The organism is Synechococcus sp. R70.1 (assembly GCF_047461675.1).
GTDB lineage: Bacteria > Cyanobacteriota > Cyanobacteriia > Thermostichales > Thermostichaceae > Thermostichus.
Genome location: NZ_JANSHR010000098.1, coordinates 34,783 through 88,160, shown reverse-complemented (window position 1 = coordinate 88,160; position 53,378 = coordinate 34,783). Strand labels below are relative to the sequence as shown.

General features: G+C 60.0%; 55 protein-coding genes and 1 tRNA gene. 29 read left to right on the top strand and 27 right to left on the bottom strand.

The features are described 5' to 3' along the window. Positions 1-105: 105 nt before the first annotated feature. The 6 genes from mutL (at position 106) to NW807_RS10420 (ending at position 8,878) form a co-directional block, all read left to right on the top strand. Positions 106-1,833 (top strand): DNA mismatch repair endonuclease MutL, encoded by a 1,728-nt coding sequence (mutL, locus tag NW807_RS10445; RefSeq protein WP_414426057.1) that lies wholly within the window; start codon positions 106-108, stop codon positions 1,831-1,833. 32 nt (positions 1,834-1,865) lie between these two features. After that, complete coding sequence (locus NW807_RS10440; RefSeq protein ID WP_414412501.1) at positions 1,866-2,720, top strand: vitamin K epoxide reductase family protein; 855 nt, start codon at positions 1,866-1,868, stop codon at positions 2,718-2,720. 241 nt (positions 2,721-2,961) lie between these two features. Further along, positions 2,962-5,601 (top strand): TIGR03960 family B12-binding radical SAM protein, encoded by a 2,640-nt coding sequence (locus NW807_RS10435; RefSeq protein ID WP_414426056.1) that lies wholly within the window; start codon positions 2,962-2,964, stop codon positions 5,599-5,601. A 540-nt stretch (positions 5,602-6,141) separates the two neighbouring features. After that, on the top strand, positions 6,142-8,103 hold the full coding sequence (locus NW807_RS10430) for an Rne/Rng family ribonuclease (protein ID WP_414426055.1): 1,962 nt from the start codon (positions 6,142-6,144) through the stop codon (positions 8,101-8,103). A 43-nt stretch (positions 8,104-8,146) separates the two neighbouring features. Next, the gene (locus tag NW807_RS10425) at positions 8,147-8,827 is read left to right on the top strand and encodes a ribonuclease HII (protein ID WP_414426054.1); all 681 of its coding nucleotides are present in this window, start codon (positions 8,147-8,149) and stop codon (positions 8,825-8,827) included. After that, positions 8,805-8,878, top strand: a tRNA-Arg gene (locus tag NW807_RS10420). Before NW807_RS10425 ends, NW807_RS10420 begins: the two co-directional genes overlap by 23 nt. Before the next feature lie 15 nt (positions 8,879-8,893). Here NW807_RS10420 and NW807_RS10415 read toward each other — a convergent pair. From NW807_RS10415 to gvpA, 5 genes are all read right to left on the bottom strand, one after another. Beyond that, positions 8,894-9,319, bottom strand: a complete 426-nt coding sequence (locus tag NW807_RS10415; protein ID WP_414405734.1) for an LptA/OstA family protein — start codon at positions 9,317-9,319, stop codon at positions 8,894-8,896. A 73-nt stretch (positions 9,320-9,392) separates the two neighbouring features. Then, positions 9,393-9,725: a gas vesicle protein gene (locus tag NW807_RS10410; RefSeq protein WP_414395170.1), complete on the bottom strand. Its 333-nt coding sequence runs from the start codon at positions 9,723-9,725 to the stop codon at positions 9,393-9,395. Between the two features lie 33 nt (positions 9,726-9,758). Then, on the bottom strand, positions 9,759-10,643 hold the full coding sequence (gene gvpN, locus NW807_RS10405; RefSeq protein WP_414405735.1) for a gas vesicle protein GvpN: 885 nt from the start codon (positions 10,641-10,643) through the stop codon (positions 9,759-9,761). Positions 10,644-10,698: 55 nt separating this feature from the next. Next, a complete protein-coding gene (gene gvpC, locus NW807_RS10400) occupies positions 10,699-11,706 on the bottom strand; it encodes a gas vesicle protein GvpC (RefSeq protein WP_414426053.1) in 1,008 nt (335 codons plus the stop codon). A gap of 156 nt (positions 11,707-11,862) precedes the next feature. After that, positions 11,863-12,090 carry a gas vesicle structural protein GvpA gene (gene gvpA / locus NW807_RS10395; RefSeq protein WP_414404485.1) on the bottom strand — a complete coding sequence of 76 codons (228 nt, stop codon included), beginning with the start codon at positions 12,088-12,090 and terminating at the stop codon, positions 11,863-11,865. A 360-nt stretch (positions 12,091-12,450) separates the two neighbouring features. Here gvpA and NW807_RS10390 point away from each other — a divergent pair, with 360 nt between their 5' ends. The 6 genes from NW807_RS10390 to aroH all read left to right on the top strand — a co-directional run bounded on the left by NW807_RS10390 (position 12,451) and on the right by aroH (position 15,447). Beyond that, entirely contained in the window at positions 12,451-12,669 is a 219-nt protein-coding gene (locus NW807_RS10390) for an Hfq-related RNA-binding protein (RefSeq protein ID WP_414426052.1), read from the top strand. Positions 12,670-12,819: 150 nt separating this feature from the next. Further along, a complete protein-coding gene (locus tag NW807_RS10385) occupies positions 12,820-13,503 on the top strand; it encodes a V4R domain-containing protein (protein WP_414405737.1) in 684 nt (227 codons plus the stop codon). After that, complete coding sequence (locus NW807_RS10380; protein ID WP_414426051.1) at positions 13,500-13,751, top strand: hypothetical protein; 252 nt, start codon at positions 13,500-13,502, stop codon at positions 13,749-13,751. Before NW807_RS10385 ends, NW807_RS10380 begins: the two co-directional genes overlap by 4 nt. A gap of 25 nt (positions 13,752-13,776) precedes the next feature. After that, a complete protein-coding gene (locus NW807_RS10375; protein WP_414395180.1) occupies positions 13,777-14,256 on the top strand; it encodes a hypothetical protein in 480 nt (159 codons plus the stop codon). A 39-nt stretch (positions 14,257-14,295) separates the two neighbouring features. Continuing rightward, a complete protein-coding gene (locus tag NW807_RS10370; protein WP_414410157.1) occupies positions 14,296-14,985 on the top strand; it encodes a V4R domain-containing protein in 690 nt (229 codons plus the stop codon). An 87-nt stretch (positions 14,986-15,072) separates the two neighbouring features. Beyond that, positions 15,073-15,447, top strand: a complete 375-nt coding sequence (gene aroH / locus NW807_RS10365) for a chorismate mutase (protein WP_414395182.1) — start codon at positions 15,073-15,075, stop codon at positions 15,445-15,447. Here aroH and NW807_RS10360 read toward each other — a convergent pair. Then, the gene (locus NW807_RS10360; protein WP_414405741.1) at positions 15,444-15,845 is read right to left on the bottom strand and encodes a hypothetical protein; all 402 of its coding nucleotides are present in this window, start codon (positions 15,843-15,845) and stop codon (positions 15,444-15,446) included. The two genes, aroH and NW807_RS10360, sit on opposite strands and share 4 nt — an antisense overlap. A 158-nt stretch (positions 15,846-16,003) precedes the next feature. On the opposite strand from NW807_RS10360, the gene NW807_RS10355 reads away from it, so the two are divergent. Further along, positions 16,004-16,795: a Ycf66 family protein gene (locus NW807_RS10355; protein ID WP_414426050.1), complete on the top strand. Its 792-nt coding sequence runs from the start codon at positions 16,004-16,006 to the stop codon at positions 16,793-16,795. A 26-nt stretch (positions 16,796-16,821) separates the two neighbouring features. Here the strand turns inward: NW807_RS10355 and ppc are convergent, their stop codons facing one another. The 3 genes from ppc to NW807_RS10340 form a co-directional block, all read right to left on the bottom strand. After that, positions 16,822-19,758 (bottom strand): phosphoenolpyruvate carboxylase, encoded by a 2,937-nt coding sequence (gene ppc, locus NW807_RS10350; protein ID WP_414426049.1) that lies wholly within the window; start codon positions 19,756-19,758, stop codon positions 16,822-16,824. A 132-nt stretch (positions 19,759-19,890) separates the two neighbouring features. Further along, positions 19,891-20,148, bottom strand: a complete 258-nt coding sequence (locus NW807_RS10345) for a DUF3146 family protein (protein ID WP_414395189.1) — start codon at positions 20,146-20,148, stop codon at positions 19,891-19,893. A gap of 151 nt (positions 20,149-20,299) precedes the next feature. Beyond that, positions 20,300-21,280 (bottom strand): AAA family ATPase, encoded by a 981-nt coding sequence (locus NW807_RS10340; protein WP_414395190.1) that lies wholly within the window; start codon positions 21,278-21,280, stop codon positions 20,300-20,302. Between the two features lie 125 nt (positions 21,281-21,405). On the opposite strand from NW807_RS10340, the gene NW807_RS10335 reads away from it, so the two are divergent. Together NW807_RS10335 and NW807_RS10330 are read left to right on the top strand one after the other, a co-directional pair. Further along, positions 21,406-21,846, top strand: a complete 441-nt coding sequence (locus tag NW807_RS10335; RefSeq protein ID WP_414426061.1) for an RrF2 family transcriptional regulator — start codon at positions 21,406-21,408, stop codon at positions 21,844-21,846. 95 nt (positions 21,847-21,941) lie between these two features. Further along, entirely contained in the window at positions 21,942-22,856 is a 915-nt protein-coding gene (locus tag NW807_RS10330; protein ID WP_414426048.1) for a S1 RNA-binding domain-containing protein, read from the top strand. Between the two features lie 245 nt (positions 22,857-23,101). Here the strand turns inward: NW807_RS10330 and NW807_RS10325 are convergent, their stop codons facing one another. Beyond that, positions 23,102-23,737 (bottom strand): exopolysaccharide biosynthesis protein, encoded by a 636-nt coding sequence (locus NW807_RS10325; protein ID WP_414426047.1) that lies wholly within the window; start codon positions 23,735-23,737, stop codon positions 23,102-23,104. Between the two features lie 185 nt (positions 23,738-23,922). On the opposite strand from NW807_RS10325, the gene NW807_RS10320 reads away from it, so the two are divergent. The 3 genes from NW807_RS10320 (at position 23,923) to NW807_RS10310 (ending at position 28,052) form a co-directional block, all read left to right on the top strand. Then, the gene (locus NW807_RS10320; protein WP_414405747.1) at positions 23,923-24,255 is read left to right on the top strand and encodes a hypothetical protein; all 333 of its coding nucleotides are present in this window, start codon (positions 23,923-23,925) and stop codon (positions 24,253-24,255) included. Between the two features lie 1,287 nt (positions 24,256-25,542). After that, positions 25,543-27,120, top strand: coding sequence for an ArnT family glycosyltransferase (locus NW807_RS10315; RefSeq protein WP_414426046.1), 1,578 nt, complete (start codon positions 25,543-25,545; stop codon positions 27,118-27,120). A gap of 35 nt (positions 27,121-27,155) precedes the next feature. Then, the gene (locus NW807_RS10310) at positions 27,156-28,052 is read left to right on the top strand and encodes a putative CRISPR-associated protein (protein WP_414426045.1); all 897 of its coding nucleotides are present in this window, start codon (positions 27,156-27,158) and stop codon (positions 28,050-28,052) included. Here NW807_RS10310 and NW807_RS10305 read toward each other — a convergent pair. The 4 genes from NW807_RS10305 to NW807_RS10290 all read right to left on the bottom strand — a co-directional run bounded on the left by NW807_RS10305 (position 28,049) and on the right by NW807_RS10290 (position 31,699). After that, positions 28,049-29,527, bottom strand: a complete 1,479-nt coding sequence (locus NW807_RS10305; RefSeq protein ID WP_414426044.1) for a hypothetical protein — start codon at positions 29,525-29,527, stop codon at positions 28,049-28,051. The genes NW807_RS10310 and NW807_RS10305 overlap by 4 nt on opposite strands. Before the next feature lie 73 nt (positions 29,528-29,600). Continuing rightward, the gene (locus tag NW807_RS10300; RefSeq protein WP_414426043.1) at positions 29,601-30,296 is read right to left on the bottom strand and encodes an alpha/beta hydrolase; all 696 of its coding nucleotides are present in this window, start codon (positions 30,294-30,296) and stop codon (positions 29,601-29,603) included. Positions 30,297-30,327: 31 nt separating this feature from the next. Next, complete coding sequence (gene hemF / locus NW807_RS10295) at positions 30,328-31,341, bottom strand: oxygen-dependent coproporphyrinogen oxidase (protein ID WP_414426042.1); 1,014 nt, start codon at positions 31,339-31,341, stop codon at positions 30,328-30,330. Positions 31,342-31,456: 115 nt separating this feature from the next. Then, the gene (locus NW807_RS10290; RefSeq protein WP_414395204.1) at positions 31,457-31,699 is read right to left on the bottom strand and encodes a Ycf34 family protein; all 243 of its coding nucleotides are present in this window, start codon (positions 31,697-31,699) and stop codon (positions 31,457-31,459) included. Between the two features lie 223 nt (positions 31,700-31,922). Between NW807_RS10290 and NW807_RS10285 the strand changes: the two genes are divergently transcribed. The 3 genes from NW807_RS10285 (at position 31,923) to NW807_RS10275 (ending at position 35,208) form a co-directional block, all read left to right on the top strand. Next, positions 31,923-32,219, top strand: coding sequence for a hypothetical protein (locus tag NW807_RS10285; protein ID WP_414426041.1), 297 nt, complete (start codon positions 31,923-31,925; stop codon positions 32,217-32,219). A gap of 396 nt (positions 32,220-32,615) precedes the next feature. Beyond that, positions 32,616-33,899 (top strand): MDR family MFS transporter, encoded by a 1,284-nt coding sequence (locus NW807_RS10280; RefSeq protein ID WP_414426040.1) that lies wholly within the window; start codon positions 32,616-32,618, stop codon positions 33,897-33,899. A 52-nt stretch (positions 33,900-33,951) separates the two neighbouring features. After that, a complete protein-coding gene (locus NW807_RS10275; RefSeq protein ID WP_414426039.1) occupies positions 33,952-35,208 on the top strand; it encodes an NAD(P)/FAD-dependent oxidoreductase in 1,257 nt (418 codons plus the stop codon). Here NW807_RS10275 and proC read toward each other — a convergent pair. The 4 genes from proC to speB form a co-directional block, all read right to left on the bottom strand. Then, on the bottom strand, positions 35,152-35,955 hold the full coding sequence (gene proC, locus NW807_RS10270) for a pyrroline-5-carboxylate reductase (RefSeq protein WP_414411525.1): 804 nt from the start codon (positions 35,953-35,955) through the stop codon (positions 35,152-35,154). The two genes, NW807_RS10275 and proC, sit on opposite strands and share 57 nt — an antisense overlap. A 5-nt stretch (positions 35,956-35,960) precedes the next feature. Then, a complete protein-coding gene (locus NW807_RS10265) occupies positions 35,961-36,536 on the bottom strand; it encodes a cell division protein SepF (RefSeq protein WP_414426060.1) in 576 nt (191 codons plus the stop codon). A 346-nt stretch (positions 36,537-36,882) separates the two neighbouring features. Next, complete coding sequence (locus NW807_RS10260) at positions 36,883-37,590, bottom strand: YggS family pyridoxal phosphate-dependent enzyme (RefSeq protein ID WP_414426038.1); 708 nt, start codon at positions 37,588-37,590, stop codon at positions 36,883-36,885. 54 nt (positions 37,591-37,644) lie between these two features. Further along, the gene (gene speB, locus NW807_RS10255; protein ID WP_414405758.1) at positions 37,645-38,550 is read right to left on the bottom strand and encodes an agmatinase; all 906 of its coding nucleotides are present in this window, start codon (positions 38,548-38,550) and stop codon (positions 37,645-37,647) included. Between the two features lie 157 nt (positions 38,551-38,707). Here speB and NW807_RS10250 point away from each other — a divergent pair, with 157 nt between their 5' ends. Beyond that, a complete protein-coding gene (locus NW807_RS10250; protein ID WP_414426037.1) occupies positions 38,708-39,460 on the top strand; it encodes a DUF561 domain-containing protein in 753 nt (250 codons plus the stop codon). Positions 39,461-39,532: 72 nt separating this feature from the next. Here the strand turns inward: NW807_RS10250 and NW807_RS10245 are convergent, their stop codons facing one another. From NW807_RS10245 to NW807_RS10230, 4 genes are all read right to left on the bottom strand, one after another. Then, a complete protein-coding gene (locus NW807_RS10245; protein WP_414426059.1) occupies positions 39,533-40,057 on the bottom strand; it encodes a Uma2 family endonuclease in 525 nt (174 codons plus the stop codon). Between the two features lie 209 nt (positions 40,058-40,266). Then, on the bottom strand, positions 40,267-41,019 hold the full coding sequence (locus NW807_RS10240; protein WP_414426036.1) for a GvpL/GvpF family gas vesicle protein: 753 nt from the start codon (positions 41,017-41,019) through the stop codon (positions 40,267-40,269). After that, complete coding sequence (locus tag NW807_RS10235; RefSeq protein WP_414395220.1) at positions 40,991-42,118, bottom strand: sugar phosphate nucleotidyltransferase; 1,128 nt, start codon at positions 42,116-42,118, stop codon at positions 40,991-40,993. The genes NW807_RS10240 and NW807_RS10235 overlap by 29 nt, the downstream gene beginning before the upstream one ends. A gap of 336 nt (positions 42,119-42,454) precedes the next feature. Beyond that, on the bottom strand, positions 42,455-42,796 hold the full coding sequence (locus tag NW807_RS10230; RefSeq protein WP_414405762.1) for a DUF3155 domain-containing protein: 342 nt from the start codon (positions 42,794-42,796) through the stop codon (positions 42,455-42,457). A 485-nt stretch (positions 42,797-43,281) separates the two neighbouring features. Here NW807_RS10230 and NW807_RS10225 point away from each other — a divergent pair, with 485 nt between their 5' ends. The 5 genes from NW807_RS10225 (at position 43,282) to NW807_RS10205 (ending at position 47,339) form a co-directional block, all read left to right on the top strand. After that, on the top strand, positions 43,282-43,764 hold the full coding sequence (locus tag NW807_RS10225) for a DUF4168 domain-containing protein (protein ID WP_414426035.1): 483 nt from the start codon (positions 43,282-43,284) through the stop codon (positions 43,762-43,764). A 6-nt stretch (positions 43,765-43,770) separates the two neighbouring features. Further along, a complete protein-coding gene (locus tag NW807_RS10220) occupies positions 43,771-43,908 on the top strand; it encodes a hypothetical protein (protein WP_414405763.1) in 138 nt (45 codons plus the stop codon). A 128-nt stretch (positions 43,909-44,036) separates the two neighbouring features. Beyond that, positions 44,037-44,552: a DUF2062 domain-containing protein gene (locus tag NW807_RS10215; RefSeq protein ID WP_414426034.1), complete on the top strand. Its 516-nt coding sequence runs from the start codon at positions 44,037-44,039 to the stop codon at positions 44,550-44,552. Between the two features lie 182 nt (positions 44,553-44,734). Further along, a complete protein-coding gene (gene map / locus NW807_RS10210) occupies positions 44,735-45,520 on the top strand; it encodes a type I methionyl aminopeptidase (protein WP_414395566.1) in 786 nt (261 codons plus the stop codon). Between the two features lie 7 nt (positions 45,521-45,527). Continuing rightward, positions 45,528-47,339 (top strand): chloride channel protein, encoded by a 1,812-nt coding sequence (locus NW807_RS10205; RefSeq protein WP_414426033.1) that lies wholly within the window; start codon positions 45,528-45,530, stop codon positions 47,337-47,339. A gap of 3 nt (positions 47,340-47,342) precedes the next feature. Here the strand turns inward: NW807_RS10205 and NW807_RS10200 are convergent, their stop codons facing one another. Genes NW807_RS10200 through NW807_RS10185 form a run of 4 tightly spaced genes read right to left on the bottom strand, consistent with a single transcriptional unit; the run spans position 47,343 to position 50,630 of the window. Continuing rightward, positions 47,343-48,098 carry an endonuclease III domain-containing protein gene (locus NW807_RS10200; protein ID WP_414426032.1) on the bottom strand — a complete coding sequence of 252 codons (756 nt, stop codon included), beginning with the start codon at positions 48,096-48,098 and terminating at the stop codon, positions 47,343-47,345. Between the two features lie 19 nt (positions 48,099-48,117). Continuing rightward, positions 48,118-49,206, bottom strand: coding sequence for an undecaprenyldiphospho-muramoylpentapeptide beta-N-acetylglucosaminyltransferase (gene murG / locus NW807_RS10195; protein ID WP_414426031.1), 1,089 nt, complete (start codon positions 49,204-49,206; stop codon positions 48,118-48,120). A gap of 13 nt (positions 49,207-49,219) precedes the next feature. Continuing rightward, entirely contained in the window at positions 49,220-50,209 is a 990-nt protein-coding gene (locus NW807_RS10190; RefSeq protein ID WP_414405768.1) for a photosynthesis system II assembly factor Ycf48, read from the bottom strand. A gap of 4 nt (positions 50,210-50,213) precedes the next feature. Continuing rightward, positions 50,214-50,630, bottom strand: a complete 417-nt coding sequence (locus NW807_RS10185) for a rubredoxin (protein ID WP_414395233.1) — start codon at positions 50,628-50,630, stop codon at positions 50,214-50,216. Between the two features lie 195 nt (positions 50,631-50,825). Between NW807_RS10185 and NW807_RS10180 the strand changes: the two genes are divergently transcribed. Then, a complete protein-coding gene (locus NW807_RS10180) occupies positions 50,826-51,236 on the top strand; it encodes an FHA domain-containing protein (protein WP_414405769.1) in 411 nt (136 codons plus the stop codon). Between the two features lie 134 nt (positions 51,237-51,370). Further along, positions 51,371-52,735: an acetyl-CoA carboxylase biotin carboxylase subunit gene (gene accC / locus NW807_RS10175; RefSeq protein ID WP_414426030.1), complete on the top strand. Its 1,365-nt coding sequence runs from the start codon at positions 51,371-51,373 to the stop codon at positions 52,733-52,735. A 14-nt stretch (positions 52,736-52,749) separates the two neighbouring features. Here accC and dcd read toward each other — a convergent pair whose 3' ends face one another. Further along, positions 52,750-53,343 carry a dCTP deaminase gene (gene dcd, locus NW807_RS10170; RefSeq protein WP_414395239.1) on the bottom strand — a complete coding sequence of 198 codons (594 nt, stop codon included), beginning with the start codon at positions 53,341-53,343 and terminating at the stop codon, positions 52,750-52,752. Positions 53,344-53,378 lie beyond the last annotated feature (35 nt).

Here is a 53,378-nt window from a genome sequence, read left to right as displayed (position 1 = left end):
TGCTTCCCCAGGTTTCCTGACTCTACTTCCCCTGGCCCCAGCGCCAGGGGTTTTTCTTTCAGGACATACTGGGCGTATTGAGCAAAGAAGACTCCCAGGGGAGCAGTGCTGGATATTCCCATAGTCAAGATTCGGCCTCTAAGTCCAGAACGAGTTGCCCAAATGGCGGCGGGAGAGGTGATCGACTCCCTAGAGGCAGCCCTGCGGGAATTAATAGAAAACGCCCTCGATGCCCAGGCCAGCCGCGTTCAGGTAGATCTTTGGCCAAGCCGCTGGCAGGTGCGGGTAGCCGATAACGGCCAAGGGATCCCAGGCTCGGAGTTGGAGCAGGTAGCCCGTCGCCATACCACGAGCAAGTGGGATGGGGGCAGCTTGGGGTTTCGCGGAGAAGCTCTGCACAGCCTAGCCCGCTTGGGATCCCTGACCATCCAGACCCGTCATGCCACCGATGAGCATGGCTGGCTGGCCACCTACGACCAGCAGGGGGAGCTGATCCGCAAGCAGCCAGCAGCCACCGCTTTAGGGACAGTCGTGACGGTGGCGGATTTGTTTGCTAGCTGGCCCCTGCGCCGCTGTCCCCCGCCCCAGACGCGCTCACTCCTAACCTTGATCCAGAACGCTGCACTAGCCCATCCAGGGGTTAGCTGGCAAGTCTGCCAGGAGGGGCAGCTGCTACTCAGTCTTTGGCCGGGCCAATCTCTGCAGGATCTGCTCCTGCAAATGTTGCCGCAGGTGGAGCCTTCCGATCTGCGCTACCGGCGCATTCAAGAGGGGGATAGCGACTGGGAGTTGGTGGTGGGCTTGCCGGATCGCCTGCATCGCCCTCGCCCCGATTGGATCCGGGTAGCCGTCAATGGCCGCTTTGTGCAGATGCTGGAGTGGCAACGGTTAATCCAGTCAGTCTTTCAACACGCTTTGCCCCGCCACCGCCATCCTCTGGTAGTGGTGCACCTGCGCCTGCCACCGGAACAAGTGGACTGGAACCGCCATCCGGCTAAGAGCGAGCTCTATCTACAGGAGCCGCAGAAGCGACAGGAGCAATTGCGCCAGTACCTGCAGGATCTTCTGCGCGCAGGCTCTGCCCAGTCCAGCCGCCGCTCTCTTCATCTCCTCCGCGCCAGCGAGTCCAAGTCGCTCTACCGGGTTTCAGCTCCCTCCGCCGCCGGCTGCTCCCTGCCTCCCCTAAAGGCGCTAGCCCAACTGCACCGAACCTACATTCTAGCGGAGCACCCCCAGGGGCTGTGGCTAGTGGAGCAACACCTGGCCCACGAGCGAGTGCGCTATGAGGAGATCCAACGGCACTGGCAGCTAGTGGAGCTCGAGACACCAGTCATGTTGCAGGGATTGTCTTCCCAGGCCGTGGAGCAGCTGGAACAGTTGGGGCTAGAGCCGGAACCCTTTGGCCCCGCTACGTATTTGGTGCGCCGCCTGCCGCTAGCTCTCTGCTCGGAAGATCCCGAAGAGGTGCAGGGATCCCTTCTGGAACTCAGCCGCTGTGCGGATCTAGAAGCAGCTCAGGTGGCCCTGGCCTGTCGTGGTGCCTTGCGCAACGGGATCCCGCTTACCCTGGAGCAGATGCAGCAGTTGCTGGATGCCTGGCAGCGCACGGCTAACCCCCACACCTGTCCCCATGGCCGTCCAGTTTATCTAGTTTTGGCCGAAGCCGACTTGGCCCGCTACTTTCGCCGCCGCTGGGGGATCTGCGACCGCCCCCTCTCTGACCCCAAGCTGGGATCCCTGCGGCTGGGAGACAGTTTGGCCGCTCAAGTACGTCGTTCAGCCGGCTTGCCGGTGTTAGATCCCACGGACGAGGTCCACTCTGCCCCTCTATAATTTCAGAGGTGTCAAGCTGCTGGAGCGATCCTATGGCTTCCTATCTCAGAACCCCAGAAGAAACCTGGCTGCAGCGCCATGCGCGCCCAATCTTGGTCTTCTTGTCCAGCTTGGGAGTTCTGTTAACAGCCTACCTTACCTACACCAAGCTGACGGAGCAGCCTGCTGCCTTCTGTGGGGGGGATGGGGGGTGTAACCTGGTGCTCTCCAGTCGGTGGGCAGAGTTTTTGGGGATCCCAACCGCAGCCATTGGCCTGCTGGGGTTTCTAGCCGTCTTGGCCCTGGCAGGGCTGCCGGAAGAGATCCCAGGAGTGAAGCGGTGGCGATGGCCAGCCCTGTTTGGCTTGGTTTCCGCCATGACTGTCTTTGAGATGTATATGCTTTACCTGATGGTGGCGGTGCTACGGCAATTCTGCCTGTACTGCACGGCAGCGATGGGGTTGGTAGCGGGGCTGTGGCTCGTCACGGTGTTTGGCCACCGCTGGCTGGACTGGGCCAAGCTGGCTTTCAGTTACATTCTCGTGGGCCTGTTTACGTTGGTAGTTACCCTTGGGGTGTACGCCAAGCAGGCTCCTCCGCCCAGCCCCCTAGCGGCAGGCTTAGCAGCCCACCTGCGCAAGATTGGCGCCACCATGTACGGGGCCTACTGGTGCCCCCACTGCCAAGAGCAGAAGGCCTTGTTTGGGTCGGCCTTTGCCCAGATACCCTACGTGGAGTGCTCGCCCAACGGGCCCGGCACGCCTCAGGTTGAGGAATGTACGAAGGCAGGGATCACCAGCTATCCCACTTGGATTATCAATGGCCGCAGTTACGTGGGACTCCGCTCGCTGGAAGCTTTGGCCGTAGCTTCTGGGTACTCCTTCGAGGCGGAGGAAGAGCAGGATTGACCGCTCTGAAGACTGATACAACACTGGACAAAGGCGGACTTTTCCACAACCCCTAGCTAGGAGCGGGGTTTATCTCCACTGCCCCACTGGAGGGATCTTTACGGGATCACTTCCCGTCGAGCTGTCCTTTTCTTGAGGGTTGCGCCCGTTGCCTACACAGAAACCACGCCGGGTTTGGGCTGCTGGAAAAGTTCGGCTAGAGTCAAATTAGTAGCTGCGTTTACTTCTTGCCAGGATCCCCATGCTTGTTGCGGCTGCCACGGAAGCACACCTAGAACCCGTTGATTTGGATCGCTTGCTCACGCCTGAAATCCAGCGGCCAGCTCGCTACTTGGGCAAAGAATTCGGGGCTGTCCATCGCCCTTGGGACTCGGCACGGGTGCGTTGGGTGCTAAGTTACCCGGAGCTGTACGAGGTGGGGGCTTCCAACCTGGGCCACATCATCCTCTACAACATCCTCAACGCCCAGCCAGACCAGTTGTGCGACCGCACCTACTTGCCAGGCCCGGATCTGGCGGCTCGGATGCGGCAGCTGGGGATCCCGCTGTTTGCCGTAGAATCGCGTCGCCCCCTGCGCGCTTTCCACATCGTCGGCTTTAGCCTGGCCTATGAGCTGGGGGGCACCAACATCTTAGAGATGCTGGATCTGGCCGGGATCCCGCTCAAGTGGTGGGAACGGCAAGCCTTTACCCCACAAGAGTGTCCCCTCATCTTTGCCGGTGGGCCGACTGCCACCTCCAACCCCGAGCCCTTTGCCGACTTTTTCGATTTCTTCGTCTTTGGGGATGGGGAAGAGGTGCTGCCGGAAATTGGTCAGGTGCTGGCCGGATCCCTGCACAAGCCCCGCCGGGAGGTGCTCTTGGAGCTGGCCCAGGTGCCAGGAGTGTATGTGCCGCAGTTTTACGAGGGGATCCCCCCGCGGCCCATCGTGCCTGGGGTGCCGGAGCGCATTCGCCGCCGCGTAGCGCTGCCCCAACTGCAGTACTCCATTGGTCTAGTACCGCTGGTGGCCACCGTCCACGACCGCCTGGTGGTGGAAGTGCGACGTGGCTGTACCCGCGGCTGTCGCTTTTGCCAACCCGGCATGCTCACCCGCCCTGCCCGCGATGTCGATCCGGAAGCGGTAGTGGAGGCGGTGGTGCAGGGCTTGCGCAAGACCGGCTACAACGAGTTTTCTCTTTCTTCTCTCAGCTGCTCTGACTACCTTTCCCTGCCAGCGGTGGGAGCAGAGCTACATAACCGTCTCCTTGGCCAGCACATTGCCCTTTCCCTGCCCAGCCAGCGGGTGGATCGCTTTGATGAGAACATTTCCGCCATCATGAAGGGATCCCGCCGCTCGGGGCTGACCTTTGCTCCGGAGGCCGGCACGCAACGGCTGCGGGACATCATCAACAAGGGCCTTAGCGATGCTGACCTCATTCGCGGCATTCGCACTGCAGTCCAGGAGGGCTGGGACAAAATTAAGCTCTACTTCATGATTGGCCTGCCCGGCGAGACTGACGACGATGTGATTGGGATTGCCCGCACGGTCGAGATGCTGCAGCGAGAATGTGCAGCCCTGGGCCGCAAGCGGGTGGAGTTTACCCTCACCCTCTCCAACTTTGTCCCCAAGCCCCACACGCCCTTCCAGTGGCACCGGGTGGACTACGCTGACGTGCGGCGCAAGCAGGATCTGCTGCAAAGGGAACTGCGGCGGCTGCGGGGAGTCAAGGCCCACTTTACCGATATTCGCTTTAGCATCCTGGAGGACTTGATTGGCAAAGGGGATCGCTCCCTGGGCCGCATGATCGAGCAGGCCTGGCGAGCTGGCGCCGGCTTGGATGCCTGGTGGGAAAACATCGACGCCGCCTATGCCGCCTGGGTGAAGGCCTACTGCGGCGAGGCGGTAGATCCCAGCGCCGATCCAGTGGCCCTCTGCGCCTATCTCCCGATGCGCGAATTTGGCCTGGAGGATCCCTTGCCCTGGGATCACATCGATACCGGCATCGACAAGAAATGGCTGCAGAAAGACTACCGCCGCGCCCTAGAAGCGATCACGGTAGAAGACTGCTCCTTCGAGAAGTGCTCCGCCTGCGGCGTCTGCGGTCCCGGCTTTGGTCACAACATTGTCATCCCGCCCCCGCCCGTTCCGCCCTTGCAAAGCCGCCCCACCCCCACCCCCGATCCTCTCGAGCCAGAGCCGCCTGCCCAGCGTTTCCGCATCACCTACAGCAAAACCGGGGATCTGCGTTGGCTAGGCCACCTGGATCTCATGCGCCTATGGGAGCGGGCCTGTCGGCGCGCCGGCTTGCCCCTAGCCTTCAGCGGCGGCTACCACCCCATGCCTCGACTAGCCAACGCCAACGCCCTACCCATCGGCCAGGAAGGCTACGGCGAAGTCCTCGATCTGGAGTTGCTAAAGCGCCCCGAGGGGCCCGTTACCCCTGACGAACTGCGCGCCCTGCTGGTCGAACAACTGCCGCCAGAAATCTCCATCCGGGCCATCCAAGAGATTGGCCTGCGAGATCCCTCGGCTACCGAAGCCGTCTATGCCGCTGAGTATCAGCTCACTGTAAGTTGCGAGTCGCCCACTGCCGACTGGCCAGCCTGGGTCACCCAGATCCTGGATGCGCGCGAGATCTGGATTGAAAAAGTCTCCAAGTCGGGCAAAGCTTCTCTCTTCAATGCCCGTCCCCTGCTATACTACCTGGAGTTCCAGGGCTTGGCCCCCGACGGCAGCGCCTACCTCTTCTACCGCGGCAGTTGCCGCAACAACGGCGCCTACCTGCGGCCCAACCAACTGCTGCAAATGGCCGAGGCCCTGGGCTTGCCTCGCTGGACGCTGCAGGCGGCCAAACGGCTGCGCTTGTTGTGGGAGGACGGCACCTTGAATTCCGACTGAGGACGGGTGGCAGGATCCCCTGGACAAATCCCCAGTCAGGCTGCGGTATCAGGGTTAGCTGGGCTGAGGGATCCCGCAAGCGCTATAATTTTGCTACCCCTGGCTTCTGCCGCTGCCACCCTTGCTAGCCCTCAACCTGACCCAAGGCAAGATGAGCAGCCAGCAAAAGTCGGGCCAAATTTGAGCTCACTATCTAGAGCAGGCAGCAGCCGCAACAGGGCCCAGGCGCCAGGTGCTACAAAGAGGTGTGCCTCTTCCAGTTAGGCCTAGCTTTTCATTTCTCCCGAGGACAGGCTTCTTTCCTGCAGGCAAGTTACGGGCAAGAGGTGGCTAGGCTGCCACAGGCTCCTCTGCTGGGCTACTTTTTTCCTGCTGCCTGTCTATAAAGTTCGTCGTTGGCCATTGGAGCAGAGCTTAGGGTAATGGACAGCTGCACGATGAGTCAATTTTGTTGTCAAATCGAGCCAATCCTAGAACACCACTTCTCCGAGACGAGGGCAAATCCAAAACCGCAGGCCGTGGGGGCGGGGAGGAAAATGCATGCCTAGGCAGATCGTTATTGCTGAGCAACACCGCATCGCCGCTGTCTTTGCCGAAGACCAAGTCCAAGAGCTGATCATCGCCAGTGGCACCCACCAGGTGGGGGATATCTACGTGGGTGTCATCGAGAACGTCCTGCCCAGCATCGATGCCGCCTTTGTCAATATCGGCTCTGGAGAACGCAACGGGTTTATTCACGTCAGTGACCTAGGCCCGCTGCGCCTCAAACGCAACCAGGCTCCCATTTCCGAACTGGTCCTGCCGCAACAGAAAGTGCTGGTGCAGGTCATGAAAGAGCCCACTGGCAACAAAGGGCCGCGTCTTACGGGAGACCTGGCTCTTCCAGGACGCTACCTGGTGCTGCGACCTTACGGCAAAGGGGTGTATTTGTCTCGCCGCATCGAGGATCGAGAAGAACGCAATCGCCTGAAATCGCTAGCCATCTTGATTAAGCCCCCCCAAATGGGCCTGTTGGTGCGCACTGAGGCCGAGGGAGTCGCTGAAGAGGCGATGATCGATGACCTGGAGCAATTGAAAAAGCTCTGGGAAGAGATTCAACAGCAGTACCAGGCGGCACGGGGGCCGGGTCTACTGAGGCGAGACGAGGACTTTATCCAGCGGGTGCTGCGGGACGTCTACTCAGACGATGTCAACCGCATCGTTACTGACTCGGTGGCCGGTGCGAAGCGGGTGCGCAGCTATCTGCAAGGCTGGAACAAAGGAAAAATGCCGCCCGGCGTTGTGGTCGAGGTTCACCGTGAGCCCACCCCCATCTTGGAGTATTTCCGGGTCAATGCGGTTATTCGCCAGGCGCTGCGGCCGCGGGTGGATCTACCCTCCGGGGGCTATATCGTCATCGAGCCCACGGAGGCCCTGACCGTGATCGATGTCAACTCTGGCTCTTTCACCCAGTCGGCCACTTCCCGCGAGACGGTGCTGTGGACCAACTGCGAGGCTGCCACCGAGATTGCCCGCCAACTGAGGCTGCGCAACATTGCCGGCGTGATCGTGGTGGATTTCATCGACATGGACTCCCGCCAGGATCAGCTGCTGGTTTTGGAACACTTCAACAAAGCCCTTGCCCATGACAAGGCCCGACCCCAGGTGGTTCAGCTCTCAGAGTTGGGGCTAGTGGAACTCACCCGCAAGCGGCAGGGGCAGAGCCTCTATGAGATCTTTGGCCACCCCTGCCCCACCTGTGAGGGGCTAGGGATCCTGGCCCGACTGCCGGGATCCGAGCCGGGGCGGCTGTTAACTGTCGAAAGTGGACGACCGGTAACGCTGCCTGGCGAGGCTGAGGAGGGCGAAGAGGAGGGCGCTCCAATTCTGCCCCGGAATGGTGATTCCCAGGGGGCGCGCCTGCAGCTAGGAAGCAATGGGGCATTGCCACCAAGTCTAGACCGCTCTCGACTTGCTCAAGGAGAGCGACTGGAGCCAGAGGAAGCCAGGGCTGAGCCGGTGCGCAAACGGCCTCGCGAAGAGGGAGCGGTAGAAGAGGAAAGCCCGCAGCCACTGCCGGTGGCAGGGGCAGAGCAGAAGCGCAAGGAAGTCCATCGCCTTGGCCGGGGGGAGGATGCTGGGCGCGCCAGTGGGACAGAGTCTCCAGAGAGCCAGCCAGCTCGACAAACCATCACTGTGGAGATGACTCCTCTCCAGCAGCGGGTCTATTCGGAGCTGGGTCTGTCACCCCTGTTGCTTTTGGATCAGCCGCCGCCGGCGGGCCGAGACACGGTGGTTAGGGTCATTTTGCCAGGCACGGCCAAGGTGGACAGCCCGGTGGAGGCAAAAACCGACACAACTTCTACCAACGGCGCGCCTTTGGCGGAAGTTGCCCAGCCTGAACGGTTGCCTACAGAATCAATAGCAAAGCCACCGGCAACAGAGGCGCCGCCAGAAGTGGTCATTGATCCCTCTCACCAGTCTCCAGCAGCCTCCAGACGACGGCGCTCTCGCAGCAGCTAGCCAAGCCGGTTAGCGCTCTTGCTTGAGACAGCGCTGTGGCCGTATGGACAAAGCAACGAAGCCAAGCTTAAGGTGCGAGGGATCCCTGTGGCAAGAGGGGATCCTGCGGGTAGCAGGCGTGGATGAAGTGGGGCGAGGAGCCTTGGCGGGGCCGGTAGTGGCAGCGGCAGTCATCCTGCCACCCTACCTCGATCCCGAGGTACTGGCAGGGGTGAAGGATGGCAAGCAACTGCGCCCACGGCAGCGTGCCCAGTGGGCAGAGCGGATTTGTCAAGTAGCCCTGGCCGTAGGCATTGGCAGTGCTTCTGCTGCCGAAATTGACCAACTCAACATTCGCCAGGCGACGTTGCTAGCCATGCAGCGAGCTCTGGCCCAGGTGGGGGAAGTGGGGCACATCCTGCTGGATGGGCTGCCGCTGGCGGAGCTGGGATCCCGGCAGACGGCGCTGGTCAAAGGGGATCAGCTCAGCCTCTCCATCGCTGCTGCCTCCATCGTGGCCAAGGTCTGGCGGGATGCCCTGATGCAGAGCTGGGACTCCCAGTACCCCGGCTACGGCTGGCGCACCAACGTCGGCTATGGGACACGGGAGCACTGGCTAGCGCTGCAGCGCTTGGGGCCAAGCCCCCAGCATCGCCATAGCTTTGCCCCCGTTCGGGACTTGCAAGCAGGCCAGTGGGAGGGTAGGATAAGGTCTGAAGGCTGCCCACGTAGCTCAGCGGACTAGAGCACTGGGTTCCGGTCCCAGGGGTCGGAGGTTCGAATCCTTTCGTGGGCGTTAGTTGAGATTGGGTCAAGGGCTGGCAGTGGGCGCCGGCAACACGTAGATAGACTCCACCTGCTGGCCTGGCGAGGGGACAGCTTGAAGGATCCCTTTTCCAATGTGATAGATGACTTTCTCGGCCTGGAGTTGATTTTCTCCTTGGCGGACGGTGACCCGGCCTTCCAGCTCAATCCGCTGCTCTTGGCTGTAGTAGACCGCCTTGTGAGCGCGGGCCGTGAGGCGCTCAGCAGGGAAGCGGAGGGTAACATTGCCAGTGGCTACGAACACCCCTGTATTGGCGTTGGCCTCCTGAACATCGGCACTAATGCTGATGGCGCGTGGATTTTGCCCCCACGCTGGGCCGGGGATCGCAAGGGCCAACCCTATGCCCACCGCCCAACCCACCTTCCTCTGGCGGCCCAAGCTCCTTTGGTCAAGGTCGATCCCCCTCGCCATTCCCTCCCCTGGTTAAACCACTCCAGCAGCCAGTCTAGCCTGGGATCCCTGATCCCGCTGCTGGGGCAGCCTGTTAGCCCTTGCCATCCCCTCCCCTGGGCAGGACTTGAGCCAGTTGCTTTTCCAACTCGCTAACCCGCTGCAGCAACTGGCGGTTGGTCTCCAGCAGCTCCCGCGCCTGGCTGCTGAGATAGGGATCCGATTCCCACCAGTTGATCCCAATCTCCTTGGCCTTGTCCACCGAAGAGATCAGCAGCCGAATGCGCACCCTGAGCAGCTCCACATTGCCCACGGAAACGGTGATATCTCCGGCGATGACAATGCCCTTGTCCAGAACCCGCTCCAGGACATCGGCCAGAGAAGAGCCATGCGTTGCCGTGGCCAGGGGTTGAGAGGCAATGGGCACTGGGAATTCTCCTCCAAAGCGTGCAAACCAATATCAGTTGGGCAGTTGATCCAGCAAGTAGTTGAGCACCTGGGCTCCTTCCTCGTAGCGCTTGCCGGCCCTAGGCAACAGCACGTCGGCACACAGAGCACGAAAATCGGCATCGTTCTTACTCACCGCCAGCTCGTGCTCCCTGACGATGCGTCCAATCATCAGACAACTGCGCAGGCTGGGTTGGCGAGTCAGATCCAACCTGCGGCGGAAGGTACGGACAAGGTGGACAATCTTAAGCGCGTCGGAAGCCGATAGGCCAATGCGGGAAATGAGGATCTCCTTTTCCGTCTCGATGTCGGGCTCCCCAATATCGATGGTAATCATCCGATCCAGCAGCGCATCCTGAGCCCTGTGAACCCCCGTGTATTCCTCGGGGTTGGAGGTGAAGATGGCCCGAAACTGGGGATGCACCCGCAGATATTCGGAGCGGTGGCTGCCCGGCGGCAAAACCAGCAGCCTTTCTTCCAAGGCACTTAGGAGGGCGTTGTTGGCCTCGGGGCGGGAGCGGTTGAACTCGTCGTAGATGAGGGTAAACCCCTCCCGGCAGGCCAAGGTGAGGCGGGCATCTACCCAGCGCTGCTGCACATCTTCCTCTACCTTCACCACTGAATGGATGAAGTTATCCACCACCCGCCGATGGGTAAAGCCAGTGCGCCCCCCGATGAGGTCGGAAGAATCGAAGCGATCGTCGCCGTAGATCAGCATGATGGGGCGACCTAGAAGGCTGGCCAAATGCATTGCCAGGGTGGTCTTGCCTGTGCCCGAAGGCCCCCGCAGATGCACGGCAAAACCGGATTGCAGATAGCGCAAGGCGCGGCGGGTAATCCGCTCAATGTAGGGAGTGCTTACAAACTGGCGGGGACGCGCTTGCAAAACCGTAGCCATATCAATACCCAACGCTTAACTTGCCTGGACTATAGCCGTAACCGTCTTCTTGCGCTTACGGGGACGGGGGCGGAACTGAGATCACAGCCGTCGCTGACACCATACGCCGCAAGGTGGCCAAGATTTCCGAGGGATCCACCCCCAGATCCACGGCACCGCGGGCCAGCAGATCCCGCACCCGCTCCCGATCGCCAATCACCTGCAGCAAGGTTAGGTTGGGATCCTGCGCCTGCAGGGCTGCCACATAGTTGTTGACGTAGTTCAGGATTGGATCCGGCTGCTCCTCGCCAGCAAGTGGGGGTGCAACTCGATCTTGAGAGGGCTCAGGGGGTGGCGGCGCTACAGGAGTATCCCCTGGGGGTTCGCTCTTGCTTGTAGCCTCTGGCTGAGGAGCTTCACCTGGAGCTATTTCTGGGGGTTTGTCCCAACACTCAAACTGCTTCTCAACAGCCCCAGAATCTTCAGGTAGGAGGACAGGGATCCCATCCCCCCACACCTGCTCGCGCAACGCCCTGCGGAAAGCTGCCAAAGCCTGCCGAAGCGCTTGGGCTTCTGCCCGCTGTTCTTGGGCAATCCGAGCCAGCTCCTGCCGTACCCGTTGCCGCAAGTCGGCATAGAAAGCCTGCCGCACTTGTCGGGTTTGGTTGGCCATGGCCTGCCGCGCCTGGGCATAGGTGGCTAGCAAGCTCTTCACCATCGCTGTCAAGTCGGCTTGAAAAGTCTCTAGCTCCTGCCGCTGCGCCTGCGATTGGGCGGCCCGTTCTTGGGCCAGGCGAGAGAGAAGCACCGCCACTCCTTGGGCCCGCTGCGCTGCAGCCTCTAAACGGGCATGTTTGTCCAAAGCCCGCTGCGCCGCTCGGTTCTGCTCCAGGCTGCGCAGTTGGCTGCGGGTTTGCTCCCTCTGCTGCCGTACTGCCTCTTGGCGTTCCTGGCGACGTTGTCTCAGCTCGGCCATCAGAGCGCGGTGCTGCTCCAGGCGCTGCTGCCGGGATCCGCTCAACAAACTTAGGTTTTGAGCCACCCGTCGGCTGCGGGCTTCGGCCCACTGCTCCTGCAAACTCATGGCGTTCTCTCCTTGGCAGTTTTTTACTTCCCCTCAAACCGCAAGCCAATCGCTTGAAGGGGGAGGAGGCAGAGATTCTTTTGAACCCCTGCCTCACTTGCCGACTGCATTTCTCTTAGTTAAAGGCTGAGGCTTTGTTGGGAGCTGGGAAGTCGATTAGGAGGTTTGGACAGCGGGAGCGGCAGCAGTAGCCGTTAGGCCCACAGCCTCGGCGTACTTCAGGTAGGTCTCCACCGAAGCCACGACGACGCGCGCTTCAATGGCCAACAGCTCGATCCCCACCAGCGAAACCCGCACCCAGGCATCGACCACAATGCCCTTGTCCAAGATGCGATCGATCACCTCGGCCAAGCTCGAAGAAGAGTTCACTTTCTCAACTGCCATAGCTTCTCTCCTGCAAGGATGATGGTTGAAAAGGACAACAATTCGGTAGCAAAGCGGTAGATAGAAGGGATCCCCAACGGGATTGGCCCTCTCTAGGGCGACAGGTGCACGTTCTGCCACCCCAGCGCTATTCCGCTAGCTTTTTCCGGGGAGAACAGAAGAACACGGCAGGTCGACAAGGCTTGCCGTCTTCTCTAAGCGCACCCCCCTACATAGTAGCCGCTGGCAGAAAAAGTGGGTCAAAGGGCGAGAGCGCTTTTTAGCGTTGGCTAAGCCAAGGTGCGGGCCGGCAGGGATCCCCTATACTGAGAGCAGTGCGCTTGCCGATACGCCGTCCGTTCACTGGCCAAGAGGACTGCCGTGACCGACTTTGACACTGGGATCCCGAGTGTGCGTCGCCTACAGAAGGTGATTCGGGATCGAGAAATCCTGGAGGTTAAGCTCAGTACGGGAGATGTCTTCGTCGGCCAGCTACGCTGGCAGGATCCCGACTGTCTCTGCCTAGCAGACGCGGAGGGGCAAGAGTCGCTGCTGTGGCGCTCCGCTATCGCCTTTGTCAAAGTCCGACCTCACCCCTAAACCCAAATTCCCCTAGCCTCTTTGTTGTCGCTGGCTTCCCAGCGGCAGGAGCTCTTGGCGCATCCATCGACAGCTCTAGCCAAAGCTTCTAGCAGAAAGGTTATGATTCAGCAAGAAGGGTGAAACAATTAACCTTCCTCCCCTCCAGCCATGACAACCGGCACCCTAGAGCTCGCCCTGCAGCCCGCTGCTCAGCGACACAACCACTACAGCCGTGAAGACTTCTACCGCTTCGACCCCTCGCGGGGATCTCTAGTGGACTGGACGGGCGCGCGCAATGTCTTGGTCAGCGAAGACTTTATCCTCGGCTTGCAGCAGGGGCTGGAAGAAGAGGTGGGGGATGCCTCTGCTTCTTTGATGTATACCATTGGCCGCGAGTGGGGGCGCAACGATGCTCTCCACTTCTCCCGCTGGTTCGAGGAGGAGTATCGGCGCAAGCCCAAGCAGACCCACCTCATGTTTCTCCTGGAAACCTGGTGGTGGCCTCTGACCTCGCAAGGCTGGGGGCGCTGGGAAGTCGAGCTCGAAAGCCGGCGGCAGGGATTTATTTTCATCAACCTGTTCGACTCGGCTGTGGCCCGCACCTTGGGGGATGTGGGCAAACCCGTTTGCCACCTCTACGCCGGCTTATTTGCCGGTTTTTTCAGCACGATGGTAGAGCGGCAGCTCAACTGCATCGAGATCCAGTGCTACTCCATGGGGGAAAGCTACTGCAAGTTTTTGCTCGGCAGCAAAGAGCGCATTGACGCGGCTGCCTTTTGGCTCAACGAGGGGGCCACGGCCAGTGAAATTGCCCAAAAGTTGCGCTCTGGTCAAGGGGTGGCCAAGGCATGACGCCAGAGAGCTTTCTAGAGGAGTCGGTACAGAGCTTTTTTGCCCGCTTGAACTGGGATAACCGTCCACGGCAAAGCCGCTTGCTGCCAATGCCCTTCTTACGGGTGCGGGAGTACCTTAACTCCATCCCCTGGCCCGGGGATCCCCTGGCCTTGGCGGCCCGTTCTTGGCAATCCCTGGGGTCGGTACCGGAAGCTGGGCCAGAGGAAGAGCAGATCACCTTGGACGACCTATTCAGCCTGTTTTGAACGCTAGCTTTCTAGGAGAAGCAAGATGGTCAGCCCCTTGGAGCAAATGCTAATCGAGGCAGAGGCTCGCTACCTCACCTCGGAGCAGCTGGATCAGCTTAAAGCCTATGTCCTCGGCTGGCCAAAACGGCAGCACGTGTACCGGGCTCTGCGGGAGGGGGAGGCTCAGATGGTGGGCCGCACCTTGGAGGCTCTGCAGAAGGAGATGCCCAACCTCTCCCCCCAGGTCGTGGATCTGTGCCGGCGCCACCTGTTGCTGTTGCTGCGGCACAGCGCCCTGGCCATGTTGCTGCAGGACGAAAACCTCCTCAAAGAGCGGCTCATCGACTGGATGGAAGAGGAAGTGCGCCTGTATGGGCTGCAGAACGTCTATGAAGTTGCCCATCGGCTTTTCCAGCAGGAGCTCAAAGACTGCCTACAACCTGGCGAACTCGAGTTCATCCGTCCCTTGATTACCCGCGTGCAGGCAGCTTTGCTAGCTTTAAGCGGCCTCCCAGCCGCCTAGCGGTGGCTTCCATTCCCATCGCCGACCCAGGGATCCTCTATGGCTGACACCGTTTCCCTTGCCAACAGCTCTGCCGGCTTTGATCCCTACACGCCGGTTCTGGCCAACTACTACGCGCCCAGCCTCTACCTGCAAAGCGATCTGGAGTCGGGTTTGCTAGAAAGTCGCCACGGCGACCGTCTCCTAGCCCTTCCAGAAACCTTATTGCGAGCCATCTACACTGGCCTGGAATACGAGACAGGACAAGCGGCCCGTCTGGTGCTGCGCCACTGTGGCCGCATGTGGGGCAAGGAGTTTTTCCGCCGCTTTGCCCAGGAGCTTTCCGACTACTACCAAAAGCCCCTAGCTGAGCTGGAGATGGGCCTTTTTCTCCAGAATCTCAAACAGGCTTGGAAAACCCACGGCTGGGGGTTGATCGACCTCGACTGGACCTACAAAGACCAGGGGGTAGTGGTGGTGTCGATTCGCAACTCTCCCTTCGCCGCTGCCACGCCTTCCCACTTTAAGCGCCCAATGGGCTTCTTGGAGGCAGGGCTATTGGCCACTTGGTTTAGCCAATTGACTGGCCAGGACTTGGCCTGCGTGCAAACCACCAGCGAGGCTCTGGGGGCAAAAAGCAATTTGTTTATCTTGACGGCTGCCAACCGCCTCAAGGAGGCAGAAACCTGGGTGGACGCGGGCCTTAGCCACGAGCAGATCCTAGAGAAGGTGTTGCAGCCTGCCCCCTAGCTTGCAAGGAGGGGGTGGGATCCCAAAGAGACAAACTGTATAATCTTGTGAAAGCAAGACGAGCTCAAAGGCACGAGGGCCAAGCCATTGGGGTGGCGGGTGAGAGCAATTCGAGGAGCTATCACCGTGCCGGCCAACACTGCCGAGGCCATTGGTGCGGCAGTCAACGAGCTGCTGGATGCCCTAGAACATCGCAACGCCATTGATCCGGCAGAGGTAGTGAGCGTCATTTTCTCCGTTACCCCTGACCTAGATGCCGCCTTTCCTGCCCAATTTGCCCGCCGCCGTCCTGGCTGGGAGGCAGTGCCTCTGCTGGACGTGCAACAGATGGAGGTCAATGGCGCTTTGCCCCGCTGCATCCGTGTTTTAATCCAACTGAACACTCCCCTGACCCAGGCGGAGATGCACCACGTTTATCTAAGAGGCGCTCGCGAGTTACGGCCCGATCTCAGCCCCGTCTAGGAAGATTGCTTTTGCCGCAGTTGAGCTTCCCACTGTTGCAGCTGCTCCTGACGGGCAGCTATCTCCGCTTCGCGACGGCTTAACTCTTGGCTTTGCCGAGTTAGGGAAAAACGCCAGTTTTCAATCTCCGTCCAGTCAACTAGGCTGTAGGCTTGGGAGAGGCTGTGCAGCATCTCCACCAGCTTCATCGCCGCCTCTTCCACCTGCTGCACCCGCCGGTTTTCTCCCAGCTCGACCAGCAGCAACACCCCAACGTTGTAAGGGGCTGCCTCCTTGAGAGTAATCCGCTCCGGCTGAGGCAGCGGTGTCCAAATCCCCTTCTCGCCCTGTTGGGCTAGAAGCTGTAACTCCGCTGGGCCAAAAAGACTTTTCTTGTCTACCCGTGCCAGGTACAGCATGGAGCCTACTGGGAGCTGCCGTCGATTCTAGCACCAACCCCTCCCTACCAAAGCATCCTGATCCTGGGCCGTGCCAGCAGAAGGATTGGTGTTAGGATCGGCTCTGAAAGGGGTAAAGCTTACAGCTTTCCCGCTCCTATCGTTTGGGGATCCCTGGCATGTTTCTCACCCAAAGCCCCTACTTTTTGATGGCAGCCCTGGTGGCAATTGCCAGTGGAGCCATCTTTGCCGTCCGCTTTGTCAAGCCCGAAGCCTCGGAAGAGTCAGATGTAATCTTCGCTACGATGGGCCTGATCTACTCCATCTCTCTGCTCCTGGAAGGTCAGCGCCTAATCCCCTTGCTGTTTTTTGCCCAGGTGCTGTTGGCGGTGATGGCGGGCTGGTTTGCCATCCAGACCTTCCGCCTGCGCATTCTCCTAAACGAGAAGGTGCGCCAGATAACTGGAGTTCGTCCAGCTATGCGGCGCCAAGGCTTTAGCCGCACCTATCCGCCCGATGGCTATGGCCAAGGACGTGCCGTTGCCAGCGCGGCCAGCGGATCCCGCATTCGCGATACCTCCTCCTCTAGCCGCTCCATTCCTGAGCGCAGCGAGGAACCAGCGCGCCGCCCGCGGCCCCAGTTGACCAGCAGTACGCAGGTGCGCCCGCGTCGTCGTTCGGAGGATGACGAGGAAGAGCTGGAGACAACCTTGCAGCAGGAGGCTGAGTCTTCCCCTCCGCCTTCCGCCCGTCGCCCTCGTCGCCCAACCCCTGAGGAGTATCGGGACGATACCCAGGAGGAGCAAAGCACTGACTCGGGTAGCCGACGTCGTCCTCCCCGTCTACCCCAAACTCAAGAGGAGAGCTACGCCGAAGAAAAGCCTCGCCCTTCCTCTCGCCGCGTCGTCGAGGTGGAGTCAGTGGAAGTGCAGGAGGTAGAGCCGGACGAATCCGAGGATGACTTGTTTTAGCTGACCCAGCAGACCCCTAGAAGCCTTTAGCCGGTATTGCGCATGCCAGCGGCAATGCCATTGATGGTGAGAAGGGCTCCGCGCAGCAGCTCAGCGCGGCTGTGCTGGCTGGGGTGAAGGGGGGGTCTTTGCTTGCCGCGCAGGCGCTTGAGCAGCGAGATCTGAATAAAGCCCAGGGGCACAATGGAGCGGTTGCGCAACTGGATTGAGCGTCTTAGGTAGGGGTCACTTTCCAACAGCTCCCTATGGCCGGTAATTTTTAAAACCATCTCGCGGGTGCGGTGCATTTCCTGGGCAATGAGCTCAAACAGCTCCATTGCCCGCGGCAAACGCTCGGGGGAGCTCATTTCCTGGACATAGTGGCGGGCAATCTGCAAATCCGCTTTAGCCAGAGTCATCTCCACCTTGGAGATCACCATGCGGAAGAAGGGCCACTCGCGGTAGAGGTGTTGCAGGTGGGTGAGATGGTGCTCGCCTTGGGCGGCGTATTCCTGGAGGGCAGTGCCCACTCCGTACCAGGCTGGCAGGAGAAAGCGGCTTTGCGTCCAGCTAAATACCCAAGGGATGGCCCGCAGGGATCGGATATCCTTCGAGCCATTGCTACGGCGGGCTGGGCGAGAGCTAATCTGCAGTTGGCTAATCTCTTCGATAGGAGTGACCTCGTGGAAAAACTCCTCAAAGCCCTCCTGCTCGTAGACCAGGTTGCGGTACACCTGCCGCGAGCGCTCCGCTAGGGACTCCATCAGGCGCGACCACTCGTGCAGGTCATTGGGGTAAGTGCGCAGCAGGCTGGCCTGAATGACAGCGCTAGTAACCGTCTCTAGGTTGAAAAGGGCCAGATCCTGGAGGGAATACTTAGAAGCCAGCACCTCTCCCTGTTCGGTAATCTTGATGCGGCCCCCCACGCTGCGCCCAGGCTGGGCCAAGATGGCCTCGTAAGCCGGCCCGCCGCCGCGACCCACCGAGCCACCCCGCCCATGGAAGATCTGCAACTTTACCCCACACGCCTCGGCCACCGCCTGGAGCCGCTGCTGGGCCTTGTAGATCTCCCAGTTGCTGCTCAAAAAGCCGGCATCCTTGTTGCTATCGGAGTAGCCCAGCATCACCTCCTGTAAATTCTCCTGCTGGGCCAGGTACTGGCGATAGAAGGGGATCTCCAGCAACTGCCGCAAGATCTCCGGCGCCCGCCGCAGGTCTTCCACCGTCTCAAACAGCGGCACTACCGCTAGAGACCCGCGCCCGCTGATGGGATCATAAAGGCCCACCTCCTTGGCCAGCAGTAAAACTTCTAGCAGATCGCTCAGCTGGCGGCTCATGCTGATGATGTAGGTCTGGCAGATGTCTCGACCAAACTCCTGCTGCAGGCGGCGCAGGGTACGCAAGGTGGCAATCAGCTCCGCCGTTTTCTCAGAAAAAGGAGCCTCCAGCGGAATCAGGGGCCGCCGAGTTTGCAGCTCCTGCAGGAGAAAAGCCGTTTTTTCCTCCTCCGTCATCTGGCTATAAGGCCGCGGCAAGATGCGCAAGTACTCGAAGATCTCCGTGAGCGCGGCCTCGTGGTAGCTGCTGTCTTGGCGGATATCTAGGTGAGCCAGGTGAAAGCCAAAGACCTGCACCTGTTCGATGAGGTAGTCCAACTGGCGGCAGGCAAGGCCGCTGTTTTTCAAGCTTCTTTGGATGAGTTGCAAGTCGGCCAAAAACTCCTCGGCGCTGGCGTAAGCGTTGCCCAAGGAAGGAGGAGCGGGCAGACAGGCGGAATCAGCCAAGTTGCGGTTGCGCTCCCGCGTCAACTCTAGCCGCCGCAGGATGTAGCTGAGCTTCAGTCGGTAGGGCTCCTGGCGGTATTGCAAGGAAAAGGTCTCGTAGACCTCAGGCATGAGGCGGCGATCCTGCTCGAGGGCGTCCAGCAGTTGGCTGTCCACATCTCCCCAGTGCAAAGAGACGCTTAGGGTTTTGGTGAGCGCTTTCACCGACTCAATGTATTTGCCCAAAATGAGGTTGCGCTGGTAGCGGGCTGTTTGCCAGGTTACGTCGGCAGTCACTGAAGGGTTGCCGTCGCGATCCCCGCCCACCCAGGAGCCGAAGTTGCAAAATCCTGCAGGGGGCGGCTCGACGGTGGGAAAGGACTTTTTCAGGCTGCGCCTGAGGCGCTCGTGCAGTAGAGGGATAGCCTGAAACAGTACCTCTTCAAAATAGTGCAGGGTGTAATCGACTTCGTTGAGCACCGTCGGCTTGGTCTGGTGCAACTCGTCGGTGTGCCACCAGAGCAAAACTTCCTCTGCCAGCTGTTCTCTCAACATCTGAGCTTGCAGAGGGTCGAACTGCTCTGCCCAGTCCAGTTGGCTGAGCAGACGGGAGAAGACCCGTTGTTTTTCGCGGATGGTGTGGCGGACAATCTCAGTGGGGTGGGCGGTAAACACCAAGCGGATGTGCAGCCGCTCCAGCAGGCGGCGCAGCAAGCCAGGCGGCACTCCCTGAGCCCGCAGGTAGGGGAAGAGCCGTTCAAATTTTTCGTTTTCCCGTACGGTGCGCTGTTGGCTGTCCACCATGCGCATATCCGACTCTTCTGCCCGCTCGTAATTTTGTTCAACAATGTTGATGAGCTGAAAGAACAAGGCAAAGGCGCGCGCTGCTTGAATGGCTTCCTCAAGGCTAAGGTTCTCAACAATTTGGAAGACTTCTGGGATTGGATATTCTAGAGTCTGCCCTTCAGGAGAACACAGGGAACGCAGCCGCCGCAGCAGATCCACCAACGGCTGCCCACACTCCCGCAGGATTACCGATTCCCAAAGTTCTTCAACCAGTTGCAGGCGCTGGTTCAACAAGGTGTTCCGGCGATCGAGCACCTCGTCCCTAGGGAGGGCCCGGTCCAAGGAATCCCGTTGCGCCAGGAGAGAGGCCTCCTTCAGGCCGTTAGCAGAACCACTGGCCTGCTCTGCAGCCGTTAGGTGGGAGGAAGAGGTCATGAAGGCAGCTCCTAGAACGACCATCCCAATATTAGAACCTGTCCGCCGGCAGCACAGAGGTAGCCGACATGACGAGGAAAGGGAGGTCTGCTCAGCGCCAGCCTCTCCCGCTTGAGGATTCCAAATGGCTATTTAGAGGCGGCTACGAATAACAAATGAGTAGTTGCTGCCGGGCTCTAGCAGGTAATCCGATTTCTCCAAAAAACGGCTCAAGGGATCGCAAATCAGGGCTCGCCCCACTGAGGGCTCCACCCTAAGCCCTCCACCTCGAAAGCGCCAGCAAAAGTGCCAAACCCAGCCGTTAGCGCTGACTTCCCCTTCAATGGCACCCTCCTGCCAGGAGCGGCGGGTAATCTGCACATGGGCAGTGGTCTGAGGTAGCTGGCTCATCCTGAAGCCGTGAGAATCTATCCCCTATTCTCCATTACCGGAAAAGCGGCGCAAAGGCCCCCTAGCTCTGCCAGCCCCCATTTAGCCAGCCCCTGGGCCAGAGAAGCGCAAGCCTCAGGCAGGGCAACCCCCTCGACTGTCTTCTGGAATATCAAACCGGGGGCTCGACCGTGGCCACAATGTCGCGGATGATGGCTTCGGCTTCCTGCCGGCGGTTACTTGCCATCTCTCCCCCTCCAGCTAGGGAAACACGATGGGCCAGCACCGGCACGAACAAGGCCTGTAGATCCTCGGGCAGGCAGAAGCCGCGTCCCTTTACGAGGGCCCTGGCTCGCGCTGCCCTTGCCAAAGCCAACGCCCCTCGAGTGGAGACCCCAGCCCGCAGCAGCTTGGAGGTGCGTGTAGCCTGGACTACCTGGAGAAGGTAGTCGGCCAGGGATCCCTCCAAGTACACCTGATCCACCGCCGCCTGAATCTCCCGTAACTCGGCCAGCGAAAGCACGGGCTGCAGAGCCTCCACGGGATCCGCCTGTTGCCGATGCAACAGGAGGGATCGCTCAACTTCAGGGCTGGGGTAGCCAATCGACAGCCGCACCAAGAACCGATCCAACTGGCTTTCTGGCAGGGGATAGGTGCCGTGGTACTCCAAAGGGTTTTGGGTGGCTAGCACGATGAAGGGGCGGGGCAGCGGGTAGGTGCGGTCGTCCAGCGAAACCTGCTTTTCCGCCATCGCCTCTAGCAGGGCGCTCTGGGTGCGGGGCGAGGTGCGGTTAATCTCGTCGGCTAGGATGACATGGGCAAAAATAGGGCCGGGGCGAAACTCAAACTCCCCTTTTTCCTTGTTGAAAAGAGTGAGGCCAAGAATGTCAGTCGGCAAGAGGTCGCTGGTAAATTGAATTCGCTGAAACTTGGCCCCCAAACTGCGGGCTATGGCCCGCGCCAACGTGGTCTTGCCCACTCCCGGCACATCCTCTAGCAGGACATGACCTTCTGCCACCAGGGCTGTCACCACCGCCTGCACCACCTGCGACTTGCCCTGGAATACCGATTCGACGTTGGCCATCAGCCTGCCGATCTGCTGCTGCAAAGTTTGCAGTCGCTCCGCCGGCATCCGGGTGCCCGCACCCACCATAGATCGATCCAAAGAGGCCTATTCCACCATACAAGCCCAATCCCAGCCCAGAGCAGGATCCCACAAAACCCCGGCGGAAAACCGGAATATCATAGATCTCATCCCTACAGCTAAGGATGGGTATTTTGGAGCTGTCCTGCAAAAGCGAGTACGCGCTCCTGGCGCTGCTGGAATTGGCCCAGCACTACAACGACGGCCGGGTGTTGCAGATTAGGGAGATTGCAGCCCATCAGTCCATTCCCGACCGCTACCTGGAGCAACTGTTGGCCACCTTGCGCCGGCAGGGGCTGGTGCACAGCCAGCGGGGGGCCAAAGGGGGTTATTTTCTGGCTCGACCGCCCTGGCAGATTTCCCTATTAGACGTCATTCAGGCCATCGAGGGCGAGGAGCTGAGCCGCTCCCGCACCTTGCCCAGCAGCGATCTCACTCCAGAGCGCCAGGTGCTTCTGCAGGCTTGGCAAGAGGCCCAAGCAGCGGCAGTGGACATTCTCCAAAAGACAACCTTGCAAGATCTCTGTGACCGGCAGGCCCAAGGGCAACAGGCCAGGCTGATGTACTACATCTAAGCTGCAGCAAAAGTCAAGGCAGACAGGAAGGGCTGGGATCCTGACTTCGTTTTGGGTTATCCTGGAGCGCACTGCTTCACATTGCTACCCTGGCCATGAGCTTGCACTCCCCTCGCCCGCCCGCTGCCGAGATCTTTTCCGCAGAAGACTTTGCCCAGGCTCTAGCGGCCCAAAGCCTTGACTTCCGACCGGGCCAGGTGATCCGAGGTCGCATCTTCCAGCACCAGAGCGACGGCGTTTTGGTGGATATTGGCGCCAAGTCGCCAGCCTTTTTGCCTTTCAAAGAAGCTGGGGTCGGCTCAGAGGAAGACTTAAGCCAGGTGTTTCCCCTCAAAAGCGAAGCCGAGTTTCTCATCTTGCGAGAAGACGCAGAAGGGCAGATCCTGCTCTCGGTGCGGCGGCTGCGGCTAAAGCGGCTCTGGGAGGAGCTGGCCGAAAAGCAAGCCAGAGGCGAGGTGGTCACAGCGCCGGTGATTGGCATCAACAAGGGCGGGGTGGTGGTGGATGTGCAGGGCCTGCGCGGCTTCATTCCCCGCTCCCATCTCCTCCAGCGGGAAGCTCTGGAGGAGCTAGTGGGCCAATTCCTCACTGCCAGTTTGCTGGAGGTCAACCCCGCAGCCAACAAGCTGGTGCTCTCCCAGCGAGTGGCCCGACAAGTGGAGAGCTTGGGGAGCTATACCACCGGCCAAGTGGTGCGGGGCAAGGTCAGCGCCCTCAAGCCCTTTGGCATTTTTGTGGAGCTGGAGGAAGGGGCCAGCGGGCTGTTGCCCATCAAGCAGGTTAGCCAACGCTTTGTCGCCTCCCTCTCCGACTTGTTCCAGCCAGGGCAGCCCATCAAAGCCGTGGTCATCGATGTGGATGAGGCCAAGGGGCGGGTCGCCCTCTCCTTGAGAGTGTTGGAGAAGTACCCTGGCGAGGTGTTGGAGCAACTGCCTCTTGTTCTTGAGGAAGCTGAAAAACGAGCCGGCAAACTCAAGGGGAGAATCACGTCCGAGGGCGAGGTCATTTAACCCATGCCGCCTGCCGAGGGGCTCCAAGCCGAGCTTTTTGGATCCCTCAATCTCGCCCCATTGCTACAGAAGCAGTGCTGGGGGCTGCGGCAATGTCACGCCGCCAGAGGTAGGGGTGTTGAACACCTCAGCCAGGATCTCCCGCTAGCGGCGCGGAGCTCTAGATTGCAGCAAGGTGTAGGCGATACAGCTTGTCAGTGAAGCTGGGATCCCCAACTCCCTCTGGGAGAGAGGCTGGTAGGGCGCTATCTTCGCAGCCAATCCACCAAGGTCGTTCCCCCCAGCCCCAAGCCTACCAAAATGGAAGTGGTCAGCAGCCCCGCTGCCACACAGATCAGGGATCCCAAGCTGCAGAGGATCCCATCTTCTTCCAGGAGGCCAAAGGCGGTGACGAAGACCCCCATTGCCGGCAGGGTGTTGGTGCCGGGCACGGGAATGATCATGGAAATGCCCATCAAAACCATCCAGGTGCCTAGCCAGACCTGGCCCAGGCGACTGGTGCAGACGAGGTTCCAGCGGGGGCGGGCAACTTGTTCAAGGCGCAGCAGCCAAGGGATCCCGACCTGCACCCATTTTTGAAATTGCTTCCGTTCAATGGATGTCTGCAGCACCCATGGCGGCAGCCAGGGAGTGGCTCGCCCTGCCAGCATTTGTAGGGCCAGCAGCAGAATAACCACGCCAAAGGGAGTGGAATAGCCAGGAGCGGGCAGAGGCAAAGCCGAGGGAAAAGACAGCACTGCCAAAAACAAGCCAAAGCTGCGCTCGCGCGCCAGTTGGAGAATCTCTTCAATGCGGATCGCCTCTGGTGGGGATCCCTCGGGCTGCTCCGAGCTGTTGGCAAGGCCGGCTAAGCGGGCTAGCTCTTGGGATAGACGTGCCATAGCGGGAAAGGTTGACCAAGGCCTAGCCTACTGCAAATTCTGAGTCTGTTGGATATCCTGAGGCTTGAGGAAGAAGGTGGTCTTGGAGGGGTGAAATGAGCGGCCAGGGGCTTGGTAGGTGGTTGGACAGGGAGGTGGTCAGCCGCAGCCTTGCCCAGAGACCAAGGTGTTGGCCAGCACAGGGGATGGCTGGGCTGGTGTTGCTGCTGGGATCCCTACTGCTGGGGAAAAGTGGCGCAACCTTTGCCGAAACCCCACTGTCAGTGGGCACCTCCACTACCTTGCCTCCCCGAGCAGAGCCGACCTTACCCCCTCCGCCCCAGGGAGTTCGGCAAATCTCTGAAAAAACCAATCCAGAGGAGACTGCTGACATGCCCCTTTCCCTGCTGGCAGAGCAGGTGCTGGAGGCAGTGTGCGAAGCACAAATTGATGCCGAACGAGCCTTGGCCCTCATGCCTGACCTGAGCAAGTCCCATATCCGCGCCGCCTGTCCGAAGCGGCTGATTCCCAAAAGCTGAAAAGGAAAATCGCTGGTCTTCGACTCCTTCACCTCTTGCTGGATGCTGCTGGGGGCGCTTAGGGAGCTCTGTTTTGGAGTTGCGCTCCCTCCGAGCGATCTAGTTGCTTTGCAAGTCAAGCTGCACTGACTGGGCTGGCTAATTGACCCGTGTCTATCGTCCTAGCCAGCCATTACAAGTCCTGGAGCGCCCAGCTTACCTGCAGGGGGATCCTCTCCTCCCTGGCTTTGTCCTGGATCTCAGTCTAATTTGGGCATAAAAAACCAAACTCCGCTCTCAAAAATTGTGGAAAACGGTCAGGTATCACGGCAGCAAGCAATAATGAGGGCAAAGCCTAGGATCCCGACGGAGGTAAGCCTATGGGGATGAGGTGTGTGGAGCAGACCCCCAGCAAGCGTGTTTATCTAAGGGGGCTTGGAGTTTTGTCGGTTAGGGCTATCTTTGCTCTCTTTTTGGTGCTGTATCTTTGTTCCCTGACTTGGCGTTTTCTGGGAGATCGCAGCTTCACTTGCTATCGCCTTGATCAGGATATGGTCAACTGCAAAGTGGTCTTCCAGCCACTACTCTTACCAAAATGGGTCAGGTCTTATTATAACGTAAGAGGGGCCAGAACCAAAACTGAAGTTCAAATAGACTTTGAGGAAGACAAGAGAACCTATTACTACGTCACTCTCATAACTTCTGCAGGAGAAAAGGAAGCCTGGTTAACCGCCAGCGAGAGCGAAGCCCGACAACTGGCAACAAAGATCCAATCGTTTCGGGTGAGTGCAGAGAGTCAGCTATTGGTGGACGGCAATACTCTCAACTTAGGAAGTTTGTCTGTACTTCTGATTGTGCTTTTTCTCCCAGGAATGTTATTTCTGTTAGGTCTATTGCGAACAGTTGCGCCACTGAGATGCCGGCTGACCTTTGACCGCTCCCTAGACCAGATCTCGGAGGAGTACCTCACTCCCTTTGGGATAAGGAGGAGGAAAACTTACTCCTTCGGAGACGTGCAGCAAGTTGTGGTTCAGAGCACAACAGACTCTGATGGCGATACCTTTTTTCGGTGGAGGTGCAGTTGCAATCAGGAGAACCTTTGTTGTACCTGAGTTTTGGTACTGATGATAGCAAGGCAAGGGCGGAAGCAGAACAATTGGGCCAGCTTTTGAGGTGTCCAGTAAGGTTGCCAGAGACAACGCCTTAGGCCTAGACTAGACCCCCCTTGGTTTTTGGGGAAAGTGGGGGAGGCAAGATTTGCCGAAGCTGAGACAATGGCATCTGTCCACGCGCTCAAAGCGATCCCCTGTGCTGCCGCGGGCTGTTCTGTGGATTCTGGGGTTGAGCCTGCTTTTGCGCTGTCTGGTCGCAGCTCTGCTGCCACCGGGCTTTGACGAAGCCTACTACTACCTCTATACCCGCCATCCGGACTGGAGCTATTTTGACCATCCGCCCCTGGTGGCCTGGACGACGGGTTTGGGGCCTGTTTTGACAGGTCAGGTGTCGGCTTTTTCCATCCGACTGGGATCCCTATTGGCCTACACCGGCTCTTCTCTGTTGCTTTACCTCACTGGAGCACGGCTCTTTTCGGTGCAGGCGGGGCTGATTAGCCTGGCAACCATTAGCATCGCACCCATTTTCTGGATTGGGTTTGGGGTGCTAACCCTGCCGGACAGCCCGCTGACGTTGTTTACGGCGGCAACGCTGTGGGTGGCTGCCCAGGAGTTTTTTCCGGCTCCCAAACCGGGGGTCTACGGGTCGGCTCGCTACCGTCCAGGGCCGCGGCTGGCGCTAATGGGCCTTTTGGTGGGGCTGGCCTCTCTGGGCAAATACCACGGCCTGGCGTTGGGGTTTGGCCTGGTGCTCTTTTGCCTGCTCAGCCCGGCCCACCGCTGTGCCTTTAGATCCGGCTGGGCGCTTTTGGCGGCGCTGGGGTTCTTGGCAGTCTTTAGCCCAGTGTTGCTCTGGAACGCCCAGCAGGATTGGATCTCCTTTCGCTTCCAAGGGGGGCGAGCGGTGCCGGAGACGGGCTACCGCCTGCAGGATCTGGGGCGGACGATGCTGGAGGAGATCTTCTATCTTTTCCCAACCTTGGGGATCCCTTTGCTGGGGCTGAGCTTGGCAGAGGGCGGGCGGCTGGGGCTAGCTCTCTTCCAGAGAAGACGCCTCGCGGATCAGGAGCTGAGGCACCTTTTAATCCTGGCCTGTGGGCTGCCGCTAGTGCTGGCTTTTACCTTGATGGGGGGCTACCGGCCCATCCTCCCCACCTGGCCCATGCCGGGGTTTTGGGTGCTGAGCTTGCTCTTGGGATCCCGCTGGGAAGGATGGCCAGGAGCAAAGCGGCTCTTGGCGGGGACGGCGGTGGCGGTGGGCCTGTTGGTGGGGGTGGGGCTAGCCCATGTGCGCTACGGGCTGCTGCAGGCGCCCGGCGGCTTGGGCCTGTGGCCAGTGGAACGGGATCCCTCCACCCAACTCATTGAAATTGAGCAGTTGCGCCGCCAGTTTCAGACGGATCCCCGCCTGACTCAGGCCCTGGAGGCAGTAGACTTCATCTTCACCAATACCTACTTCCTGAGCGGGCAGATCGGCATGGCCTTGGCACCGCTGACGGAGAAGCCCCTCACCTGCCTAGATGAAGATCCGCGGGGCTTTGCCTTTTGGTCTCAGCCGGAAGACTGGCTGGGAAAAGACGGACTGCTAGTCACCTCCACGCTGTTCCAGCCAAAAGCAGGGATCCCAGCCACCTACGGCAACTATTTTGAACACATTGAACCGGTGGCCGAGATCCCTCTGCGGCGGGCGGGTGCAGTGGCGCAGACCTTTCAGGTGTACCTGGCTCGGCAAATGCGCCAGCCCTATCCCCGTCCCTACTCCCGCCGGCGCTAAGAGCTATAGCTTTGGGCTTCATTTGCGGGGAACTCATGCAGACCATCATCATGACCGTGGGCACCTCTTTGCTCACCAACCCGGACAAAAACCTACAGCCGCCGCGGCCGTGGCTAGGGCAAAAGACCATTGGGGATCCAGAACGGGCCTTAGCCTGGATGAGAAAGACCGACCTGGAACTGATCAGCGCCGAAACCAACACCTACTACCGGCTGGACCCCACCCCCCAGGATGCCTTGATTTTGCTTTACTCAGAAACTCCTGAAGGCCAAGAGTGTGCCCAGATTTTGAAGCTCTTTTTTGAGGAAGCCCTGGGCCAACAAGGGGTTTCCCTCTTGCCTCTCCCCGGCATCAACTACGAGCTGGAGGAATCCTCCCTAGAGCGGATGGCCGAGCTGCTGAAACAGTTGGCGGAGAGCGCTAAAGGGCTCGTCACCTTCGCCGCCACTGGGGGGTTCAAAGCCCAGGCCATGGTTATGGCCGTGGTGGGCAGCCAACTGGGGATCCCGGTCTGCTACATCCACGAGCAATACAAGTCTTTGGTGTATCTGCCCCATCTGCAACCGCAAGTCCAGCCTCGGATCCCGCGGGCGAGCTTGCCAGATTCTGGCCGCAATCGCGCCGAGGTCATCCAATTGCGAAGCGAGAGTAGCCACCACCGTCCTCGCAGTTGGGTCAAGGTGGAAAAGCTCCTGCGCGACCTTCCCTGGGTGGATTTGGTTCGCTACGACCCAAACGCCTACGCTGCCCCCAAAAACGGCGTCAAAGCCGCCAACCGCAAAACTGAAGATGGCCGCCACATTCTGTGGATCCATCTGCACGAGAGCCAGGACACCCATCTTGCCGTTCGGGTAGAGACCACCGGCTATACTCCCGAGCATCTAGAGCAGGCCGCTGCCGAGCTGCGGGAGCGCCTCGGTCGCCTCATTTAGCTTTTGCTCAACTGCTGGGCCACGAGTTGCACGATGGCCTGGGCCGCACCCGGTCTGCCCCCCAGCTGTTGCAATTCCCTCTGCATCTGCTGGCGTCGTTCGGGATCGGCCAACAGGGCCCGCACCTGTTCGGCTACCTGGGCTGGTCGCAAATGGCCTCGCAGCTCCGGCACCACCTCCCGTCCTGCCCAGATATTTGGCCAAGCCAGGTAACCCAACCACCGCAGGGCAATTGTGTTGATGAGGCGGGCTATCCAAGTGCCCAGGCCAGGCAAGCGGGCCAACAGGCCAGGGATCCCGTCCCAGGCGCGCATCGCCTCCAGCTTGTTGGTGGGGATCGCCACCACCATGGGCACCCCCAGATAGGCCAGTTCAGCGGTGTTGGCTCCAACTGTAGTCAGGCAGAGGTCGCAATTGGCTAGCACAGAATAGGCGGGGAAACGAGTCCACAGTTGTACCGTGGTGCCAAAGGGAGTGACGAAGTGGGATCCCAGGTTGGTTTGCTCCAGGGTGGCGGAGGTGCCGTAGATGACGGCCATATCGGGGTTGAGCCTGGGATGGGCGTAAGCCGCCAGCGACTGAGGGGTCTGGCCAGGAGCCACTGGGATCACGAAGCGGACGTTGGGCAACAACTGGCGCAGCTCATCGGCCACTGCCAGCACCAGCGGCACTCCCAGGGAGAGCTTGGCTGGCTTGGAGCCGGGGAGCAGCCCCACCTGGTAGTGGGTGCGGTTGCGGTCGCCAAGACGTTGCCAGCCACGCGGCAGCAAGGCTTCGTCGGCAGGGGGGGGTTCCACCCTTTCCGGTGCCGTTTGCCCCGATTCCGGCTCCTCGATGGGATCGGGGAGGGGCTGGAGGAGGGTGGAAAAGCCTGCCGTCGCTTCAGGAGCAGCGCTAGAAGCCGGCGGGGGGAGAAAGCGGCTGCTGAGCCAGCCGGGAAGAGGTATCCCCGGCAAGGAGACAGCACTGGCCACTCCATCGGCCATCAGATCCCCGACTACCTGCATCTTGGCAGCCCAGCGGTGGCCCAAGAGGCCTCCCCCGTCGTAGCGGCGTTTGATCTCCTCCGTCCGCACCGCAAAAACGTCTACCCAGGGTCGCCAGCGGGGCCGACGCTCCGCATACACCACCAGGCGGTAGCGCAGACGGCGGGCAATCCAGACCGCAAAAAACTGATCCCCTCCTAGAAACAGCACCACCCCCCGCTTGGCCCAGTCCCAGGCTTCTTCGGTCTGACCTGTGAGCAGAAAAGCTAGAAAAAAATCGGGATCCTGAACCCGATCGACCTGGATAAATTCCTCTGCTATCTTCACCTCTTGCCCAGAGGCGTGCGGACAAGGAGAGAGCACCAGGGAAAGACGCGCCTGGGGCAGTTGCTGGCGCAACTCTAGGACAACTGGCCGCACCCAGGTGAGCAGCTCGCCGGGGCCGTTGGAGAGGATGAGGATGTCGTAGGGAGGCTGGCCGCCGTTCACTGAGAGCCTCAGGGGGCAGAAACTTTGCCGCTATTGTAGGGGATCCCAACGGCTCCCAGCCCTTGCCCAGGGTTCAACTCCAAGGAGGGCCACCGTTTTTGTCCAGCTGACTTTGCAACCACCCTTGGATATCCCGCAAACTTTCTGGGGAAACCTCGTGGCCCATTTCGTACTCCCGATAGGTCAAGCGCAGGGGCAGCAAGGCAAAGTAGTCGCGGATCTGGCGGCCAAAAGCCACAGGCAAAACGGTATCGGCGGTGCCGTGAACCACGAGGACGCTCAAGTGTTGCATCCGGGCTGGCTCCACCGCCTCGGCTAGGATCTCCGGTGAAAGGCGACCGCTTATGGCCACTACGCCAGCCAGCTTCTCCGGCCGGGTTAGAGCCAGATATAGGCTCATGATCGCCCCCTGGCTAAACCCCAGCAAATAGACCCGGGCCGGATCCAGAGAAATGTCGGCCATCCCCTGGGGCAGAACCTGCTCCAGAAAGTGGCTGACCAGCTCCCGGCTGCGGCGGGCTTGCTCGGGATCCCCCACCAGCCCTTCCGGCGTCCAGGCCATTTCAAACCAGGCAAAGCCGCCCGCCCCCCAGGGAAGCGGCGCCCTTAGGCTAATCACCGCTAGGCGGGGATCCAAGTAAGGGGCCAACTGGAGGAGATCCCCCTCATGGCTGCCGATCCCGTGCAGCATCACCAACACAGGAGCAGATCCCGGCCCGGCCTGGCGGGGCGGTTGAAAGCGGTAGACAAGGGGCAGAGGGGAAGACAACGCGATCCTCAAAAATTGAGACCAGTACCGCCTAGGCCCAATCCCGAGGCTGGCGCAGCACTTCGTAGAGCTTGGCTTCCCAGCTATCGGGCGGCGGCTCGTAGCCGTATTCCCAGCGCACCAATGGCGGCAACGACATCAGGATCGACTCGGCACGACCTTGGGTCTGGAGACCAAAGACCGTGCCCCGGTCGTAGACGAGGTTAAACTCCACATAGCGCCCGCGCCGGTAGAGTTGGAACTGTCGCTCCCGTTCCCCCCATTCCATCCCCTGCCGCCGCTCCACAATCGGCACATAGGCAGGCAAGAACGCCTCGGCACAGGCTTGCACCAGCTCAAAGAGATGCTCCCAACTGCGGGATCCCACCCGCGCCTGGAGTGGCAGCGGCTCAGCCACAAGCTGTTCGGGATCCGCCTCTGCCTCACCCTCAGGGCGGTAGAGCAGCCCAGGCCGGTCGTCTTGATAGTCAAAGAAAATGCCGCCAACGCCGCGGGCCTCGCCCCGATGGGGCAAGAAGAAGTAGCGGTCGCACCAGATCTTGAAAGTTGGGTAGTAGACCGGATCCAGACGGTCGCAGGCCGCTTTGGCGGTGCGGTGAAAATGAGCCGCATCCTCCTCAAACAAGTAGTAGGGGGTGAGATCCATGCCGCCGCCAAACCACCAAACCGGCCCCGCCTCGAAATAGCGGTAGTTGAGGTGAACCGTCGGCACATAGGGGTTGCGGGGATGCAACACCATGGAGGTACCGGTGGCGTAAAAGGGATGCCCCGCTGCCTCGGGGCGATGTTTCAAAATCGAAGGGGGCAGCTGGGAGCCAAATACCTCGGAAAAATTGACCCCTCCTTGCTCGAACACGCCTCCTTGCTGGATGACCCGCGAGCGACCGCCCCCCCCTCCAGGGCGTTCCCAGCTGTCTTCCCGAAACTTGGCTTTGCCATCCAGAGCTTCCAGACGAGCACAGATCTCGTCCTGGAGATGCCGCATAAACTGGCTTACCCGTTGACGAGCATCCGTTGGTGGTGCTGTCGGGCTTGCGGTTAGCATCGTAGTCTTCCCAATCTCTCGAAATAAACGAACTAAGGCTTTTGCCTGCAGCAGACCTGAGTCTCAAGCCCCCAGGCGCGGAGAACCCTTTTGGCATCTAGGCCATCTCTAGATTTTAAGTGGGAACGACCTCGTGGGGGCGAAGCCTTGCCCACTTGTTCCGCTCCTCGCGAAAGCTCTGGCAGGCCACCACGTCCCACTCCATCTCAGTGCCGCCGTTGCGGATGTTGACGTTGATCTGGGGCCCTTGCGGCTCAAAATCTGGCGTCAGGGTGAGGTGGGGCTGTTGGTGCTGCGCTTCCACGGCGTGATAGGTGGTGCAGCGGTCCACGTAGTAGCAGTGAATACAAATGCACATGGCTGCTGACTACCAGAAAGCGTCTGCGATCTCGACGATAGCATCCTGTCTTCGGAGAGACGAAGGATCCGGCTTGCTCAGCCGATTCTTGAGACATTTCTTAGGAAAGAGATGTGTCTCCCCTTCTCTCGTCTAAAATCTCAAGATACTCATATCCACCCGTGAGGCTAAGGCTTGGTTCCCGGTCAGGATCAAGCCAGCCAGGCTATCCCGAGGAATTGCCATGAACACCCACACCCGCTACCGCTTTATCTGTACCCTCTCCTTTGGGGATATCTACGGCCAGATCGTTGTTTGGCTAATCGTGATTTTTGCTGGCCTGGGCGCCGCCCTCTCTCTGATGAATAGCCCTCTCTACGCCTTCCTCACCATCGCGTTGATCTTGGTCATCTCCCTGCCTTTTCTGCTCTTTGCCTTCGTGACAACATTGCTCAACCACATCGAGTTTGTGGCTGTTCCTCCTGAGGAAGAAGAGGAAGAGCGCGCTGTGGCAGCCAAGTCGCCAGTGGCTGTCAGGTAACAGCCAGTTGGATCCTCTCCTGCTGGCCCACGGATGCTAGGGGTTGGCAAGCCGCCTTGCTGGCCGGCGGGTCTTGGTTCTCAATGCTTGTTTAATTTTTGCTACAGTTTGTTGCAGCCAGCCCTCCAAGCCCTGGCCCCCAAGGTCTGTCTCGGTGCCGATGGGTGGGCCGACCAAAAGAAAAGGCGAGCCGGCGGGGTTTAGGTCGAGAGAGGGCTGCCAGCCAGTTTGGGAAAGCAGGTGTTTGGTGGTGATGAAGGCGATGGGAAATGACTTGGCCCAGCTCGACTACTGGGTGTACCGGCTGGCGCGGCTGCTCCTGCCTGCTGCACTGGATTCTGGCGTCAGCGACTGGGATCCCCTAGGCTAGGTAACCTGTCTCCCGTTGCCTCCCCTATGCGGATCCCTTACTGGTGGCCACAGCTCGGTTTTCAGGTCTGGCTGATCTTTATCGGTCGGCTGATTTCCCAAACCGGAACCGGTTTTACTCTGTTCTACACTACCCTCTTTTTCGTCAATCAGGTAGGGCTGACGGCCACTCAGGTAGGTTTGGGTCTGGGCATGATGGCCTTTGCTGGCGTGTTTGGCCGCCTCCTCGGGGGATCCATGGCAGACGGAGCTTGGGGCCGCCGCTCCACTTTGATCCTCTCGCTGGCCATTTCCGCTCTGGGCTCCTTTGGCTTTGCCCTTTCCCATGGCTTCTGGAGCTTTGCCCTGGCCAACCTGGCGGCAGGGTTCGGGCAGGGCCTCTATTGGCCGCCGGTGGAGGCAGTGGTAGCGGATCTAACCACGCGCGAGCAGCGCAACGAAGCCTATGCCCTAAACCGCCTGGGGGATAACTTGGGCCTGAGCCTTGGCGCCGCCATGGCCAGCGTCCTGGTAGCTCTGACGAAGAACTACCGCCTCCTGTTTGTTATCGACGGCCTCACGTACTTGGCCTTTCTAGCCCTACTCTGGCTTTGCGTTCAGGAAACTCGAGTAGCTCAGCCGGCGGCAGAGCCTCTGTTGGCAGGCTGGAAAGTTGCCCTGCGGGATCGCCCCCTATGGGTGTTTGCCCTGGCCAACATTTTCTTCACCACCTACATTGCCCAACTCAGCAGCAGCTTGCCCCTTTACTTGCGCAAGGGAGCTGGGATCCCTGAGGTGCAGATTGGCCCGTTGTTTGCCCTGCACGGAGCCATCGTTGCCCTGCTGCAGATACCGGTGGCCCGCTGGCTGAACCGCCTCACCCGCATCCAGGGTTTACAGGGATCCGCCCTGATGTGGGGCCTGGGATTTGGGTTGGTTTGGCTCAGCGGCCCAGCAGCACAGTTGGGAGCGATGCCGGCTATAGGGATGGCGGCCTTGGCCTTGGCGGTGCTCTCCTTGGCCTTGGCGAGCTACAACCCCTCAGCTTCGGCGCTGGTGGCAGATTTGGCCCCAGAGCATCTGCGGGGGGTTTATCTATCGATCAACTCCCTCTGCTGGGCAGCAGGCTTTGCCGTTGGGCCGCTCATTGGGGGAGTGGCTCTGGATCTGCCACCTCCTTGGGCGGGTGGGCTGTGGCTCTTTTGGGTGGCCAGCGTCGGCCTGGTTTGGGGCATCCTTAGCTTTTTGGACAGCATCCTACCCCGCAGAGTCAATGCGGCAACGGTCTTTCCGCCAAAAGCGGCTGTTCCCCTGCACAACGCAGAGCCCTGAGGCTGGATCCCGGTCGGTTTGTTAAGCTGATGTTACCTTCAACCCTCGAAGCATGCGTCGCATTTGCATCCTTGGGGGCGGCTTTGGCGGGCTGTATACAGCCCTGGAGCTCATCCGCCGGCCTTGGCCGGAGCCGCCGCAGATTACCCTGGTGGATCGTCAGGAGCGCTTTGTTTTTGCTCCTTTGCTCTACGAGTTGCTCACCGGCGAGATGGAGGAGTGGGAGGTGGCCCCCCGTTTCCAGGATCTGCTGCCGGAAGGGGTAGCGTTTCGCCGCGGCGCGGTGCAGTCGGTTGACCTCCAAGAGCACCGCGTCTTCCTGGCAGAGGGGCAGACCTTGGAGTACGACGCCCTGGTGCTGGCGCTGGGAGGGGAAACTCCCCTGCAGGGCGTGCCGGGAGCAGCGGAGTTTGCCTTTCCCTTCCGCACCCTAGCCGATGCCCAACGGCTGCGGGCCCACTTGCAGGCCCTAGAAGCGCGGGATCCGGCTCAGGCCATTTACCTAGCTATTGTGGGGGCAGGGGCCAGCGGCGTAGAGCTAGCCTGCAAATTGGCTGACCGGCTGGGATCGCGCGGCCAGATCCGTCTTATTGAGGTGGGATCCCAGATTTTGCCGGGGTTTGCTCCCTCAAGCCGGAAGGCAGCCCAGGCGGCGCTGGCCCAACGGCGGGTGCAGGTGGAGCTGCAGACCAAGGTACTTGGGATCGAGGCTACGGGAGAAAACGGCGCTCCTCCCTTTCGTCTGCAGCGGCAGCGCCTGGCAACTCAGGAGATGGCTGTTGACTTGGTCGATGCTGTGCTTTGGACAGTCGGCACCCAACCAGCGGCGGCCATTGCTAACTTGGATTTGCCCAAAAACGAGCGGGGCCGCCTGCAGGTTCTGCCCACTCTCCAAACGCCCACCTTTCCCGAAGTATTTGCCCTGGGCGACGGAGCAGCGGTGGTGGATGCCACAGGACAGCCCGTACCTGCAACTGCCCAGGCAGCTTTCCAAGAAGCGGGCTACTGCGCTTGGAACCTGTGGGCTCTGCTCACCCAGGAGCGGCCGCTGCTGCCGTTTCGCTACTTTTCGCTGGGGGAGATGCTCAGCCTAGGGGCGGATACGGCAGTAGTCTCGGCCTTGGGCGGCCTTACCCTAACCGGCCCCCTGGGCTACCTAGCGCGGCGAGTTGCCTACCTCTTCCGCCTGCCCACTCTAGAGCACCAGCTCAGGGTGGGGTGGAGCTGGATGACCCGCCCGCTGTGGCAGGCGCTAGGATCCCTGGAGCTGACGGGAGCGCTCGTAGGCCGCCCGCACCGCCTGCATTAGGGCCCCTCGCACCCCTGCCTGTTCCAGGACTTGGAGGCCGGCAATGGTGGTGCCGCCGGGGCTAGTGACCTGGTCTTTGAGCAGGGCGGGGTGCAGCTGCTCCTGCTGCAGGAGGGCAGCAGTGCCTGCCAGGGTCTGCACCGCCAGTTGGGTGGCGATGGGGCGCGGTAGGCCCACTCCTACGCCGCCGTCGATGAGCGCTTCCAGGATCACTGCCAAATACCCTGGCCCCGATCCTGACAGGGCGGTTACCGCATCCATCTGGCTCTCCGGCACCGTCACCACCTGGCCTACAGCCCGAAACAACCTTTCCACCAGATCCCTTTGCTGAGGCGTCACCCCTGGCCCGTAGCAGATAGCCGTGATCCCTGCCCCCACCAGTGCCGGTGTGTTGGGCATGGTGCGCACCACCTTTTGCCGGGGAAAAGCCTGCTGCAACTGCTGCAAAGGGATCCCGGCCATAATAGAAATGACCAACTCTGTGGCCGCCGGCTGCCCTATCTCTGCCACTACCTGCGGAAAGACCTGGGGCTTGACGGCCAAAAATAAAATCTCGGCCTCCCCCGCCTCCGAGGGATCGGCCAATAGACGAATGCCAAGCTCTTGCTGGAGAGCGGTGGCCCTGTCCTTATCGACCTCCCGCAGCGCCATCTGCTTTGGAGAATAAACCCCTGCCGCCACCCAGCGGCGCAGCAGGGCAGATCCCATAGCTCCGCCCCCAATGACACTCAGCAGCGGTTGCTCCATCGCAGCTACTGCTGGCCTACCGCCTGCAGGTGCTCATAGCCGCTGGGCCAGAGAGGGGTAGGGCCTTGCAAAGGGCGCTGCAGCGGCTGCATAACTTGGCTACTGGGGGTGGAGATGGTGACGGTGCTGGGGGTGAATAAAAAAATATTCTCCCCAATACGCTCCTGATGGCCGTCAATGGCGTAGGTGCCGCCGGCAACAAAGTCCACCGAACGCTGCGCCTCGGCGGGATCCATCAGGCTTAAGTTCATGATCACCGTTTTGCGCTCGCGCAGGTATTGGATAACCTGGGCCATTTCATCAAAGCTGCGCGGCTCCAGCACCACTACTTCATTGGTCGGCTGGCTGACGCCAGGCAATCCAATCACCTTGCTCCCCATACCACCCCCTCCTGAGCGCTCCCGAGGAGGCTGACTGCGCCGATGGCCACGCGACTCTTCCCGATGGACAGGCCCTTCGCCAGCTTCTACTGAGCGCTGCCGCCGTCCCCGCCAGGGGTGCTCTACCTCCTCCTCACTAGAGGTGGCCGATGCAGAACGGTGTCTTTCGTAGAGAAGTTGGTAGTCGTCCTGCCCCTCCATCTCCGATTCAGAGTACTCCTCCAGGTTATCCGCGGGATCATTTAAGCCCACAAAGTCCTTTACCCTGCTCCAGATTCCACTGACATTCATCCCTTGCATCCTCACTACCTACCCTACATCTACAGCAAGCTCGGCGTTTAGACCCGCGATCTTGGGCAGAGGCCCAAGCTAGGAAACGTCCTTCATATTCTCTTTCAAGAGACTGAGGAGGCCTTTGGGCAAGAAGCTGCCAACGCCAGCCAAGTAACGCAGGCCTCCCCCTCCAAAGAGCCCTGCAGAGCAATCCTGGAGGGGCACAGCTTCAGAAAAATTTAATCACAACTCAAGAGCTTCATAAAGTTTGCATCTACCGACGCTCGGCATTGGCAAACAGAGCGCGTCCCAGGCGAATCAAGTTGGAGCCTGCCGCCACTGCCAGCAGGTAGTCGTCAGACATCCCCATCGAGAGGGTGCGTAGCTGCAGGCGCTCGTAGCCGCTTTGCCGAATGGACTCAGCAAGCTCAGCTAGTTTACGAAACAGTTCCAAGGCGGCCTCTGAGCTAAGGCCGAGCGGCAGAATGGTCATCAGGCCCACAATTTCCACCTGCAGCAGCTGGTTGAGCTGAGGCAGGCTCTGCAGCAGGTCGGGGACAAGCCAGCCGAATTTGTTGGGATCCGGTGCCAATTTCACTTGCAGGCAAAGCTTGGGGGTGAGGTGGAGCTCCCCCGCTTTTTGGTCAATCAGCTTGGCCAGGCGCAGGCTGTCGACGCTGTCAATCCAGGCAAATTGCTTGAGGGCTGGCTTTACTTTATTGGTCTGGAGGTGTCCAATCAGGTGCCAGACAATGTCGGTCAAATCCTGCAGCTGCGCCTGTTTGACGGCTGCCTCTTGCACCCGACTCTCCCCAAAGTGGCGGATTCCAGCTCGATAGGCGGCGCGGATGTGGTTGACGCTGTAGCCCTTGCTCACCGCCATGATCTCCACCTGCTCTGGGATCTGGGCTCGGACAGCCTGAATGCGGCTGTGGATGAGCTCCTCGTCAACTAGGGGCAGCGGCAAAGAAGGCGAGGACATGGCTGGGGGCATCTAGGAAGCTGGCAACACCGAGAGTCCAGTCTTTAGGGGAGCTTAACCCAAAGCGGCGGCTAGGATCTGATAGGCCAGCTTGGCGACGGTAAAAGCGCTGCGGCGATCGGTTTCCCGCTCCCCGGTAACGGCCAGCTCCACCACGTCGGCGCCAACAATCTGCCGCTGCTGCCCCAGCGCTCGGATCAGCTCCACGGTTTCCCACCAGCTCAGCCCACCGGGCTCAGGGGTGCCGGTGGCCGGCACGACCGCGGGATCGAGGCCGTCTACATCCACCGTCAGGTAAACCTGGGCTCCCAGCGTGGCAATCACCTCCGGGATCCACTCCTGAGCTGGCTTGCTGTGCAAGCTGTGGGCAAAGAAGGTGTGCAGGCGGTACTTGCGGATGGCCTGGCGGTCTTCGGCGCAGATAGAGCGGATCCCCACCTGGGTAAGGCGGCTGCCCACTTGCTCGACTACCCGGGCCATGGCCGAGGCGTGGGAGTAGCGGGATCCCTCGTAGCTATCTCTAAGGTCGCAGTGGGCGTCGATCTGCAGCACATGCAGCTCGGGGTAATGCACCAAGTGGGCGGCAATTAGGGGGCCAGTGATGGAGTGCTCGCCGCCAATGGAGAGCAAAAACCGCCCTGGCCTAACCCACTCGGCAGCGCGGCGCTGAATTTCGGCCATGGCCAGCTCGTGGGTATCCAGCCCCTCGAACTCTACCGGCGGCGCCGTCCAGTAGCGGGAGATCTCTTCGCGGCAGTCGGGGCGGAGGGCCGGCTGGCAGTCCCTCACCTCGTCGTAGATCTCCACGTAGGCCGAAGCCTCCAGGAGCGCTTGGGGGCCCTTGGCGGTGCCTTTTCCGTAGGAGGTGGTGGCCTCGTAGGGGACAGGCAAGAGAATGGCGTGGGCTACCTCTGGATCCGACTCGGTCAGGCCCAGAAAAGGCAGGGGGGAGCGATACATAGCAAAAGTACAAGAAGGGATTCCTATTGTATTGAAGGGAAAGATCCCTTGTGAGATGGAGGCAAAACCCCTACACTGGTATTGCCGCGGCTAAACAGCGGCCCCTTGGCTTTCCCTCTCCATTCTGTCTCGTTGAATAAGCTGACCTGACACTTCTATGACCCCTGCCTCTCAAGCTGCTCTTTTTGACGCTCTTGCCCAGCGCCGTGCCCTCAAGATCATCAGCGGCCTGCAGAACTTTGACCTGGAGTCCGTGCTAAAAATTGCCCGTGCTGCCCAGCAGGGAGGGGCCACCTGGGTAGATATTGCTGCCAGTCCCGAGTTGGTGCAGGTGGTGCGGGCTCAAGTAGATCTGCCCATCTGCGTGTCGGCAGTGAATCCGCAGCAGTTGGCTGTTGCGGTGCAAGCAGGGGCTGACATGGCCGAAATTGGCAACTACGACAGCTTTTACCCCTCAGGCCGCGTCTTCTCCGCAGAAGAGGTTTTGGAGCTCACTCGCCAAACCCGCTCCCTCCTGCCGCGCACCCTCCTATCGGTAACCGTTCCCCACACGCTGCCTTTGGATCAGCAGGCGGAGCTGGCGGAGAAACTGGAAGACCTGGGGGCTGACTTCATCCAAACCGAGGGCAGCACCAGCGCTGAGCCGCGCCATAGCGGATCCCTGGGCCTCATTGAGAAAGCTGCCCCCACCCTAGCTGCCACCTATGAGATTAGCCGAGTAGTTTCCGTGCCGGTCATCTGCGCCTCCGGCCTCTCGACGGTAACGGTGCCCCTAGCCATCGCTGCTGGGGCCTCGGCGGTGGGGGTGGGCAAAGCTGTCAGCCGCCTCCAGGACGAGGTAGCCATGGTGGCCCAGGTGCGGGCGCTCAAGGAGGCTCTGGCTGGCGCGCGGGTGCCGGCGCTGGTTTGACATTGGCTGGGAAAGTCTTTTTCTTGGGGTGGCCATCGCCACCTCTTAATTTTGGGACAATCTAAGGGCAGGCTAGAAAGGCAGCTTCTGGAAGAGCTCGGCAAGCGGCAACTGGAAGCCAGGGATCACCTCTTCCCCCTCGAGGGTATCTGCGGACTTTAGCAGGCGATCTGGCTCGTGAGCAGAGCGATAGACCAACACGTAGCGCTGAGTTGGGCTGATGACCCAGACCAAGCGGGCACCGTTCTCGAAATAGTCGGCAATTTTCCCCTCGATTTCCTCTACGGTGTTGCTAGGAGATAGCACTTCAACGGCCAGATCCGGAGCCCCTTCCAAAAAGCCAGTGGGCAGCTCGGCCATCCCTTGTAAGCGTTCCCTGGCAAAGAAGGAAATATCGGGCGATCGCAGATTTCCACTCCTCATCCTGAAAGCGGTGCTGGAATCGAACAGGGCGCCTAGCTTCTTGGCCTTGACAACTGCAAAAAGAGCTGAACTTAGAGTGATAGTAAGATTTCCATGCAGTGCCCCTGCACTTCCCATGTCTACCAGTTTTCCATTGACAACCTCATAGCGGTGCCCATCTTTAGGCAGCGCCATGAGTTCCTCATCAGCCCAAATCTTTTTTTCCTGTTGGACTTCTTTTTTGGCTTCGGTTACTGCGGCCATCGAAAGACTCCTTGGGAGTGATCACTCTGGGCAACGATGTTGAATAGCCTTCCCCAGATGCCGATATGAATCTGGCCTGAAATGGCTCCGCCCTAAATTGCAAGCCCATGTTCTCAATCCTGGGGAGGAATACAGGCCGGTCAAAGCTTGACGAAATTGTAGGGAGCAGTGAAATTGTTGTAGCGGATGCGCAGCCGTCCCTGAAAAGCTTGATCCAGCTCCTCCACTTTTTGGGCAAAAGCCGGCTCATCTTCCCAGTTAATGAGAAAAGCGCTGTTGTAGGCCATGTTCTCGGTAAGCAGCTTTCCTTCCACACAATCGCTGGCAAGGGGAGCAAGGGCAGCCGTGAAGGTGTGGGCAATATGCTGGCGTCGCTGCTCCAAAAGTTGCTCCAAAGCCCGTCCCATTTCCACGACGGCCTCCAGCCCCAGCGGAGTGCCAGCCAGCTCGTCGCGGCGGGCTTTCAGGGCGGGGTTTTCTTCTAACCCCAACTGGAGCTCTCGCTCGGGATCCCAGAAGACTTTTACCCCCACCTCCCGCTTGCCCTCTAGGCGCTGCAGCAAGGCCAAGAGCTCGGCCAGGCGTGGCTTGACCAGATCCTGCTCCACCTGATCCCAACTGCTCACTACTAGGCCAAACTGCAGTGGCAGTAGGGTGCGATGGCCCTCATTCATGACGCTTTCCAAAACGGCCTCATGAGCCAGCAGGTTGGCCCGGCTAGCCAGGTAACGCTCCTGGCAGGTTTGGGAATAGAGGAAGGCCAGGGATCCGAGCACGTGAACCCGCACCGGCTGCTTGTTCAAGCCGACTACATTCAGGTGGCGCGGGCCAGGGGCAGCGACGATCCCGTAGAGGTAGAGGGCGCTAGCGGGGTTGGGACTTGCCGTTGCCATGGCTGCGAGCATCTCCAATGAGCCAGGTAAGGTTGGACTCCTCCGTGTCGATGGCATTGCCATCGGAGGAAATGCAGTAGCGGCCCATCACCATCTGGTGGCGCAGGGTTACCCCTGCAGCAATTTGGGTGTAGTTGAAGATGAGGCTGGCATCCAGCGTACACCCCTCGTTTAAGACACAGCCGTAGCCAATGGCCGTGGGGCCGATGAGCTTTACCCCGTCTGCCAGGTAGGTGCTGGCCCCGATGTAGACTGGCGGCTCGATGTGGATGCGATCCCAGTTGGCACGGATGTTGATCCCTGTCCAGACGCCGGGCCGAATCTGGATCCCCGGTACCTTGACGCCCTTGATCTCCCCGCGCAGCACCTTTTGCACAGCCAGCCAGTAATCGTGGGTACGGCCAATGTCCACCCATTGGAAGTCAGCCTTGACGCCGTAGAAGGGAGCGCCGACTTTAACCAAAGTAGGGAAGAGATCGCCGCCAATGTCGTAGGGACGGCCAGGAGGAATATAGTCAAACACCTCCGGCTCAAAGACATAGATGCCTGTGTTGATGGTGTTGCTAAGGGCCTCTTCTCGCCTTGGCTTTTCCTGGAAAGCCGTAACCCGACCCGTTTCATCAGTAACCACCACCCCATAGCTGGAGACCTGGCTGGGATCCACCTCCCGCAGCACTACCGTGGCCAGCGCCCCCTTAGACTTGTGGAAGTTGACCACCTCGGTCAGGTTGAGGTCAATCAAGGCATCGCCGCAGAGCACCACGAAGGTGCTGTCGAAAAAGCCGGAGAAATCCTGGATCTTGCGCATACCGCCAGCAGATCCCAGGGGCTCGGCCACCGGCTGGCCGTTCTCAAAATGGCCCTCGAAGGAAAAGCCAATGTGTACTCCCCACTGCTGGCCATCCCGGAAGTAGTCCTCAATTTGGTGGGCGAGGTGGCTAGTGTTGATCATGATCTGGTCAAAGCCATGTTCCCGCAGCAGCTCCACCAAAAACTCCATGACAGGCTTGTGCAAAATGGGAATCATCGGCTTCGGCATCATGTAGGTAATGGGCCGTACCCGCGTTCCCTTGCCGGCTGCCAGGATCATGGCTTTCATGCCTTTGTCCCTCCTCTGGGTTCCCGTGTTCTGACTTTACTACCCCAGGATTGGCTTTCTAGGTGAGAGGCGAGACTAGCCCTCTAGCTCCTATTCTCACAATGAGACGGCGCTCCAGCTCAAGGTTGTCAGCTCTGCCGAGCAGCCCCACTGTAGCCGCCCAGATCTTCAAAGTTAGTTGGGCAAAGGTCTACTGCTAGCTCAATCAGGAAAACACTTGGCTGCCCTGCCGCAAAAAAGGTTAACGCTGCAGAACCTTGAGACCTTGCCAGGCCAGGAACAGAAGGGATCTGAAAAACAAACCCCCCAAAAGGGGGATCTCAGCTTCTAGAGAGGCTACTGAGGGGCAGCGGCTAGAGCTTTAGAAGACTTCCTCTCTGGTTTCTCCGCTGCAACTTTTGCTAAGAGAGAACGCAAGCTGGGAAAAAGAAAGTGATTTTCTTCAACGTACTGGGCACCAAATAGTCCTTTCTCTGCCCAAAAGAAGCGGTCAACGGTATGTTCATTTCGTCGAACCAAGATAAGCGCTGGCGGCTGAATAGAGTTTTCCTGAATGTACCTTCGAGCCGCAGTAACAGACTTTTCTTCACCACTGTCTAGCTTATATTGAGGAACAAGATCTAAAATTTTGCGCCCTTCCAAGCGGCGGCGGCTCTTACGCTTTCTTTTCCTGACCAATGTAAGCCTCCCACAGAAGGATTACGAAACAGTCGCAAAGAATATATCAAGATTGCTTAAGAAAATCAATAGTCCTCGCCGTTTTTTGTCGCCATCTTTTGCAGAGGCAAAAAGCTTGCACTAAGAAGTCCTGTACAGCAACCTACCTCCATTACTGCCCGAGAGCCCTAAAATGCAAAGAACAACCCCAGCAGAGCAAATAGCCAAGCCCCACTATGGGCAACTCCCCAGCTTAGAAGGGGAGCAGCTGATTGTAGACCGGCAAACCTAGCTTCGCCGAAAGGAGCAATCCTTGGCGGATTTCCTCACGATTCTACAACCAATCCCCCACTTTATACAAGATACTAGATACAAGATACTAGTCCAGGTCTCCTGCCTTGCGCTAAACCCTTAGTGCAGAGACCAAACCTCCTGCTACCCTGTCTCCAGGCAGGACTGTGCCAGTAGGGTTTCGGGCTGTCTTTAGTTACTAAGGAATTTTGGCCATGAGGAAATTGACGTTTCTAGTGGGTTTGGGACTCGGCTTTGGTGCCCTGACCGTTTGGGCCCAGGGATCCAAGGGCTCTACCCCGATCCCCAGTCCTACTGCAACAGCTACCCCGGCTAGAGGAGCGGCTCCCAGCCCGCAGGTTTCTCCCTCTTTGACTGCAGCTCAGGTCACCGACGCGCAGGTGGAGCAGTTGGCGCGCATTTTGTTGGAGCTGGATCCTCTAATTCGCGAGGCTAGCGCCCAGCTGCGAGAAACCCAAAGCGAAGCTGAGTATGAGAAGATTATGCAGCGTACTGAGGCCCAGGCCAGCCGCATTGTCGAGAAGCAGGGGCTGACGGTGGCCAAATACCGTGAGCTGATGACCTTGGCCAACGAGGATCCCACCCTAAATCAGCGAGTGCGGGTGCGCCTGCAAGAGCTCCTCCAACAAAGATCCTCAGCTTCCCCCCAAGCAGCTACACCAACCCCTACACCTTAAGCTGACATGACCCCTCCGCCTGAAAAGCCTAACTTGGGATCCCTGCGAGCTGCGTTGAACCTTGCCCTGTTTTTCTTTTTGTTGGCGCTGGTTTCCTACTTAAGCCTTAACTTCCTCCTGGCTTTGGTGAGCAAGCTCAGCTAGCAGACTCTCCAAGAGCCTTTTGTCTTGGGCACTGGGAAAGATACACTGGATTTACAAGGCTTAACACCTTTTCTCAGTGACTGTCCATGAGCCCCCCTTTTTGGTTTGCCAGTTCAGGGGGATCCGCCATGCCCTATCTGGAATCTCCCCCTAGGCTGACTTTGCCCCGCCAAGAGGCGGGCTGGAGGCGCTGGTTGCGCTACCTGTATTTGCGCCTGCTGCGGATGCAATCTTCTCCCGAAGAAATTGCCCGGGGCCTGGCGGCAGGGGTCTTTGCCGGTTGTTTTCCCATCTTCGGCTTCCAAACCCTAGCTGCCCTGCTGCTGGCAGTTCCCCTGCGGGGCAACAAGCTGGTAGCAGCTGCAGGAACCTGGGTGAGCAACCCTCTTACCTATGTGCCCATCTATGCGTTTAACTACCGGGTTGGGCAATGGCTACTGAGATCCACGACGGCCTTTGCCCCTGCGGAACTGGCGGCACCCCAAAACTGGATGCAGTGGGGCCTGGAGGTGTCGGGCACGCTTTTTGTTGGCTGCGCCTTTGTTGGGTTTTGGGGAGCTTTGGCCAGCTATTTTCTTGGGCTGTGGCTGGTACGCCGGATCCGCCAGCGGCGGAGAATAAGCCGATGGGGGCAGAGTCTGTGAGGGGCTAGAAGGCGGCCAATGCTAAGTCAGGCAGAGATCCCTGCCTGTCCCAGCCTAGGAATTGAGGGAGTGTTAGAGAAGGGAAGGGTTTGACGATGGAAGATATGCGGTCGCTGTTAACCAACCTGGGCCGCCGCTCTCAGCGCTGGAGGCAACAGTTGGGATCTGCCCTCCAGACAGGCATGAGCCAGCTTGCCCAAGCTGCACAGCCAATTGTATTGCTCTCGCCGCGGGAGCTGGAGAAGATGCGGCGGGCCTGCCGCCTGGCGGCGGATTTGCTCAAGCACCTGGAGCCGATGGTGCAGCCGGGAGTAACCACGCAAGAGCTCAACGACGAGGCCGAGCGCTGGACGCGGGCCCAGGGTGCTAGAAGCGCCCCACTGGGCTACCACGGCTTTCCCAAGTCCATCTGCACCAGTGTCAACCACGTTGTCTGCCACGGCATTCCTAGCCCCAAGCAAATCCTGCGCGAAGGGGACATTATTAATATCGACGTCACTCCCGTTTTGGATGGCTACCACGGCGATGCCTCCAAAACCTTCTTTGTGGGCAAGCCCTCCGAGCGAGCCCGGCGCCTGGTGGAAGTGGCCGAAGAATGCCTGCGGCGGGGCATTGCTGCGGTAAGACCCGGGGGCCGCGTGGGGGACATTGGAGCAGCCATCCAGGAGTACGCCGAGTCCCAGGGCTACAGCGTGGTGCGGGACTTTGTCGGCCACGGGGTGGGACGGCAGTTCCACACCGCCCCCCAGATCCCTCACTACGGCGAGCGAGGAAAGGGGGAAAAGCTCCGCCCGGGCATGGTGTTTACCATTGAGCCAATGATCAACGAGGGCACTTGGGAGGTGAGGGTGCTCTCCGACGGGTGGACAGTGGTGACGGCAGACGGCAAGCTTTCTGCCCAGTTTGAGCATACTGTTGCTGTCACTGAAACCGGCGTGGAGATCCTGACGTTGCCTTCCTCCAGTTAGGCTCCCTATGAGTGCGGATCCCCGCCTGCGCCTCTCCTCTGAGAATCTGGTGCTGCTGTTGGCAGCAGCCGTCGGCCTGGGCACGGGCCTAGGGGTGGTTGGGTTTCGCTATTTGATTGGCTGGTGTCGCCATCTCTTCCAAGAGCTTCTGCTCGGCAACCTTGCCAAGGCTGTCCAACCCTATGGCCTGGAGCAGTTGGGATTCTGGGTCCCGGCTTTGGCACCGCTCTTGGGAGGCCTCTTGATTGGCGTGCTGAAGGTGGCCCTGCCTCTTCCCAACTTCAGCCTCTCCAGCTTGGTAAGTCCTAGCCGAGCCTTCCTCCCTCGGCCAAGCTGGATCCCTCTTAAGCTCGTGGCCGCTGCCATCTCCTTGGGGGCGGGAGCCTCTCTGGGTCCGGAGGCTCCTAGTGTGGAAAGCGGCGCCCTGCTGGGATCCCTGGTAGGGCAGAACCTCCGTCTTGCGCGGGAGCGGGTGCAGCTATTGATGGCTGCCGGGGCGGCAGCGGGCTTGGCGGCGGGGTTTAACGCACCGATTGCAGGGGTGTTCTTGGCTTTGGAGCTGGCCCTGGCCCGCTCTTTTACCACCTCTGCGGTCAGCGTGGTGGTCCTGGCGGCAGTGGTCTCCGCTCTAATTGCTCAAGTGGGGCTAGGGGCGCAGCCGGCCTTCCTGCTGCCAACCATTACGCAGCCGGCTTTTGTCTTGCCTGCCTACGAGCTTCACAGTCTGCTGGAGGTGCCGCTTTATTTGGGCTTGGGCTTTTTGGCCAGCTTGGTCTCCCTGGCCTTTAGCTATGCCCTGGAGGGGGGCAAGCAGCTATTTAGCCGCATGGCGGCCTGGCCAACCTGGAGCAAGCCCATTCTGGGCGGTGCCATCCTCGGCGGTGTTGGCCTCTGGATCCCGTTAGCGCTGGGGGTGGGCTACGAGACCATTGAGTCGATCTTGCAAGGAGTGCCCTTTTCCCTTGGCCAGTTGGGCTTGCTGTTGCTGGGCAAGGTATTCCTCAGCGCGGTGAGCTTGGGCAGCGGCTTTGTCGGGGGCACCTTTGCCCCGGCCCTGTTCCTGGGGGCGGTGTTGGGGGCAGGCTATGGCCAGGTGGTGGGACGGGTCTTGCCTGCTTTTGCCCTCTCTCCCCCTGCCGCCTATGCCATGGTGGGCATGGGGGCGGTACTGGCAGCCAGCGTGCGGGCTCCCCTGACGGCAATTCTGCTGCTGTTTGAGATGACGCGGGACTACCACATTGCCCTGCCGGTGATGGCGGCGGTGGGCTTGAGCATTTGGCTAACGGAGCATTTGCACCCGCCAGTTGTTTACCCTTCCGCCCGCCGCAGGCAGGAGCCCAAGGGCCTAACAGTTCAAGAGGTCATGGTGCCTCCTTCTCTGCTGCTGCAACAGGATACGCCTCTGCGAGAGGCCCTGGAGCGTTTGCTGCAGCAAAAGTGCCACAGCGCTTTGGTGGTGGACAGGCAAGATCGGCTGCGGGGCATCCTCACCCTGGAAGACCTCGAGCGGGCCTTAGCCCATAGGGGAGCCGGGGAAGTGGCCGAACTGACGGTAGAGCAGGTCAGCCAGTCGCCTGTGCTCACCACTTTCCCCGACGAGGCGGTGGCGGTGGCTGCCGAGCCGATGTACGAGTACGATCTGCGCCAGTTGCCGGTAGTCTCGCGGGAGGATCCGGAGCATGTGGTTGGCCTCCTGGATCGGGAGCGGGTGTTGCTCTCCCAAGAGATTGAATCTGTGCGGCAAGTCCTCGAGCCGGAAGTTCCTGCCTCAGAGGGGAGCGAAAACGGGATCCCTTCTTCCCCTAGGCCGGCAGAGTAGGGATCAGCGCTGCCGCAGCAGGGCGGAGGGGCATTCGTGGTGCAGGGGGCAGCGACCGCAGTCGGGCAGGCGCGCCTTACAGAGGCGTTTGCCCAGCCGGATGAGGTTGACGTGTAGGGAATAAGCCTTGCCTGTCGGGATCCGCGGCAACAGTTGGGCAAAGGTGTCGTCGGGATGTCTGGCCCGCACCAAGCCAAGACGGTTGGCCACCCGATGCACATGGGTATCCACCGGGCAGAGATCCCGGCCCAGGCCAAACAACAGCACACAGGCGGCTGTCTTCAGTCCCACCCCCTTCAGGGAGAGGAGATAGGCCAGAGCGTCCGCGTCGTCGAGATCCCGCAAAAAGTCGAGGCTCAGGGATCCCTGGCGCTGGACAATGGCAGCCAGAATCTCCCGAATGCGGGCTGCTTTGAGTTGGGCCAGGCCGCCAGGACGGATCACCTGGGCCACCTCGGCCGGGTCGGCAGCCAAGACAGCTTCCCAGGAGGGAAAAGCGGCTTTGAGGGCGCGAAAGGCGCGGCTGCTGTTGTGGTCGGTGGTGTTTTGGGAGAGGATTGTGCCCACCAATTCGTCCAAGAGGTCGGGATAGAGAGGCAGGCCGTCGGGGCTGCAAGGACGTTGGGGGACGCCAAAGCACTGTTCCAGGCGCGCCAACAGCAATTCCACCGCGATGGTGTTGGGAGGACGAGGCTCCAGCCGGGCTGAGGTGTCGACGGCTGCGGCAAAAGGGTCCCGATCCCATCTCGGCTGTACCACGGCTGGCCTCCTGGGGAAGTTAACGGGCGGAAGCTCGGCAGATCTCCTGAAGCAGGCCGGCAACTGCCTTGCTGGCAGGGGGGAGAGCTGTCGCCTTCAAGTTAGCGGCCATTTGGGCAACCACCTGGGGCTGATCCAGCCAGCTTAGCGCCGTTTGCCGCAGCGAGTCCAAATTCTCTTCAGACTCTCGCAGGACCACTCCCCCACCTCGCTCCACAAAAGCCAGGGCGTTGTGATACTGATGGTCTTCGGCGGCAAACGGATAGGGGATCAAGATGGCGGGGGTGGCGGTGGCCCACAACTCTGCCAGGCTGAGGGCGCCAGCTCGGCTGATGGCAAAAGTTGCCCGCTGCAGCAGAGCGGCCACATCGGTGCGGAAAGGAAAAGCGCGGTAGCGGGGGTGGGAAGGGATCCCGACCTCACTGCCGCCGGTCAAATGCACAATCCAGGCCCCTGCCTCCAACCAGGCTGGGGCACAGGCGGCCACCAGGCGGTTCAGGCCCTGCGCTCCCTGGCTCCCCCCCATCACCACAATCAAAGGATCCCCCTCTGGAATGGGCAGATCTGCAGGCAAGGGCTGAGGCTGATAGAACTCTGGCCGCACCGGCGTGCCCACCACCCGGGTAGCTACTCCTGGCAAATGCTCCGCTGCTTCCGCCAGGCCCAAGGCTACTACCTGGCAAAACCTTCCCAGCCAGCGGGTTACCTTGCCCGGGATACGGTTAGACTCGTGCAGCAGCACCGGCACTCCCAGCGAGCGAGCTGCCAAGATGGCCGGGGCAGCGATGTAGCCACCGGTGGTCAACACAGCGTCAAACCGTCCCTCCCGGAGGATCTGCTGCACCTGCCGCGTTGCTCGGGCCAACTGGATTAGGGAGCCCAGCTTTTGCAAAGGGGATCCCTGCCAGCCCGACATGGTGACCCGATGCAGCGGGTAGCACTCTGGCACCAGTTTCTCCTCCAGCCGCTGCGGCACTCCCAGCCATTCGATCTGCCAGGTGGGCAACTGCTCAGCAACAGCTAGGGCTGGAAAGATGTGACCTCCGGTGCCACTGGCCGCCACCAGCAGCCGCGGTGGGGAAGCGGGATCCCTGCTGGTTCTCTTCACCCTTGCCCTGGGATCAGGAGCTGCCGTAGCCGACGTAGCGCAGAAGCGTGCCTCGCTGCCCCAGGATAAACCCTCGGTCGGGGCCGAAAAACTCGATGCTGTAGAAGTTGGCGGGAATGCTGCTCAACTTTTTGGCCTCCTCCCAGGTCTTGCCGCCATCAGGGCTGTGGATCAGCGTGCCGCCGCCCCCCACCACCCAGAGGTCGTGGTCGTTTTGGTAGGCTGCATCGAGATAGCCAAAGCTAAGGGCTCGCCCAGGTCGCAGAGGCTTAGACCATTTGCCAGAGGTAAAGTCGTCGGTAAAGGCAATCTCTGCCCCCTGATTCAGTTTCCAGGCACTGCCGTTGGGGCCAAAGCCCATGTTCTGGATACGGCGAGAGCTCTCCCGCAGATAGGGCTTCCAAGCTTGGGTTGCAGGCGTGTACAAAAAGTAGAAGCTGCCGCGCGAGGAAACGGCTAGGTACTCCCCTCCAGGACCGCGGGCAATGTTTTTGATTGCCCCAATCGGCTCTTCCACCTGGGCATGCCAGGTCTGCCCCCCATCTTCTGTGCGGTAGATGGCTCCCACATTGGTTACCATTTCGGCAGCGCCAGGGCCGAGGGCGTGGATCAAGAGGGGCTCTCCTGGCAGTTGCTTGCTAAGGCGAATCAACGTCCAGTCCGCTCCCTCATTCAAGGTGTGCAGCAGGATCTTCGGCTGCCCCACTACCCACCCTTCTGCCCCGGCAAAGCTAATCGACCTCAAGTAAGCCTCGGGCTCTAGAGCCGACAACTGGCGCACTTGCCAGTGCAGACCGCCATCCTGGGACTCCAGCAGGGTCGCCTTGTCGCCCACCAGCCAGCCGTGGGAGGGGTTAGTGCCGGTGAAGGCAATATCCAGCAGGATGCTCTGGGTGGGCACCTCCACCTGTTCCCAGGGCACCACCTTCATCTCTGGCATTCCCGCTGCCATCAGCAGGAGCGAGAAGGCAGCCAACAGCACTAGCCTCAGGAGCTTCACCATTCTGTTACTCGACGAAATAAAAACTCATCAAAAACAGAAACCCCAGCGCCAACCCCAGGAAGATGAGGAGGTTTTTTTGCGCAGGGGTCATCACGTTAACCCCAAAACCGTAGCGCAGGTTTTCCTGAAAGCCGGAAGGCTTGCCCTTGGCGCCCACCGCTTGGAACAGGCGCTTATCGGCTCGGCACACCGGACATCTCCAGGTAGGGGGCAGCTCCTCAAAGGGCACGCCTGCCGGGATGCGATTGAGCTGATCCCCCTGGGTTGGCTCGTAGACATAGCCACAAGCGCGGCATTCGTACCGCTGCAGGCTCTGGGGATCGCCAAGCTGAGCCTCGGTTTCATCCTCCGGCAGCTCGATGAGCTTGGGTGCCTTGGTGGCTTTGGACGGGTCGACAAGAGGCGAGTGGGCACCATTCATGGAGCGATTGAGGAAGGGTCTGCGTTGCTCGATCCTATTATGAGAGGATCTGTTACAAAAATCTACTTGCTTTCTCCGCAATGCTTTTGTACACGTCTAGCCCGCTTGGGAGCTGGCGTTGCCCCCCAACCGGTCAGGGGATCCTAGCCGGGGATCCCGTGCTACGTTTCGTGTTATGCCAGTGGTTGTTCCCCCATGACTCCGTCCCCTCGTCAACTTACTCTCAATCACCTGCTCATCGTCAAAGATCGCCAAGGGCCTAAGGCTTACTGGCTGACAGCTGAGCTCTATTCCCTCGGGCGGGATCCAAGCAACAGCATTCGCATCGACTCCCAGTACGTCTCCCGCCACCACGCCCTTTTGGTGAAGACTGAATCTCCCACCTCTCCCGACGGGTTTACCTACCAAATCATCGATGGAGACATCCACGGCAACCCCAGCACCAACGGCCTCTACGTTCGGGGGGAGCGGGTAGAGTTTCGAGAGCTCGAAGATGGAGACGAAATCCAGTTTGGCAGCGACGCCACCGCCACCTATTTGCGGCAGGCTTGCGATCTGGACAGGATTCTCTCCACCTTTGAAAATACCCAGATCGTCGGCCTGTGAGATGGAACGCCTGGCAGGGCAGCAACCTCCCAATGGGTAAGTAGGGGGGCGCAAGAACCTCTTGCCCGGCGTCGTTCTGGGGTACGTTAGCATCGTGGTATCCGTCGGCTTGAGGCTGCTGGCTTTCAGGGTTTATGCCGCCCATCACCAAGATCCTGATTGCCAACCGGGGCGAGATTGCTCTGCGCATTATCCGCACCTGTCAGGAAATGGGGATCCGCACAGTGGCTGTCTACTCCACTGCGGATCAGAACTCGCTTCATGTCCAACTGGCGGATGAGGCAGTCTGTGTCGGGGAAGCCCCTGTGGCCAAAAGTTACCTCAACATCCCCAACATCATCTCGGCAGCCCTTACCCGCGGGGCCAATGCCATTCACCCGGGCTACGGCTTCTTGGCGGAGAATGCCAAGTTTGCCGAGATGTGTGCCGACCACAACCTAATTTTCATTGGCCCTTCCCCAGAGGCCATGCGCAAGATGGGTGACAAGGCTACCGCGCGGGAGACCATGCAAGCGGTGGGGGTGCCGACTGTGCCGGGCAGCCGCGGGTTGATCACCTCTGAAGAGGAGGCGCTGCGGCTAGCGGAGAAAATCGGCTACCCCGTGATCCTCAAAGCCACGGCCGGCGGTGGGGGGCGGGGTATGCGGGTGGCCCGAGATCCCCAAGAATTGCGGAAGATGATGCGCACCGCCCAGGGGGAGGCGCAGGCTGCCTTTGGCAATGGGGGCATCTATTTGGAGAAATACCTCGAGCGCCCCCGCCACGTGGAGTTTCAGATTTTGGCTGACAGCCATGGCAATGTGGTGCACCTCTACGAGCGGGATTGTTCTATCCAGCGGCGGCACCAAAAGCTGTTGGAGGAGGCCCCTAGCCCTGCTCTAACCCCGAGCTTGCGTGCTCGCATGGGGGCCGCGGCTGTGAAAGCAGCCAAGGCGGTGAACTACGTGGGGGCGGGCACAGTGGAGTTTTTGCTGGACAAAAACGGCCAGTTCTACTTCATCGAGATGAACACCCGCATCCAGGTAGAGCACCCCGTAACCGAGATGGTGACGGGACTAGATCTCATTGCCGAGCAAATTCGCATTGCCCAAGGTCAGCCCCTCACCTTTCGCCAGAAGGATGTGCAACTGCGAGGCCATGCCATTGAGTGCCGCATCAATGCCGAGGATCCCAAGCAACAGTTTCGCCCTTGCACGGGCACCATCACTGCCTACTTGCCCCCCGGTGGGCCAGGGGTGCGCATGGACTCCCACATCTACACCGACTACACCATTCCCCCTTACTACGACTCGCTATTGGGCAAGTTGATTGTCTGGGGGCCCAACCGGTCAGCGGCCATCCGCCGCATGCAGCGGGCTTTGGGAGAGTGCGCCATCACGGGCGTGCCCACCACGATCCCTTTTCACCAGCAGATCCTGCGCCACGAGGCTTTTTTGCGGGGTGAGGTGCATACGGATTTCATTGCCCAACACCTGCTGGGCGGCCAGTCTGAACGATAGACTGGGGCAGACAGCTAAACCCTAGCCACCACCACCCGCTGCGGCTGATCCTGGTACTTGCCTTGACGGTCGGCATAGGTAATTTGACAGGGATCCCCCTCAAAAAACAGCAGCTGCACCACTCCTTCGTTGGCATACACCCGGCAGTCAGCGCTAGAGGCGTTGGAAAACTCTAGCGTCAGGTAGCCGCGCCACCCCGCTTCCGCTGGAGTCAGGTTGGCAATTAGCCCCACCCGGGCGTAGGAAGACTTGCCGATGCAGAGGACAGTGATGTTGTCGGGCACCTGCAGCCGCTCGAGAGACACCCCCAACCCGTAGGAATGGGCAGGGATGATGAAGTAGTCCCCCATCTCGTCGTGGTGAAGCTCCACCGGTTCGAGGTTCTTGGGGTTAAACCGCTTGGGATCTACCACAGTACCGGGCACATGGCGAAAGATCTTAAACTCCACGGGGGAAAGACGAATGTCGTAGCCATAGGAGGAAAGCCCATAGCTCAATACAGGCCGCATTTGTCCATTCCACTCCACGGCCCGCACCAATTCGGGGCAAAACGGCTCAATCATCCCCCGCTGCGCTTGCTCACGGATCCAGCGGTCGCTCTTTAGCATGGCTAGATGACGGCAAGACCAGAAGGTGCTAGGGA

Coding starts and splice junctions, on each gene's coding strand:
- NW807_RS10440 (WP_414412501.1), top strand. CDS start 1,866: ATGGCTTCCTATCTCAGAACCCCAGAAGAAACCTGGCTGCAGCGCCAT.
- NW807_RS10435 (WP_414426056.1), top strand. CDS start 2,962: ATGCTTGTTGCGGCTGCCACGGAAGCACACCTAGAACCCGTTGATTTG.
- NW807_RS10430 (WP_414426055.1), top strand. CDS start 6,142: ATGCCTAGGCAGATCGTTATTGCTGAGCAACACCGCATCGCCGCTGTC.
- NW807_RS10425 (WP_414426054.1), top strand. CDS start 8,147: ATGGACAAAGCAACGAAGCCAAGCTTAAGGTGCGAGGGATCCCTGTGG.
- NW807_RS10415 (WP_414405734.1), bottom strand. CDS start 9,319: ATGGCGAGGGGGATCGACCTTGACCAAAGGAGCTTGGGCCGCCAGAGG.
- gvpN (WP_414405735.1), bottom strand. CDS start 10,643: ATGGCTACGGTTTTGCAAGCGCGTCCCCGCCAGTTTGTAAGCACTCCC.
- gvpC (WP_414426053.1), bottom strand. CDS start 11,706: ATGAGTTTGCAGGAGCAGTGGGCCGAAGCCCGCAGCCGACGGGTGGCT.
- gvpA (WP_414404485.1), bottom strand. CDS start 12,090: ATGGCAGTTGAGAAAGTGAACTCTTCTTCGAGCTTGGCCGAGGTGATC.
- NW807_RS10385 (WP_414405737.1), top strand. CDS start 12,820: ATGACAACCGGCACCCTAGAGCTCGCCCTGCAGCCCGCTGCTCAGCGA.
- NW807_RS10380 (WP_414426051.1), top strand. CDS start 13,500: ATGACGCCAGAGAGCTTTCTAGAGGAGTCGGTACAGAGCTTTTTTGCC.
- NW807_RS10375 (WP_414395180.1), top strand. CDS start 13,777: ATGGTCAGCCCCTTGGAGCAAATGCTAATCGAGGCAGAGGCTCGCTAC.
- NW807_RS10370 (WP_414410157.1), top strand. CDS start 14,296: ATGGCTGACACCGTTTCCCTTGCCAACAGCTCTGCCGGCTTTGATCCC.
- NW807_RS10360 (WP_414405741.1), bottom strand. CDS start 15,845: ATGCTGTACCTGGCACGGGTAGACAAGAAAAGTCTTTTTGGCCCAGCG.
- NW807_RS10355 (WP_414426050.1), top strand. CDS start 16,004: ATGTTTCTCACCCAAAGCCCCTACTTTTTGATGGCAGCCCTGGTGGCA.
- ppc (WP_414426049.1), bottom strand. CDS start 19,758: ATGACCTCTTCCTCCCACCTAACGGCTGCAGAGCAGGCCAGTGGTTCT.
- NW807_RS10345 (WP_414395189.1), bottom strand. CDS start 20,148: ATGAGCCAGCTACCTCAGACCACTGCCCATGTGCAGATTACCCGCCGC.
- NW807_RS10340 (WP_414395190.1), bottom strand. CDS start 21,280: ATGGTGGGTGCGGGCACCCGGATGCCGGCGGAGCGACTGCAAACTTTG.
- NW807_RS10330 (WP_414426048.1), top strand. CDS start 21,942: ATGAGCTTGCACTCCCCTCGCCCGCCCGCTGCCGAGATCTTTTCCGCA.
- NW807_RS10325 (WP_414426047.1), bottom strand. CDS start 23,737: ATGGCACGTCTATCCCAAGAGCTAGCCCGCTTAGCCGGCCTTGCCAAC.
- NW807_RS10320 (WP_414405747.1), top strand. CDS start 23,923: ATGGCTGGGCTGGTGTTGCTGCTGGGATCCCTACTGCTGGGGAAAAGT.
- NW807_RS10310 (WP_414426045.1), top strand. CDS start 27,156: ATGCAGACCATCATCATGACCGTGGGCACCTCTTTGCTCACCAACCCG.
- hemF (WP_414426042.1), bottom strand. CDS start 31,341: ATGCTAACCGCAAGCCCGACAGCACCACCAACGGATGCTCGTCAACGG.
- NW807_RS10290 (WP_414395204.1), bottom strand. CDS start 31,699: ATGTGCATTTGTATTCACTGCTACTACGTGGACCGCTGCACCACCTAT.
- NW807_RS10285 (WP_414426041.1), top strand. CDS start 31,923: ATGAACACCCACACCCGCTACCGCTTTATCTGTACCCTCTCCTTTGGG.
- NW807_RS10280 (WP_414426040.1), top strand. CDS start 32,616: ATGCGGATCCCTTACTGGTGGCCACAGCTCGGTTTTCAGGTCTGGCTG.
- NW807_RS10275 (WP_414426039.1), top strand. CDS start 33,952: ATGCGTCGCATTTGCATCCTTGGGGGCGGCTTTGGCGGGCTGTATACA.
- proC (WP_414411525.1), bottom strand. CDS start 35,955: ATGGAGCAACCGCTGCTGAGTGTCATTGGGGGCGGAGCTATGGGATCT.
- NW807_RS10265 (WP_414426060.1), bottom strand. CDS start 36,536: ATGGAGGGGCAGGACGACTACCAACTTCTCTACGAAAGACACCGTTCT.
- NW807_RS10260 (WP_414426038.1), bottom strand. CDS start 37,590: ATGTCCTCGCCTTCTTTGCCGCTGCCCCTAGTTGACGAGGAGCTCATC.
- speB (WP_414405758.1), bottom strand. CDS start 38,550: ATGTATCGCTCCCCCCTGCCTTTTCTGGGCCTGACCGAGTCGGATCCA.
- NW807_RS10250 (WP_414426037.1), top strand. CDS start 38,708: ATGACCCCTGCCTCTCAAGCTGCTCTTTTTGACGCTCTTGCCCAGCGC.
- NW807_RS10245 (WP_414426059.1), bottom strand. CDS start 40,057: ATGGCGCTGCCTAAAGATGGGCACCGCTATGAGGTTGTCAATGGAAAA.
- NW807_RS10240 (WP_414426036.1), bottom strand. CDS start 41,019: ATGGCAACGGCAAGTCCCAACCCCGCTAGCGCCCTCTACCTCTACGGG.
- NW807_RS10235 (WP_414395220.1), bottom strand. CDS start 42,118: ATGAAAGCCATGATCCTGGCAGCCGGCAAGGGAACGCGGGTACGGCCC.
- NW807_RS10225 (WP_414426035.1), top strand. CDS start 43,282: ATGAGGAAATTGACGTTTCTAGTGGGTTTGGGACTCGGCTTTGGTGCC.
- NW807_RS10220 (WP_414405763.1), top strand. CDS start 43,771: ATGACCCCTCCGCCTGAAAAGCCTAACTTGGGATCCCTGCGAGCTGCG.
- NW807_RS10215 (WP_414426034.1), top strand. CDS start 44,037: ATGCCCTATCTGGAATCTCCCCCTAGGCTGACTTTGCCCCGCCAAGAG.
- map (WP_414395566.1), top strand. CDS start 44,735: ATGAGCCAGCTTGCCCAAGCTGCACAGCCAATTGTATTGCTCTCGCCG.
- NW807_RS10205 (WP_414426033.1), top strand. CDS start 45,528: ATGAGTGCGGATCCCCGCCTGCGCCTCTCCTCTGAGAATCTGGTGCTG.
- NW807_RS10190 (WP_414405768.1), bottom strand. CDS start 50,209: ATGGTGAAGCTCCTGAGGCTAGTGCTGTTGGCTGCCTTCTCGCTCCTG.
- NW807_RS10185 (WP_414395233.1), bottom strand. CDS start 50,630: ATGAATGGTGCCCACTCGCCTCTTGTCGACCCGTCCAAAGCCACCAAG.
- NW807_RS10180 (WP_414405769.1), top strand. CDS start 50,826: ATGACTCCGTCCCCTCGTCAACTTACTCTCAATCACCTGCTCATCGTC.
- accC (WP_414426030.1), top strand. CDS start 51,371: ATGCCGCCCATCACCAAGATCCTGATTGCCAACCGGGGCGAGATTGCT.
- dcd (WP_414395239.1), bottom strand. CDS start 53,343: ATGCTAAAGAGCGACCGCTGGATCCGTGAGCAAGCGCAGCGGGGGATG.